This is a genomic window from Marinobacter sp. (genome assembly GCF_041686475.1).
Taxonomy (GTDB): domain Bacteria; phylum Pseudomonadota; class Gammaproteobacteria; order Pseudomonadales; family Oleiphilaceae; genus Marinobacter.
Genome location: NZ_JAWLDU010000027.1, coordinates 1 through 40,941, shown reverse-complemented (window position 1 = coordinate 40,941; position 40,941 = coordinate 1). Strand labels below are relative to the sequence as shown.

Genomic DNA, 40,941 nt, shown 5'->3' with positions numbered 1-40,941 from the left:
ACACTGGAAGCCAGCTTGTCTGCGCCCTGTGAGTCGGTACCCAGCTTGATCATCAGGCGCAGGTCGTTGGCCGAGTCCGCGTGGGCCAGTGCGTCTTCGTAGGTAATGGAGCCTTCCGCATAGAGCGTGTAGAGCGCCTGATCAAAGGTTCGCATGCCGCTTTCGTTGGACTTGGACATCAACTCCTTGAGCCGGTGCACCTCGCCCTTGCGAATCAGGTCGGCAACCAGGGGCGTGTTGATCAGAACTTCGATAACCGCTTTACGGCCCTGCCCATCCGGTGTCGGAATCAACTGCTGGGCCACGATGGCCTTGAGGTTCAGCGACAGGTCCATCCAGATCTGGTTGTGCTGTTCGGGCGGGAAGAACTGGATAATCCGGTCCAGCGCCTGGTTGGCGTTGTTGGCGTGCAGTGTGGCCAGACACAGGTGGCCGGTTTCGGCAAACTGTACCGAATATTCCATGGTCTGGCGGGTACGCACCTCCCCGATCAGTATCACGTCCGGCGCCTGGCGCAGGGTGTTCTTCAGCGCCACTTCAAAGCTTTCCGTATCGATGCCCACTTCCCGCTGGGTAACAATGCAACCCTGGTGCTGGTGAACAAATTCGATGGGGTCTTCGATGGAGATGATATGGCCCCGGCTGTTACGGTTTCGGTGCCCCAGCATGGCCGCCAGCGAGGTGGACTTACCGGTGCCGGTGGCGCCCACAAACATGATCAGGCCGCGCTTGGTCATGGCCAAGTCCTTGATGATTTCCGGCAAAGCCAGGTCATCTATCTGAGGAATCTTCACCTCGATCCGCCGCAGCACCATGCCGCAGAGGTTGCGCTGGAAGAAGGCACTGACACGGAAACGACCAATGCCCCTGGCGCTGATGGCAAAGTTGCACTCGTGGCTTTCCTCGAACTCGGCTCGCTGCTTGTCGTTCATGGCGCCGTAGACGAACTCGCGGGTCTGCTCCGGTGTCAGCGCGTTCTTGGTAACGGGTAATACCTTGCCGTTCACCTTCATGGAAGGTGGCACACCGGCTGTTATAAAAAGGTCAGAGCCACCCTTGTCCACCATCAAACGGAGCAGTTTTTCGAATTCCATGATTTTTTTACCTATTTTCTGACTTTCGGTGTCCGGGTGTCGGGCAGGCACTGTTCCAGGGCACGCTGTAAATACGTCCATGTACGCTCGACAAAAACATCCCTGTTTTTGACGTCCCTGGAACAGTGCCTGCCCGACACCCACCGAACAGTGTGCCCAGCCTTCCATTAAACCTAAAAGTTATCCGGCATTTTCGCCTTCATTCGTGCCGCTTCGCGGGAAATGAGACCTTTCTTCAACAGTTTCTCCAGACACTGGTCCAGGGTCGTCATGCCCAGGGAACCACCGGTCTGGATCGCGGAGTACATCTGCGCAATCTTGTCCTCGCGGATCAGGTTACGTATTGCCGAGGTACCAATCATGATTTCGTGGGCTGCAATCCGGCCACCGCCCATTTTCTTCATCAGGGTCTGGGAGATAACCGCCTGCAGGGACTCCGACAACATGGACCGGACCATGGATTTTTCTTCCGCCGGGAATACGTCCACCACGCGGTCGATGGTCTTGGCTGCCGAGGTGGTGTGCAAAGTGCCGAATACCAGGTGACCGGTTTCGGCGGCCGTCAGTGCCAGGCGGATGGTTTCCAGGTCCCGCAGCTCGCCCACCAGGATGATGTCCGGGTCTTCCCGCAGGGCCGAGCGCAGCGCTTCGTTAAAGCCCAGGGTGTCGCGGTGCACTTCGCGCTGGTTGAGCAGGCATTTCTTGGATTCGTGCACGAATTCGATGGGGTCCTCAATGGTGAGGATGTGCTCGTAGCGGCTGTCGTTGATGTAATCGATCATCGCCGCCAGCGTGGTGGACTTACCGGAGCCCGTCGGGCCGGTGACCAGCACCAGACCACGAGGCACGGAGGCGATATCCTTGAAGACCTGCCCCATGCCCAGGTCTTCCATGGTCAGCACTTTGGAGGGGATGGTCCGGAAAACAGCGCCGGCGCCCCGGTTCTGGTTGAACGCGTTGACACGGAAGCGGGCAACCCCCGGGACCTCGAAGGAAAAGTCGGTTTCCAGGAACTCTTCGTAGTCCTTACGCTGCTTGTCGTTCATGATGTCGTAGATCAACCCGTGGACTTCTTTGTGTTCCATGGGCGGAAGGTTGATACGGCGCACATCGCCATCAACACGGATCATCGGAGGGAGGCCGGCCGAAAGGTGCAAGTCTGACGCACCCTGTTTGGCCGAAAAGGCAAGCAGTTCAGTAATATCCATAGGGGTCCTCGGAAGGCATTTTTCTTTTATCCCGGTATGCGCCGGCTTCCGGCAGCAGGCCCCGAACAGCTTCACTTGGCATTTCAGTGACCTGCGGGTAACGTGTCACCGTATCAGTGACAGACCAGAGTCGGCGGATTCGCACTATGAGCAGCATAGCAGACAACATCGGGACCGTAACCCGACGCATACAAAAAGCAACATTGAAGGCTGGCCGCAAGGCGGGGGCAGTGCATCTGCTGGCTGTCAGCAAGAAGCAGCCTTCGGCCAGGCTTCGCACTGCCTATGACGCCGGGCAGCGCGCGTTTGGTGAAAGCTACGTGCAGGAAGCGCTGGACAAGATGGAGGCCCTGGCCGACCTGGAGGCGGTCGAATGGCACTTCATAGGCCCCATACAGTCCAACAAGACCCGCCAGATCGCAGATGCTTTTGACTGGGTTCACAGTGTCGACCGGGTCAAGATTGCCCACCGGCTGGATGAACAGCGCGACAGCAGCCTGCCACCGCTGAACGTGTGTCTTCAGGTGAATATCAACAACGAAGACTCCAAGTCCGGCTGCTCGCTGGACGAACTGACCGAGTTGGCTGATGCCATCGAAGAGATGCCGAACCTCCGTCTCCGGGGGCTGATGGCCATTCCGGACCCGGACCAGCCAGAAGCGGAACTGCGTTCCAGCTTTCGCAAACTGGCCAATGCCCTGAAAAAACTCCGCCAGGAAGCTCCGGCTTCCGGCCCCCTGGACACGCTTTCCATGGGCATGTCCGGGGACCTGGAAATGGCCATCGAAGAGGGCTCCACCTGGGTCAGGGTAGGAACCGCCCTGTTCGGGCCAAGGTAAGCGGAGGCTGATAGCCGCAGATCCTGTTATCATCACCAGCAGATCGACAACTGACCACTAATGATCCAACCGTGGAGTGAACCTTGAGCACATCACCAACGATTTCATTTATCGGTGCCGGCAATATGGCCAGTGCCATTATCGGTGGCATGCTGGACAGCGGCTTCAAGGCCGCCAACATCTGGGTCAGCGCCCCCGACGACAATCACCTGCAATCCGTTCGCAAGCAGTTTGGGGTCAGCGTGACCACGGACAACCGCTATTGCGCCCAGCAGGCGGACATGGTGGTTCTGGCGGTCAAGCCCCAGGTGATGGCTGATGTCTGTTATGACATCGCGCCTGTGGTGCAGAATACCCGCCCGCTGATGGTGTCCATCGCCGCAGGACTGGAAGCATCCACCCTCGACGAATGGCTGGGCGGCGGCCTGCCCCTGGTGCGGGTGATGCCGAATACCCCCTCACTGGTGGGCAAGGGCGCAGCAGGCCTCTACGCCAATGACCAGGTCAAGGACAAGCAGAAGGTCATGGTGGAGTCGGTCTTCAACAGTATCGGTTCGGCCCTTTGGGTAGAAGAGGAATCTTTGCTGCATGCGGTCACCGCACTCTCGGGCAGTGGCCCGGCCTATTTCTTTCTCATGCTGGAAGCTCTTGAGGAAGCCGCGACCGAGGCAGGAATCGCGAGCGATACCGCGCGAACCCTGGCGGTCCAGACCATGGCTGGCGCTGCCGAAATGGCCGGGCGCAGCGAACATGACCCGGGGCAGCTCAAACGCAACGTCATGTCCCCCGGTGGCACCACTGAGCAGGCGATCCATACCTTTGAGGATGGCGGCCTGCGGGACCTGGTGAAGAAAGCGTATTCCGCAGCCTATAAGCGCTCCGGGGAAATGGCCAAAGAACTGGCCAAGAAACAGTAACCGATAACAGGAGACACAGCTTCATGCTGGCTGACATTCTGATCACCATACTGCTCATTGCCTCGACGTTTTACCTGACGATCGTGTTGCTGCGTTTCCTGCTGCAACTGGCAAGGGCCGACTTTTACAATCCGATCTCACAGTTTGCGGTCAAGGCCACCAACCCGCTGCTGCGCCCCCTGCGCCGTTTCATTCCCGGGTGGGGCGGTATTGACGGTGCCGCCCTGGTGCTGGCCGTTATTATCCAGGCCATTACGTTTTTCCTGATCCTGTTCGCCCTGAATAGCGGCGTGCCGAGTATCAACCCGCTGACGCTGCTGAGCTGGTCGATACTCAATGTGCTGGACCTGATCGTCAAGATCTACTTCTGGTCCGTGATTGCCGTAGTCGTGGTCAGCTGGATCGCCCCCCAGAGCAATCATCCGGCCATTCAGCTGGTCGCCCAGATCACCGAGCCGGTGATGCGCCCGGTTCGCAGCGTGATGCCATCACTCGGTGGGCTGGATCTGTCGCCGATTATCGTGTTCCTGATCCTCAACGTGATTTCGGTGGTGATCGATCATATGAAGATCGCCGCAGGCATGGGATCCATTGTGGGAATGTAGATCTCGTCTCAAAAACACATTCCGTTACACATCCGGACAATAAAACAACTTTCCCCTTCAGCTGGTTCATCTCATTGAATCAGCTGCATTTTTCTCTCCGAACCCGTCGCCCTGCTGTACAGACCCGTGACCCGCCTCGCAGTTTTCGCCTGCAGGTGCGGTAACATTAACTATATTTTATCGCAGCTTTGCCGAATCAATAACAGCCAACGCAGTCGCCCGGAAGTCGAGCAGAAGGATGGTCCGATGAACAAGCAAGGTACCCTGTCGCAGCAGGTAGAGGCCTACCATGGCTGGAAGAAGGAGCTGATCAGACAGATCGGCCGATATCGGCTTTGGCTTCAGGACAACAACCTGTTCTCCGACGACGTAAGCAACCGCATCCGCCACGGCCTGGAACTGCTGGTAGAAGACGAGCTCACCATTGCCTTTGTCGGCGAGTATTCCCGCGGCAAGACCGAACTGATCAACGCCCTCTTCTTCTCGGAATATGGTCAGCGCATGCTGCCCTCCCAGGCGGGACGCACGACCATGTGCCCGACCGAGCTGTTTTTCGATCGCACATCCAACAGTAACTACCTGCTTCTGCTCCCCATCGAAACCCGTACCGGCGAACTTTCCCTGCAGCAACTCCGCAAACAGCCCGAGCGCTGGGTCAAACACGACCTTGATGATCGCGACCCGGAAATCATGCGGGAAGTACTGGCGGAAGTAGCACGCGTCAAAAGCGTCACGCCCCAGGAAGCCCGGGGCCTCGGATTCGATGAAGACATGCTGGAGCATGACCGCAACCGTCCCGGAAATGTACTGGTTCCGGCCTGGCGCAACGCCCAGATCAGCATCCGCCACCCGCTGTTTGAGCGCGGGCTGAGAATTCTCGATACTCCCGGCCTCAACGCCCTCGGCTCTGAGCCGGAACTGACCATCAGCATGCTGCCCAGGGCCCATGCCATTATCTTCCTGCTCAGTGCCGACACCGGCGTTACCGCCAGTGACATGACCATCTGGAAGGAGCACATCGACACCGAGCACGCGGACCACCGCGCCGGGCGCTTTGCGGTACTGAACAAGATTGACGTGCTCTGGGACGACCTCCAGGGAGAGAAGCACACCCAGGAAGCCATTGACCGGGTGCGTGGCTACACCGCAGATCACCTCGGCATACGCCAGCAGGATGTGATTCCGCTGTCCGCCAAGCAGGGACTGCTGGCCCGGGTGAAGGGCGATGAAGATCTGCTCGGGCGCTCGAACCTGGCTCTGCTGGAGCAACTGATTATCCAGCGCATCCTGATGCACAAGGAGCAGTTGATCACCCAGAGCCTGATCAACGACATGCTGGGCATGCTGCAGAACAGCCAGGCTGCCATGCAGACCCGGCTCGATGCCCTGGAAGAAGAACTGCAAGCCTGCTCCGGCGTCACCATGGACAAGGATGCGCTGCGACGTCTGGCTGACCGGGCCCAGAAGGATTACGATTTCTATTACAAGAAGCTGATCACCCTGCGCTCCAGCAGACGGTTAATGGATTCCCAGGGCGATATGCTCAAGGGACTGGTCAGCGAAGACCGTTTCGAGGCCCACGCCGGAAAAATCCGCCAGAAAATGTCGAAGAGCTGGACCACCGCCGGCATGAATCACAGCATGGATTATTTTTTCGAATTGCTGGAAAGTGACCTCACCAACCTGCTCAGTGAAGGACACCTTGCTGAAAAGATGGTGGGCGCCATTTATCGCCGTTATAACGAAGACACCCGCGCCCGCCATCTGGAGCCCATCCCGCTGCGTGCGGGACGTCACGTAATCGCAGTACGGGAATTGCGCAAGAAAGCCAGGCGATTCCGTATCAGCCCGAAAAACCTGCTGACGGAACAGTCACTGCTGGTGCGTCGCTTTTTCAACGTCATCGTGGGCGAAGCGCGCACACTGCACCAGCGGGTGAGAGCGGATGTCGAACGCTGGCCCTCGGAAGCGCTGCTGCCCATCATGCAATACTCCATGGAGCAGAAACAGCTGCTGGAACATCAGATCCGCCGGTTGCGGGACATGGTGCGAAGTGATCACGACAGCCGCGCCGAACGGGAACGGCTGCAGAACACCATCACCGACCTTAAACGACAACTGGAACTCGCTGACGCCGTGCAGCGGCAGATCCGCAAGCCTGCTCCAACCCTGATCCAGCAGAAAGTGGTCAACATCTCCGGCGCCTTCTGAGCAGCGCCAGAAACGGCGGTTGCAGCCGCGAAGGCCGGCCTTTAAACTGCTTGGCTGGCAATCAGCCGGCCCTTTCACCGAGCCCACCTTTTCCCGGGTTCACCAGCGCGGCCATTGCCTCGATTTTCTTGCAGCTAATATGGACCGAATCAGGAACCTGTCGCGCCAATGCCCGATCCCTTGCCAACGGATTCTGTAGGGATAGTCACCCCTCAGACACTGCATTTCGACACGCCGATTACGCTGGCGTGCAGCCGGACACTGGAAAGTTATGATCTGGTGATAGAGACCTATGGCGAACTCAACGCCGATGCCAGCAACGCAGTTCTGATCTGTCATGCTCTCAGTGGCCACCATCATGCTGCCGGTTATCATAGCAGTGAAGACCGCAAACCCGGCTGGTGGGACAGCTGTATCGGCCCCGGCAAGCCCATCGATACCAACCGTTTTTTCGTCGTCAGCCTGAACAACCTCGGCGGCTGCCATGGCAGCACAGGGCCGGGCAGCACCAACCCGCAGACCGGCCAGCCCTATGGCCCGGACTTTCCCGTTATCACCGTTCGCGACTGGGTGCACAGCCAGGCCCTGCTGGCTGACCGGCTGGGTATTGAGTGCTGGGCGGCTGTTGTCGGCGGCTCCCTTGGAGGCATGCAGGCGCTCCAGTGGAGCCTGGATTATCCGGATCGACTCCGGCACGCCGTGGTCATTGCCTCAACCCCACGCCTCAGCGCCCAGAACATTGCCTTTAACGAAGTGGCAAGACAGGCCATCACCTCGGACCGGGAATTCCACGCGGGCCGCTACTACCAATACAACACCCTGCCCCGGCGTGGCCTGATGCTGGCAAGGATGGTGGGCCACATTACCTATCTCTCCGATGCCTCCATGGGTGAAAAATTTGGCCGGGAGTTACGGGACCAGGCTTACAAGTTCGGCTACGACGCCGAGTTCCAGGTGGAGAGTTACCTGCGTTACCAGGGCGAGCGCTTTTCGGAGTCATTCGACGCCAACACCTATCTGTTGATGACCAAGGCGCTGGACTATTTCGACCCCGCCTACGAACACGACAACGACCTGGCAAAAGCCCTGCGTGGTGCGTGCTGTGAATTTCTGGTGCTCTCGTTCAGCACCGACTGGCGCTTTACCCCTGCCCGCTCGGAAGAACTGGTGAACGCCATGATCTCGGCACGCTGCAAAGTCAGTTATGCGGAAATTGACGCACCCTGGGGCCACGATGCCTTCCTGATACCCACCCCCAGATACACCGCCATCTTCCAGGCGTATATGGACCGGATAGCGCGGGAGGCCGGGGTATGAGAACCGATCTTAAAATCATCGAACAATGGATCAAACCCGGAAGCCATGTGCTCGACCTGGGCTGCGGCGACGGTACGCTGCTGGACTACCTGCAACGGGAAAAACAGGCCACCGGCTTTGGCCTGGAAATCAACCAGGACCACATCACCACCTGCATGGGCCGCGGCGTATCGGTGATTGAACAGAATCTCGATACCCAGGGGCTGGGCAATTTCGAGGATCACACCTTCGACACGGTCCTGATGACCCAGGCCCTGCAGGCCGTACGCCGGCCGGACATGGTGCTGGACGAAATGCTGCGGGTTGGCCGCGAGGGTGTCGTCACTTTCCCGAATTTCGCCTACTGGAGGCTGCGTTGGTACCTGATGCGCCGCGGTCGTATGCCCGAATCCGAAACTCTGCCGTATAAATGGTACAACACCCCCAACATTCACCTGTGCACCTTCAAGGATTTCGAGGCCTTGTGTTACCGCAAAGGCTTCCGCATCCTTACCCGTACGGTGGTGGATGGTGAGCATCAGGATCGCTGGCTTAGCCGCCTGTGGCCTAATATGTTGGGACAGATCGCCATTTACCGCATAACCCGGGAGGATTCATGAACAAGCGTATTCGCACACAATGCTTTGCCTTTCTGTCACTGATCTGCATGGCTGCGTTTTCCGGCCAGAGCCACGCCGGTTCGAAAGATTTTGGTGAATACCAGGTACACTGGAGTGTACTTCCCAGCACCTTCCTGGCACCAGAAGTCGCCCGGGAGAACAACCTCAACCGCAGCAAAAGTATCGGTATTGTCAACATTTCCATCATGAAGGAAACCGAGGACGGCAGGCTGGAGCCGGTATCAGGGCAGGTGGAAGGCAAGGCACTGAACGATGTGCAGCAGGCGAAGTTTCTGGGCTTTCGCCGCATACAGGAAGGCGATGCCGTCTACTTCATTGCGGAATACCAGTACAGCGATGCCGAGATGATGACCTTCCAGATCACCGCAAGGCCGACAGGCGGCAAGCAGGATCTGCCCATTCGTTTCACCCACACGCTGTTTAATGACTGATGACCAAAACCGATGACCGACTGGTTATTGCCAGTAACAACAAGGGCAAGATCGCCGAGCTGGCCGAGCTTCTCAAGCCCCTGGGATTGAGTCCGATAGCGCAGGGCGATCTAGGGGTTGGAGAAGCCGAAGAACCGGCCGTCACCTTTGTGGAAAACGCCATTCTCAAGGCCCGACATGCCGCCCGCATTACCGGCCTGCCGGCGCTGGCGGATGATTCCGGGCTTGCGGTTGACGCACTCGGCGGTGAACCGGGCGTACGCTCGGCGCGCTATGCCGGCGAACCCGCCAGTGATGAAGCCAACGTGCGGGCACTGCTGTCGGCTCTGGAAGGGATACCGGAGAACCAACGCACGGCCCAGTTTCACTGCGTTCTGGTTTACCTGCGTCATGCCGATGATCCGACCCCGGTAATCTGCCACGGCCGCTGGCCCGGTCATATTCTGGAACACCCCAGGGGGGATGGCGGGTTCGGCTATGACCCGGTATTTCTGGTGCCGGAAACCGGAACCAGCGCCGCTGAAATGTCCCGTGAAGACAAAGGCAGAATCAGCCACCGTGGCAGAGCGCTGGCCCAGTTACTCGAACAGCTGGGTGCCGGAGCGGAGTGACCATGGCCCTGCCTGATATCTGGCGGAACAGCCCGTTACCCCCGTTAAGCCTGTACATTCATGTTCCCTGGTGCGTGAAGAAGTGCCCTTATTGCGACTTCAATTCCCACGCCCTGACCGGCGAGATTCCCGAAGACCGTTACCTTGAGGCCATCATGGAGGACCTTGGCGGTGACCTGTTGCTGGTTCAGGGCCGGAGTATTCAGACCGTTTTCATCGGTGGTGGCACACCGTCACTGATGTCCCCGGGCTTCTATGAAAGACTGTTCCAGCGCCTGAGTGAACATCTGTGTTTTGTCGATGATGCCGAAATCACCCTGGAGGCCAATCCCGGAACGGTTGAGCAAGACCGGTTTCAGGGTTTCCGGGCGGCAGGCATAAACCGCCTGTCCATCGGCATCCAGAGTTTCAACCCACAGCGTTTGAAAGCGCTCGGGCGCATCCACGATGACAAGTCGGCACACAGAGCCGTCGAAGCAGCCCGAAATGCCGGCTTCGGCAATTTCAATCTCGACCTGATGCATGGACTGCCCGGGCAGACACCAGAGCAGGCCATTGCCGACCTGGAAGCTGCCCTGGCGTGGGAGCCCCCTCACCTGTCCTGGTACCAGCTGACCCTGGAGCCCAATACCGAGTTCTTCAGTCGCCCACCAGCTCTGCCGGACGAAGATCACCTGTGGGAGATCTATCGCCGAGGCTCTGAGTATCTGCATCAACAGGGTTTTACGGATTACGAAGTGTCGGCCTGGAACCGCCCGGGCATGGCGTCCCGCCATAACCTGAATTACTGGATGTTTGGCGACTATCTGGCGCTTGGCGCCGGAGCCCACGGAAAAATCACGCTGCGTAACGGGGAAATGCGGCGTTTCTGGAAAACCCGGCAACCCGACGCCTACCTGAACCGGATCGGTAGCCGCACGGCTGGCAGCCAGGACATCGAAACTGACGAGCGCGCCCTGGAATTCCTGATGAATGCCCTGCGCCTGACGTCGGGGGTGCCGGAAAACCTGTTCAGAGAACGTACAGGTTTACCCCTGAGCACAGTTGCGGTAAAACTTGAGCAGCTAAGAACAGAAAACCTGCTGGAACCGGGACGAATACAGACCACGGAACTCGGTCAGCGATACCTGAACAGCTTGCTGGAGCGCTTCCTCTGATGCCATTGCCGCGCCTTCTGACCCTGCTTCCCAAAAGGCTCAACCTGAGCCTTTTGGCAACAGTGGCACTTTTGCTTATTCTGGCTCTGGTCAATCAGCCACTGCAGACCGGCTCGGCGCCCCAGGGCATTGTCAGCTTCCAGATGGCGACCACGGCGGAGCAGTCCATGGCCATTATCCGCAGCTGGCGACAGGATGGCCTGCTATGGGCCCATATTTCGCTTTGGCTGGATTTTCTCTTCGTTCCTGCTTACCTGTTCACGCTGATTTTCCTGACCAACCACCTGACCCGCGACCGTCCCGGCGTGCGGGAGCGCAACGTTGCACGCTGGGTCAAGGCCCTGTTTGTGGCTGCCGGCGCCGCCGACATGGGAGAAAACATCCTGTTACTGAACAACATGGATCCACCCACGGATGTGATCAGTCTTTCCGCGACCATCTGCGCGCTTATCAAGTTTACCGGCCTGATGCTGGGCGCCGCCGGCTTGGTGATTATCCGCGCCGCCAGGCGCCGTCCGATGGCCCACGGATAAGGCCCGTAGCAGCGGTTTCTAGTTGGTGCGATAGAACACCAGGTCACGGACCCCGTGCCCCAGATTCTCTCCACGTTTCTCGAACTTGGTAATCGGGCGATCCTCAGGGCGAGGGGAATACTGGCCCGGCTCCCGGGTGTTGGCGAAACCCTCTGACTCACTCATGATTTCCATCATGTATTCCGCATAATTCTCCCAGTCTGTCGCCAGGTGCAGAATGCCGCCCACCCGGAGCTTGTGGCGCAGGCGCTGGACAAAATCATGCTGTATCAGCCGGCGCTTGTGATGACGTTTCTTGTGCCAGGGGTCGGGGAAAAACACCATAACCCGGTCCAGTGCGGCATCCGGCAGGCACAGGTCGATCACGTCGTTGGCATCGATGGCGTAAATCCGGATGTTCTCCAGCCCCCTGTCTTCAATTTCCTTCAACAGGGCGCCAACACCCGGAAGATGCACCTCGACACCGATAAAGTCCTGCTCTGGCGCTGCCTCTGCCATGTCTGCCAGGGACTTGCCCATGCCAAATCCGATTTCCAGGTTCAACATGTTGTCACGCCCGAATACCTGGCGCGGGTCGATCATACCCTGCTCACGGGTCAGGCCGTATTTGGGCCAGCTGCGGTCGTAAGCCTTCTTCTGGCCTTCCGTCATTCGCCCCTGGCGCAGCACAAAACTGCGTACGCCCCGGCGTGTGGTAACAGGTGAATCGCCGGAAACATCATTGTGATCGGTCATCTGACGTCCTCAACCGCTTTTTCGCGGCTCATTTTCAATGGGTTATATCGACAGTTTACCAGAGTGACTTGCTTCAGACGCCACTATACAGCCAGCTTCCTGCGGTCGTCAGCCCCTTGCGGCGTCCCACCCGCTCATACGGAAACCTGCGCGTTACGCGTCTGTTGCCGGTCCAGCTTGCGATAGCCCAGGGCTTCCACCAGATGGCCGTTACCAATACTTTCCCGACCTTCCAGGTCAGCGAGGGTTCGCGCCACGCGCAGAATCCGGTGTAAGGCCCGGGCCGAGAGGCCCAGCCGCTCCATGGCCGAAGACAACATGGATTCGCCGGCTGCGTCCACACGGCAGTAGTCATGGAGCTCGCTACCACCGAGGGCAGAGTTCACTGCACCTCGTTGAAGCTGCCGTTGCCGGGCCCGGTTGACCCGCGCTCGAACAACCTCGCTGGACTCGCCACCCCCTTCCCGCTGCATCAGTACTTCGCCACTCTGTGCCGGCACCTCCACATGAAGGTCAAAGCGGTCCAGCAGGGGCCCGGAAATTTTTGCCCGATAACGGAGCACCTGTTGTGGCGTACACTGGCACTCAATCGACGGATGCCCGAGGTAACCACAGGGGCAGGGATTCATCGCCGCTACTACCTGAAACCGGGCAGGAAATGTCACCTGCCTCGCGGCGCGGCTGATGGCAATTTCACCGGACTCCATGGGCTCTCTCAGAACTTCCAGCACCCGCCTTCCAAACTCCGGAAGTTCGTCGAGAAACAGTACGCCGCGATGGGCCAGTGAGATTTCGCCAGGCCGCGGGCTACTGCCACCGCCAACCATGGCCACGGATGAGGCAGTATGATGGGGCGAGCGATAGGGTGGAAGGCACCAGTCGCCATCCTGAACCGGCAGGCCGGCCACAGAGTGAATGCTGGCCACCTCAAGGGCAGATTCCGTGGTCAATGGTGGCAGAATTCCGGGCAGGCGGCTGGCAAGCATGCTTTTACCCGTGCCTGGCGGCCCGAACATCAGCAGGTTGTGCCCGCCGGCGGCGGCAATCTCCAATGCTCTGCGCGGTACGTTCTGGCCACGCACATCCGCCAGATCCGGGCCAGGCCGGACGTTTTCATCCGGTATCCCCGCCGGCACCGGCGAGATACGGGCACGCTCACACAGATGTTCGCACACCGTCAGCAGGTGGCCTGCCGGTAATACGTCGTCCTGACTGGCTAGTGCCGCTTCGGCGGCGTTTTCCTGGGGGATAAGCAGCTGTCGCCCTTCCTTGCGTGCAGCCAATACAGCTGGGAGCACACCTTTAAGTGGGCGCAACGCACCGTCAAGAGACAACTCTCCCACACACTCGTATTGCCGGAGACTCTCTGCCGGGATCTGTCCGGATGCAGCCAGGATGCCCAGTGCTATGGGCAGATCGAAGCGGCCACCTTCCTTGGGCAGATCAGCGGGCGCGAGATTGATGGTGATCCTACGTGCGGGAAAGTCGAACCCGGCATTGAGCAGGGCGCTGCGGACGCGCTCCCGGCTTTCACGAACACCGGTTTCCGGCAACCCGACGATGGAAAGTGCCGGCAGCCCCCCGGACAAATGGACTTCAACGGTAACGGACGGAGCGGATACGCCAATGCTGGCGCGGGTGTGCACTATGGCAAACATGACGACCTTCCATGGTTATGGACTTTAGCGGCTCAGCCGCCAGACGGGCTTCCTGCCCGTCAGTGATTGCTGGATTGCTGTTCCAGTTCGGCCACGCGCTTTTCCAGCGCTTCAACCTTTTCGCGGGTTTTCATCAGCACCGCCTGCTGGGCATCAAACTCTTCGCGAGTTACCAGCTCCAGCCGCGACAACACTGTCATGACCGTTGCCCGTGCCTGTGCTTCGAAATCTTCACGGGCCGCCCGGGCCATATCGGGTACAAACTGGCCAAACTGTCCCTGAAGCTGGGAAAAGAAATCCTGAGGACCTTTCACATATCACCTCGCTGGTTTGAACTCTCTTGGGCTGTCTGGAATTCGGCCCGGAAACGGACCCGGTACCAGGGTCGGAAGTGTAACACATTGCCTACCCTGCCATACTGTACCCTATCAGCGGTATAATGCTGCTGTAGCTGACTTTAATGATCGCACCCGACTTGTGCACCATTATGGTTCGCCGCAGGCACAGTTGCTCAAAAATGGGGCGCAACAACGGTCCATTTTGGACCAGCACATACTCAGACTGTTGATATTATTACTATTTTTTGCGTTGGCACACCCGATGCTAAAAGCCTTGTACGCAATCCGCACAATTGGTGTGCGAGGTGGCAGCATCCCGACCTCAACAACGGGCCAGAGAGCTCCAGATGTTGAGACGGCTTTACCAAGGAGAAAGCAATGAAACTTGTGACAGCGATCATCAAGCCTTTCAAGTTGGATGATGTCCGTGAGGCACTATCCGAGATTGGCGTACAAGGCGTTACGGTCACTGAAGTCAAAGGCTTCGGTCGCCAGAAAGGCCACACCGAACTCTACCGCGGTGCAGAATACGTGGTGGATTTTCTGCCCAAGGTCAAGGTTGAAGTTGCTATTGGCGACAACCTGCTGGACCAGGTTATCGAATCCATCACCAAGGCGGCCAACACCGGCAAAATTGGCGACGGAAAAATTTTCGTGACCGAACTGGCACAGGCTATCCGGATTCGAACCGGGGAAACCGGCGAAGAAGCGGTCTGATCACAGACTGATCAACCAGACAGCCAACGCAAAAAACTTATAACCTGAAAAGCCTCGTGCGGAGGGCTTCACATGGAAAGCAATCTTAATTATATTTTTGAACTCCAGTATGCGCTGGATACCTTCTACTTCCTGATTTGCGGTGCCCTGGTCATGTGGATGGCCGCGGGTTTCTCGATGCTCGAAGCAGGCCTGGTGCGTGCCAAGAACACCACCGAAATCCTGACCAAAAACGTCTCCCTGTTTGCTATTGCCTGCACCATGTACCTGGTTGTCGGTTACGACATCATGTACGACGGCGGCCTGTTCCTCAGCGGTGTTACCACCGTTGCACAAATGGATGATGCAGCCGTTGCCAGCATCATTGCTGCTTCTACCGATTCCGGTTTTGGCGACATGGGTGAGTACAGCGGTGCTTCCGACTTCTTCTTCCAGGTGGTATTCGTTGCAACCGCCATGTCCATCGTCTCCGGTGCCGTGGCTGAGCGCATGAAGCTCTGGGCCTTCCTGGCCTTTGCCGTTGTCATGTGTGGCTTCATCTACCCGATGCAGGGTTCATGGACCTGGAACGGTGATGCTGTCTTCGGCATGTACGAGCTCAGCTACAGCGACTATGCCGGTTCCGGTATCGTGCACATGGCTGGTGCTGCTGCGGCCCTGGCCGGTGTAATCCTGCTGGGTGCCCGTAAAGGCAAGTACGGCGCAGACGGCCAGATCAAGGCTTTCCCGGGTGCAAACCTGCCGCTGGCAACCCTCGGCATGTTCATACTGTGGATGGGCTGGTTCGGCTTTAACGGTGGCTCCACCCTGAAGCTGGGCGGCATCGGTGTTGCCAACGAAGTTGCCAACGTTTTCCTGAACACCAACGCAGCCGCTTCCGGTGGCCTGATCGCAGCACTGATTGTCGCTCGCATCATGTTCGGCAAGGCGGACCTGACCATGGCCCTGAACGGCGCTCTGGCCGGCCTGGTAGCCATTACTGCCGAGCCTGCGGATCCTTCGCCTCTGCTGGCCACCATCATCGGCGCTATCGGCGGCATCATCGTGGTGTTCTCGATCGTCACCCTCGACAAGATGCGTATCGATGATCCTGTCGGTGCCATCTCGGTGCACGGTGTGGTTGGTATCTGGGGTATCTTCGCGGTACTTCTGTCCGACGCGGATGCGACCTTCATGGGTCAGCTGGTCGGCATGCTTACCATCTTCATCTGGGTCTTCGTAGCCAGCCTGATTGTCTGGGGCATCCTCAAGGCAGTCATGGGTATCCGGGTTACCGAAGAGGAAGAGTACGAAGGTGTGGATCTGTCCGAGTGTGGTATGGAAGCCTATCCGGAGTTTGTCAGCAGCAAATAACAGCCACTGACACTGGATCGAAAGAGGGGCGCCCGCGGGCGCCCCTCTTTTTTGTCAGCTATCTCTCACTCGACATTACCTCATCCTCCAACGCATCCACCATAAACTGCGGCATCGCCAACGCCCCGCGGTGAATATCAGCGTTGTAGTACCGGGTCACAAATGGTCGTTGATCGGCATCTTCCTCTCGAAAATACACCACCGGCTTTTCCTTCCCTGCTATGGTGCAACTCCACCACCCGGTGGGATAGACCGGCTGCGGGAACGGCAGGGTGCGCACATGATCAAACCCGGCCTTTTTCATGTCGTCGTGGATGGTCTTGATGATGGTGTTGGTATGCAGCAGCGGTGATTCGCTCTGCTGCACGATGATGCCGCCATTACGAAGGGCAATCATGCAGTCGCGGTAGAAATCCAGCGCGAACAGGCCTTCAGCGGGGCCGACCGGGTCGGTGCTGTCGATGATGATGACGTCGAGGCTTTCCGGCACCGCGTCCCGGATCCACTGGATGCCGTCACCGAAGAAAAAGTTGGCGCGTGGGTCGGTGTTGGATTCGCACAGTTCCGGGAAATATTGTTCCGAGTTGCGGGTGACGCGCTCGTCGATTTCCACCTGCCAGGCTTCTTCCACACCCGGGTGTTTTAGGACTTCTTTCAGCGTACCGCAATCGCCGCCGCCCACGATGACAATTTTCTTCGGATCCTTGTGGGTGAACAGCGCCGGGTGAGTCATCATTTCGTGGTAAAGGAAGTTGTCACGGCTGGTGAGCATCACGCAGCCGTCCAGCACCATCAGGTTGCCGAAGGTTTCGGTTTCCCAGATTTCCAGCTTCTGGAACTGGGTCTGTTCTTCATGCAGCTTCTTTTTCACCTGCAGGGAAAATGCGGTTCCCTGATCCTGGAATACCTCGGTAAACCAGCCGTCGTTCAGTTCAGTCATTTCGTGTCTCCGGAGTTACTTGTCGAGCCTGTTCGTATTGATCGTATTGTAAGTGGCCAGTCCGTTCACCTAAAGGACTATCACCCGCTACGGCCATGGTTTTTCCGGCAGGGTTCTTTCAGCAGGCCGGTGGAATCCATACAATGGCGACCATAAGCTGGCACGTTGCCGGCTCCGGATTCAGCACAGGAAAGCCCGATGAATGAACCGACCGGCAGTACCGCCCACAAGGTGTACAACATTGCCCATTGGAGCGATGGTTATATCGACGTGAATGCCCGCGGCGAGGTACTGATCCGACCGGACCGGGGACACAGCGGCGAGGATATCAACCTGCCCGACCTCACCCGGTCGCTGGTGAGCAACGGGGTGCAGTTGCCGGTGCTGATCCGCTTCACGGACATTCTCCACGACCGGGTCAACAAACTGTGCAGTGCCTTTAACAGGGTAGCCCGGGAGCAGGGTTATCAGGGCGCCTACACAGCGGTCTATCCCATCAAGGTCAACCAGCAGCGGCGTGTGGTTGAGGAACTGCTGCGCGCAGAGCCGGCTGCCAGTGACAACCAGATCGGCCTGGAGGCGGGCAGCAAACCTGAGCTGATGGCGGTTCTGGCGCTTTCGCAACAGCCGGGGTCGGTGATTATCTGTAACGGCTATAAAGACCGGGAGTACATCCGCCTGGCGCTGATCGGCCAGAAACTGGGACACCGGGTGTTCATCGTGGTGGAGAAGCAGTCCGAGCTGCCTCTGATCCTGGAGCAGGCCCGTCGCCTCGGAGTAACGCCGTTGATTGGCGTGCGCGCGAGGCTGGCCACCATCGGCAAGGGAAACTGGCAGAATACCGGGGGCGAAAAATCGAAATTCGGCCTGTCCGCCAGCCAGGTGCTGGATGTGGTCGAAACCCTGCGTCACGCCGGCGCCCTGGAATCCCTGCAATTGCTGCACTTCCACCTGGGCTCGCAGATTGCCAATATCCGCGACATCCAGACCGGGCTGCGGGAGTGCGCACGTTTCTACAGCGAATTGCGCCAGATGGGTGCGCCGGTAGGCACGGTGGATATCGGCGGTGGCCTCGGAGTCGACTACGAAGGCACCCGTTCCCGCAGCAGCTGCTCCATGAACTACAGCGTGCATGAGTACGCCTACAACGTAGTTCATATACTGCAGGCCGAATGCGACCGTGCAGACATTCCCCATCCCAACCTGATCAGCGAATCCGGCCGTGCGCTGACGGCGCATCATTCGGTGCTGGTCACCAACGTGATCGACCGGGAGGTGCCCGACAAGCGTCAGCCGGAGCAACCCGTCAGCGATGCACCCGCGCCGCTGCTGGATCTTTGGCGGGACCTGGAAAGCCTCAGAGACGAGAAGTCGCCCCGCTCGCTAGCAGAAATCTACCATGATGTGCTCCACGCCATGGCGGACGTACACACCCAGTTTGCCCATGGCCTGCTGTCACTGGCTGACCGCGCACGGGCTGAAACCCTCTATACCATCTGCTGCCGTGCACTGCGTGACCAGTTGAACTCGGCCAACCGCGCCCACCGGGAAATTATCGACGAGCTCAATGAAAAGCTGGCTGAGAAGCTGTTTGTGAATTTTTCCCTGTTCCAGTCGCTGCCGGATGTGTGGGGTATCGACCAGATATTCCCTATCATGCCCATTAATGGCCTGAACCGACCCCTGAACCGTCGCGCGGTTATCCAGGACATTACCTGCGATTCGGATGGCCGGATCGACCGATATGTGGACGGCCAGGGTATCGAGACCACCTTTCCCCTGCCGGAAGAAAGCCCGGAGGAACCCATGCTGATGGGCTTTTTCATGACCGGCGCCTACCAGGAAATTCTCGGCGACATGCACAATCTTTTCGGCGATACCCACTCGGTGGATGTCCGCCGTAACAGCGGCGGGGGCCATACCGTAAGCGAGCCGATCCACGGCGATACCGTGGCCAGGGTACTGCAGTACGTAAACTTCGAACCTGCCGCCCTGCTGCGAGCCTACCAGCAGAAGTTTGCGCACAGCGGCTTGCCGGACGAGGAACAGGCCAGCCTGCTGGCAGAGCTCGGCAGCGGACTGAACGGCTATACCTACCTGGAGGAATAGAAACAGCGCTGCACTCAAACAAAAATCACAAAAAAGCTACTCAGGTTGATCCGGCCGCCTGGTCGTTCCGTACAAGATATGACTGACAAACCCGGGGCGAGTGCATACAATGATGAACGGAACAATTGCAAGTCATGCGACAGTCAAGGAGCGTCCGGTGACCACACTGGATCAGAAACCGGCACGGGCCGAGGGCCGCAAGGACCCCTGGAGCCAGATGCTCGAGAAGGTGGGAAAGAGCCAGGATCGACAGGCTTACCATGCCCTGTTCGAGCATTTCGGCCCACAGATCAAGTACTACGCCATGGCGAACGGCCTGGCGAGTCATGCCGAAGAGCTCGTCCAGGAAGTATTCGTTTCCATCTGGCGCCGCTCCTGTCTTTATGACTGGCGCAAGGCGGCCGCGTCTACCTGGATTTTCACCATCGCTCGTAACCAGCGCATCGACATGCTTCGGAAGATGAAGCGCACCAGTGCGGAAATGCCGGTCGAGACAGAAGACCTGTGGCAGATCCCCGGCGAGAACGACGATGAGCCGGTAACTTCGCTGCACCGCCTGATGTCAGAGCGCAGGGTCAGAGAGTCTCTGAGCCATCTGCCAGAAGAACAGATCACCGTTATTGCCAAGGTTTACATGGAAAGCAAGTCACACCAGATGGTGGCCGACGAGCTTAATATCCCGTTGGGTACCGTAAAAAGCCGGGTTCGTCTGGCGTTGAACAAACTGAAAGTGATTTTGCAGGACCAGAACGTATGACACGGCATCATCCAGACACACTTACCCTGATGGAATACAGCGCTGGCAATCTCAGCGAGCCCCACGCGCTGTGTATTCGCCTTCACCTGGACCAGTGCCCTCACTGCCGCAGCCGTGTTGACACGCTCGACAGCCTGGGCGCGGTGATGATGGAAAGCCAGCCCCAGGTGGGCGTTTCATCGGACATGTTCGACTCCATACTGTCGCGCATTGACAGTGAGCCGGACATGACCGAAAAGTACATCGATACACGGGCCAAACGCGTGAGCCCGCTGCAGAAGCTGTTGGGTGAAAGCCTCGACGATCTGCCGTGGAAGCGTCAGCTTGGTGACGTCAGCGTACTGGATATCAGCGAAAGGTTTCCCGGCCAGAGCGAGCAGGTTGTCTTGCAGAAACTGGCTGCCGGCGGCAAAGCACCAGCCCATACTCACCGTGGTGACGAGACTACCATTGTGCTCCAGGGTGCATTTGCTGACCAGAAAGGCGTTTTCAACCAGTGGGACTTCGTCGTGCTGAACCAGGAAGACGAACACAAGCCTGTCGCCGTCGGCTGCGAAGACTGCATTACGCTGTCGGTATTGAGCGCGCCGCTCAAGCTCACGGGCACCTTCACCCGGTTACTGAATCCCTTCATTCGCTGAGACGGCTTGCCGTCTCAGCACCTTTCCCATCACCATGGAATGGCGGAACCATCCCAGCTCAGGAAGGTTCCGTTATCGTTTTCCGTCAGGGCCTCTGCCACATCCAGTATATTTTCTGCAGTTTCTCCGGGCTCGTGAACCTTGAGTTGCGCCAACGAACGTGCAAAAGGTTTGCTCAGAGGCGACATTGTAGTGCCTGGATGCACAGCCACACACGCCAGAGGGCGATATTTCCGGGGCAATTCAATGGAAAGATTGCGCACCAGCATGTTCAGCGCTGCCTTCGAGCTTCGGTAGGCGTACCAGCCGCCGAATCCATTATCGCTGATAGAGCCGACCTTGGCAGAAACCGCGAGTATACGTTTGAAACGCCGATGACGAAGCCAGGGAGAGATGGCCTGCACCAGCATTGCGAAACCGGTGGCGTTCACGGCAAACGAGTGAGCAAATGCCTGTGCATCCAAGTCCTCCAGCCGCTTTTCCGGGGTCATCCCGGGTCCGTGCAGGATCCCGGCCGCATAAATCACCATGTCCAGTCCCGTCGTTTCCGGCAACAGCTCCCTGAGCTGTCCGGCCACCCCAACCGCGCTTTCTGTCGCGGCGGCGTCCCAGGGGATCAGCATGACCCGGCCAGCATACTCCTGGCGGAAATCAGCCGACGATGGATCGCGACACAGCCCCACGATCGTCAGCTCCGGATCCTGTTCTAACAGCTGCTCGGCGAGGGCGTGGCCAATGGCGCCTGTGATACCGGCAATCAGCACCTGCTTCATAATTTCTCCCGTACTGCGGGGCATGCCCGTTGATTGAATGAACCCATCGAAGTAATACGAAAATATTCACCATCAGACCCACGTTTCAGGTGAACCACAGATTAAAACGGGCGTATGAATAGGAGCGTTGACACCACTTGCTGCATTTAGGAGAGACTTCCATGCAATACCAGGCTCCGGCGAATGACCTTCGCTTCCTACTGTTTGATGTCCTTGGCGTGGACAAGCTCCATGAACTGGAAAAGTACGCAGACGCCACACCGGATCTTATTTCGGCGGTGATCGATGAGGCCGGCAAGCTGGCGGCAGAAGTCATCCAGCCCACCAACCAGGTCGGAGACCGACAGGGTTGCCAGTACAACCCGGAAACCCACGACGTCACTACACCCGACGGTTTTCGTGAGGCCTACACCCGGTTCGTCGAGGGCGGCTGGACCGCACTGGATGCACCGCTGCAATACGGCGGTCAGGGCCTGCCCCATACCCTGAAGTTTGTAGTGGATGAGATGGTATGCTCCACCAACCTGTCCCTGGGTATGTATCCGGGTCTCACCCATGGTGCCATCAGTGCACTCTATGCCCACGGCTCCGAGGAACTGAAGGACACCTACCTGGAAAAGCTCATTTCCGGCGAGTGGACCGGCACCATGTGCCTGACCGAACCCCAGTGCGGCACCGACCTGGGCCTGATCCGAACCCGCGCCACCCCTAACGACGACGGTTCCTATGCTATCGAAGGCACCAAGATCTGGATTACCGGTGGTGAGCACGATCTGGTGGACAATATCGTTCATCTGGTATTGGCCAAGCTCCCCGGCGCGCCAGACACCACCAAGGGTATATCCCTGTTCGCGGTACCCAAGGTGCTGCCGGATTCCGGCGAGCGCAACCCGGCCTTCTGCGGTGGCCTGGAACACAAGATGGGCATCAAGGGTTCTGCCACCTGCGTGATGAACTTCGAGGGTGCCAAAGGCTGGCTGGTAGGCGAACCCAACGACGGCATGCGTGCCATGTTTACCATGATGAACGAGGCCCGTCTGATGGTGGGTATGCAGGGCCTGGGCCTGGCCGAGATGGCTTACCAGGAAAGCCTGGGATTCGCCCGCGAGCGCCTGCAGAGCCGATCACTGAGCGGCCCCAAGAACCCTGACGGCCCGGCAGACCCGATCATCGTGCACCCGGACGTTCGCCGCATGCTGATGCGCCAGAAGGTGCTGAACGAAGGTATGCGCGCCCTGGCACTGTTTACCGGCCACAAGCTGGACCTGTCCGTGGCTCACGGTGACGAGTCCGTTCGGGAATCCGCAGACGATCTGGTCCAGTTGCTGACCCCGGTGGTGAAATCCTTCCTCACCGACGAAGGCTTCAACAACGCCAACACCGGCCTGCAGGTGCTGGGCGGTTCCGGCTTCACCACCGACTGGCCACTGGAGCAGCTGGTGCGGGATGGCCGAATCGCCCGCATTTATGAGGGCACCAATGGCATCCAGGCAATGGACCTTGTGGGTCGCAAGCTCAGCCTCAAGGGCGGGCGGCTTGTGCGCACCCTGTTTGCAGAACTGACCACTTACCTGAAGGAAAACCCGGAAGCGCCACACCAGGAAGCGCTGAAGGGTGCAGTCAAGTCACTGGAATCTGCCACGATGTGGATCGCCAGCAATGCTCCCAAGGATCCGGAGCAGGCAGGTGCAGCGGCTACACCCTATCTGCGCCTGATGGCCCTGACTGTAATTGCCTATCTCTGGTCCCGTATGGCCGGAACGGCACAGGCACAACTGGATGCAGGCGAAGGCAACAAGCCGCTGCTGGAAGGAAAACTGGTCTCCGCCCAATTCTACTTCGAGAAGCTGTTGCCGGAGATCCAGTGGCTGCAACAGGACATCGAGAGTGGCAAAGACTCGCTCATGGCCTTCGGGGACGACCACTGGTCTGCCTGAACCGACTCTCAAGGTGATCGCTTACAGGCCACGCTCTCGCGTGGCCTTTTTGCATCCGGCGATTAGAGACAGCCGGCAGGGCTAGGTTACAATCGTGACTTTTGTGCGGAGATGCAGCATGACGGATGACGATTTCCACTTCCGCTTCGGAGGTATCGAGCGGCTTTATGGTCGCAGGGCCCTGGAGCGCTTCCGTTACGCCCACATCGCCATCGTCGGCCTGGGTGGTGTCGGCTCATGGGCCGCCGAGGCCCTAGCCCGTTCCGGCATCGGCACGCTGACACTGATTGATCTGGACGACATCTGCGTTTCCAACACCAATCGCCAGCTCCACGCTCTAACCGGCCAGTATGGCCGCACCAAGACGGACGCCATGGCCGAACGCCTGCGGGATATCAATCCGTCGGCCGATATCCGTGTGCACTTCGGGTTTCTGAACACCAGAAATGTCGGTGAACTCATCACCCCGGAGATGTCAGGAGTGGTTGACGCGATTGACAGTGTCAAGGCAAAGGCATCGCTGATTGCCCACTGCCAGCGACGGAAGATTCCCCTGGTGTGTGCCGGCGGCGCCGGCGGCCAGATGGACCCGACCCAGATCCGCGTCAGCGATCTCAGCAAAACCACCCAGGATCCGCTGCTCGCCAAGGTTCGCAACCTGTTGAGGCGTGAGCATGGTTTTTCACGCAACCCGAAGCGGCGCTTCGGAATTGAAGCCGTGTACTCCCTTGAGCAGCTCACGTATCCTGCAGGGGACGGCGAGGTTTGCCTGCAGAAGCCGGCCACAGAGGGCCCTGTGAGGCTGGATTGCGCGTCAGGATTCGGCGCCGCCAGCCCGGTTACCGCCAGTTTCGGTTTTTTTGCAGCGGCCAGGCTACTGGCAAAGCTGGCGCGCAAGGCGGAACCGGAGAACGCAGCAACCCCCTCGGCCGGACAACAGAACTAGCCCCTTGACTCAACGGAACTGACTCCACTATGACCGTCAGCACTGTCTTTCTACTTGCATGTATCGGTGTGCTTTCCCTGTTCTGCCAATGGCTTGCCTGGCGCGTTCGCATGCCGGCGATCCTGTTTCTGCTGGCCGGTGGTATCGCGGCAGGCCCTTTACTCGGCTTCCTCAACCCGGAAGAAGTTTTTGGCGATCTGTTGTTCCCGGTCATCTCCCTGGCGGTGGCTATTATCCTGTTCGAGGGCAGCCTGACCCTGCGCTACGAGGAGATTCGTGGCCACGGCAAGATGGTTCGCAACCTGATACCCGTCGGCTCCATCGTCACCTGTTTTATCGGCACTCTGGCGGCACGCTGGATTCTGGATGTGTCCTGGGAGGTAGCGCTGCTGTTCGGCGCCATTTCGATCGTTACCGGCCCGACGGTTATCGCCCCTCTGCTGAGGTCGGTGCGGCCAGACGCCAAACTCGCCAACATCCTGCGCTGGGAAGGCATCATCATTGACCCGGTAGGTGCCCTGCTGGCGGTTCTGGTGTTTGAAGGCATCGTATCCTGGGGCCAGGGTAATGTGTTCGGTCATTCCCTGTATATCTTCGGGAAAACCCTGGCCGTGGGTTTAATGCTTGGCGCAGTAGCGGGCTGGCTTAACGGCATAGCCCTGCGCAAGCATCTGCTACCCCAGTACCTGCACAATGCGGGCACCCTGACGTTCATGCTCGGAGTCTACGCGCTGTCCAACGAACTGGCCCATGAGTCCGGCCTGCTGACGGTGACCGTAATGGGCATCTGGATGGCCAACATGAAACAGGTGCCCATCGACGCCATTCTGGAATTCAAGGAATCCCTGAGTGTGCTGCTGATATCCGCCCTCTTCATTATCCTGGCCGCACGGGTCGAGTTTGCAGCCATTGCCGAACTTGGCTGGGGCCTGGTCGCCGTGCTGGCACTGCTGATGCTGGTGGCTCGCCCCTTAAGCATATTCCTGTCTGCCATCGGCACCAGCCTCAACTGGCGGGACAAGCTGTTCCTGAGCTGGATCGCCCCCAGGGGCATCGTGGCTGCCGCTGTTTCAGCGCTGTTTGCCTTCCAGTTGCAGAACCTGGGCTACGAGAGTGCCGGCGCGCTGGTGCCCTTGGTGTTCATGTTAATCATTGCCACCGTCACCCTGCAGAGCCTCACCGCACGACCGCTGGCCAAGCTGCTCAAAGTGGCAGAACCGGCGGAGTATGGTTTCCTGATTCTGGGCGCCAATCCGGTGGCTCGGAAAATCGGCGTGGCGCTGAAAAAACTGGGGGTGCCGGTCACCCTGGCAGATACCAACTGGGAAAACGTCAAGCAGGCGCGGATGGAGGAACTGCAGGTGTATTTTGGCAACCCGGTGTCCGAGCACGCCTCCACCCATCTTGACCTGACGGGCATTGGCAATCTGCTGGTGATATCCCCCTACAAACACATGAACTCGCTGGCGACTTATCACTTCCTGGACTGGTTCGGCAAGGATTCGGTGCTGACACTGGCGGAAGGGGACCAGGATCAGAAGGCGAGGCATCAGACGGCCGAGAAAATCCAGATGACCCGGGGCCTGTTTGGCGGCGTGAGCTATGCCAAGCTCGCCAGCCTGGCCAGCCAGGGGTATTCGGTGAAAACCACCCAGCTCAGTGAAGAATTCACGTTTAACGACTTCCTGGAAAAGTACGATCGCCAGGCCCTGGTGCTGTTTGTTCTGGACCATCGCGAACACATCACGCCAGTGAAACGCATGGATAACATCAAGCCTGAAAAAGACTGGACCCTGGTCAGCCTGGTACCGCCCCAGGCCAGAAAGGAACGCAAGGAGCGGGATACCGGTGAAGCCCCCCAGCCCGCTCCTGCCTGAGCCGGGAGATTAGCGGGTACGGCAGTCAAGCGCCAGCTTGCCTCTGACGTGCCCGCCCTCGAGCAATCGGTGAGCCTCTGCCACCTGATCCAGCGTAAAGGTCTCGTCGATATGGACCCGCACATCGCCGTCCTCAATCAGTTCGGCAATCTCTTCAAGATGGAAGACGTCGGGGCGGACAGTCATACCATGGGCCCTTAGCCCCAGGGCTTCCGCTGCGGTGATGATTTCGTCCGCCGTGACCGTGGGAATGGTCACCAGTACTCCATGCTCACTGAGGGTGTGCAGGGAGCGCTTGCCAGCCTCGCCACCTACCAGGTCCAGAACCACATCCAGGCCGTAGCATTCGTCCACCACGTCGGTGGTGTGGTAATCAATCACTTCATGGACACCGAAGGCGGCGAGAAAATCACGATTGCCGGCAGAGGCCGTGGCGATCACATGGGCGCCCCGCTCCAGCGCAAACTGAACGGCAAAATGGCCTACGCCACCGGCGCCGGCATGAATCAGTACTTTCTGGCCCGCCTCCAGTTCCGCCACTTCAAACAGCGCCTGCCAGGCAGTCAGAGCGGCCAGCGGCAAGGCGCCGGCGGTGACCAGGTCCAGCTCTTCCGGGACAATTGCCAGTTCATCGGCACGGGCAACAACGTACTCCGAATAGCCACCACCACTGGCGGGAAAGCCCACCATTCCCATGACTCGGTCACCCGGCACCAGTGTGGTTACGTCGCTACCAACGGCAATTACTTCACCGGCGGCGTCGAAACCCGGGGTCCATGGCAGCTGATCCCCGATCTGCTTCGCGACGAAACCCAGGCCCTTGCGGGTTTTCCAGTCAATGGGATTCAGCCCGGCGCCGGACACCCTGAATAGCACTTCATCCGCACCCGGCTCCGGGATTGTCGCGGATTCGACCCGGAGTACGTCGGCATCGCCAAAGCGGTCATAGACTACGTGGCGCATGGCATTGCCTGCTTTGGACTCGGCGGTATTTTCCATGATGTTCTCCAGACAGCTTCAGGGACAGGACAGAATCATTTGTTCAGACTAGCAGAAACTTCAGCCCGTGGTATCAAAGCCACGGCCACCCGGCACCATCGCATTGCCGAGGATTTCAGCAAATTCAGGCGGCATGCGCGAAGGCCGCTGGCTCTTCATGCTGACACAGGCATGGGTGGATAACGCCCGCACCAGCGTTTTACCGTCGGATTTGCGCACCAGCTGGAACTGGCGTGCTGAGCGGAGGCGGCCGTCAAACCCGGTCAGCCAGGTGGCCAGCACCAGCCGGTCGCCGGCGTTGGCGGCAGCCAGATAATCAATTTCGGTACGGGTAATCGCCATGGCCTTGCCGGTTTTTTCATGCAGCGCCCAGGTCATCCCCAGGCTGTCGATATGCTCCCAGCTGATTTCCTCCAGCCAGCGCACATACACCACATTGTTGGCGTGGCCCAGCCTGTCGGTATCCTCATCGCGCACGTCAATCGACATGGTGAACGGCTCGGGGAGGTCCCAGCTCATCGCATTTCCGTCAGTCATCGCTATTGTCTCCCAGGCCAGGAATGGCCGATAACGCTAACCGGCCGATACGGTCGTTGTGAAGTGAACCAAAGTAGAGGTAACCATCGTGGGGGTTGACCGAGGTAATTTCCTGCAAATGGGTACCGCGGGTGTCATGAAGGCTGGTAAGCACCCTTGCCTGCTCGTCCAGCGCTACCACCAGCCCGTACTCCTGGGGTGCCGGCAGAAAATAGTCCGGCAACTTTGCCAGCAGGTCCTTGAGCCAGGGCTGACGATGCATGGCATCAACCTGGGGATTCCTCAGGGTCGGAAAGGCTACCCAGTAACGCCCCTCATCGTCCACTGCCAGGTTGTCGGGAAACCCGGGCAGATTGTCGGCAAACACCTCTGCCTGGCCGGGATTGCGGCCGCCTATCCAGTACTTGAGGATGCGATACTTCCAGGTTTCGTTGACCAGCACGTACTCGCCACCGGGAGACACTGCCACACCATTGGCAAAGTGCAGGTTGCCCAGCAGTACCTCGGTTTTGCGGGTCTCTGGATCGTAACGCAGCAGGCGCGCGTGAGGTCGCATTTCCAGGAGGTCCAGCAGGTAATCGGGCTGACGAAAGCGGGAGCTGGCGTCGGTAAAATAGATCCGTCCGTCCGGGGCAATATCAACGTCATCGGTAAAGCGGAAGGGCAGGCCCTCTGCCTCCCGGGTCAGCAGGGTGACAGACTTGTCAGGGGCAATGGACAACAGGCCTTTCCAGGAATCGGCAACAATAAGATTACCATGACGGTCAAAGACCATGCCCAGAGGGCGCCCGCCGGTCTCCAGCCACTTCTCGACACGGCCATCCGGCCAGACCCGGACAATCCATCCGTCCTGGGTACCGGTGTAGAGCACGCCTTCATCATCCACGGTGATATCTTCCGGCCCGTACACCTCCCCCCTGGCCAGCAGGTCTGCCAGGCGCAGGCGCTCATTCGGGGCCAGCTTGCCTGTCAGGGGCTGGGGCGAAGGAGCTTTCCAGGACTGGCTGTTTATTGGCGACGGCGACAACAGAAAACTGCCCAACATCAGAAAACCGATCAGCAAAGCTCCCAGAAGCCACTTCATAGATGATGCCTGTTCCTGTCAGATACAATTTCGTCACCTTATCAGACACCCGCCCCGGGCTGAACTGGGAGTGCTATCAGCTGTGCCCGCTGGCTCCCGTGGATTAATCCGTCAGGAAGCGGCGACAAAGCGCAGCGAAGCTGTCGGGCTTTTCGGCATGCAGCCAGTGCCCCGTACCATTGATGATCCGCAAGTCGGCATCAGGAAACAGCCGACGGATGTCGTCGCGATGTTTCTCCTGGATATAGGCGGAGTCCGCGCCCTTGATGAATAACACCGGGCCTTCGAAGGGGCCGTCACCTTCCGGCGCTTCAGCAAGCTTCGGATAACACTGTTCGATCACCGGCAGATTCAGCCGCCAGCGATAAAGCCCGGGATGATCGCTCCGGTCATCATCATCGGCTACCCGCACCAGGTTTTTCAGCAGGAATTGCCTGACACCGGGCTCTTCAACATACTCTGCCAGCGCTCTGTCTGCATCCTGGCGCGAACGGATCAAGCCCAGGTCCATGGCTTTAAGTCCTTCCAGTACAACATCATGACGCGGGTGATAGGTCACCGGTGCGATGTCGGCAACAATGATCCGCTCAACACGTTGCGGTGCCCGGAGTGCCACCTGCATTGCGGTCTTGCCACCCATGGAGTGGCCCAGGATGCTTGCCTTTTCCAGGCCACGAGCATCCATGTACGCCAGCACATCGTCTGCCATGGCGGGGTAGTCCATGGTATCGGTATGGGGCGAGCTGCCATGGTTTCGCTGGTCCAGCGCATGGACCTGCCACTGGTCCTGCAACCGGCGACTGATACCACCCAGGTTTTCCAGCGAGCCGAACAGACCATGCAGCAAAATCAGCGGCGAGCCTTCGCCGGTAACGCGGTAATTGAGTTCAACACTCATTGACAAGGACTCCTGTTACACCGGTAAACCGACTACATTACCATCGGTGGAAACAGGCACAAGGGGAAAGGGGTCCTGGAGTGGGGAGGACAGAACCCGGAAACAAAAAAGCCGGGGTTTCCCCCGGCATCAGGTCATTCACTTGATAATCTTTCGATCAGCAGTAATACATGCTGTTCAGGTATTCAGCCAGAGCGGCAATGTTCGAACGCTCAAGCTCGTTATGGGGCACAAAAATTTCCAGTTCCATGAAAACACCTCCTGATTCAATCTGTCCGGGTGATAATCCTCAGTAACTTAATGCTATCGTTGTTACCGTGATAACCCATTGACAGGGTGTCCCACAGGCTTGACATTTTGTATCAGCTTCAATGAATTCCTGTTAATCATCAGACAAAGGTTACCGTGAACGCTCCCCAGGCAGAAGCCACCACATCGCCACTGGTTGCAGCCTCAAGCACTCTCGCACTGGTCCACTATCTGGACCTGCAGGGGGTGCTGGATCTGCCTTCAGTAGAGAAGATAACCGGGTTCCGCCGCGATGAACTGACTGATCCGGATCTACGCATCCCCGCTGAAAATCACTACCGTCTCTGGGAACACGCCGAGCAGATCACCGGCGACCCCGCTATCGGACTCCACGCCGGACAGGTGATCGACCCTGACCGAATGGGGCTGGTTGGCCATGTTTTCTTCAACTGCGACACCCTGGGCGAGGCAGTCACGCAGTATGTCCGCCTGCACAGGCTGATCAACGAATCAGTCGCTCTGAGTTTCGAACAGTCCGCCTGCCAGGCCATCCTTACCTGGCAGGCGGATTCGCCCGGACATTATTGTCGCCAGGATATGGACCGCACACTGGCCGCTGCCCTGTGCCGAACCCGGCACTTCATTCATTCTTCCATCGTTGCCGAGTGGGCCGAGATTGCCCATCCCGAACCCTCCTATGCAGGGGAATACCAGCGCCTGCTGGGCGGGCGTGTCTACTTCGGTTCTGGCACCACCCGCCTTGCCTTCAACAGCCGGCACCTGGGACACCCGATCCTCCATCGCAATCCCTATGTGTATTCAGCCGTACTCAAACAGGTCAATTCGCTGCTGGCCCGTCTTCAGGGCCGGCGTACTTTCGGCCGCAAGATCCGGCGACTGATTTCCCGCCAGATGGCCACCGAACGCATCGATGCCGACACCCTGGCAAAACAGTGTCATATGAGTCGCCAGACCCTGTATCGACGCCTGAAGAAAGAAGGCCTGGGCTTCCACGAACTGGTAGAAGAGGTTCGCAAGGACAAGGCCCTGCGCTACGTTGCAGCCGATCATTATGCCCTGGGCGAAATCGCTTTCCTGCTGGGCTTCTCGGAACTCAGCGCTTTCAGCCGGGCCTTTAAACGCTGGACCGGGATGGCACCGGCCCAGTACCGGGCACGCCACCAGCCCAATGAGTCCGGGGCATCGACAGGATGAGTGTGGCGGACATTTCCTGGCTGGCTGTCAGCATCGGGCTGCTGTACCTGACCGCAGCCATCTGTATTTACCGGATACTGATGACCTATCGAACAGCCCAGGGTGCACTTGCCTGGGTACTGGCGCTGATCGGCCTGCCCTACATTGCCGTTCCCATGTTTCTGCTGTTCGGGCGTAACCGCTTCGGAGGCTATATCAGGGCGCGGCGAACCGGAGATGCGGCACTGACCGATCTGGTGACCCGCTTCGAACAGCAGACCACCGCTATCACCCCGCGTGACCATGACCACTTCCATGATGAACTCCAGGTGCTCTGCAAACTGGGCCGACAGCCCTTCACCAAAGGCAACCAGTGTGATTTGCTCAAGGACGGAGAGGCCACATTCGAAGCCCTGTTTGATGCCATGGAAAACGCCCGGCGCTATATACTGCTGGAGTTCTATATTGTCCGTTCCGACAAGATCGGCCAGCGCATAAAGTCGATTCTGAAGCGCAAACTCGCCCAGGGCGTGGAAGTCTGGTTTCTCTATGACGATATCGGCAGCGTCTGGTTACCCCGCAAATACCTCAGGGAACTGGCCGCGGCCGGCGCCAACGTGGCTTCCTTCGGGGATGGCAATCTGCGCCGCATGCGGCTGCAGGTTAATTTCCGCAACCACCGCAAACTGCTGGTCTGCGATGGCGAAGTCGGATTTGTCGGGGGCATTAACCTTGGCGATGAGTACCTGGGTACCGCCATGGACGAAGAGCCCTGGCGCGACAGCCACTGCCGCATTACCGGGCCGGCAGTAACCGGCCTGCAACTGGCCTGGCTGGAAGACTGGAACTGGGCCAGCGAGGAATTTCCCACGCTCAACTGGACGCCCACCCTGCCTGCACGCGGTGATCAGGAGGTGCTGATTCTGCCAACCGGGCCGGCAGACACCTACGAAACCTGCACACTGTTTTTCCTCAACTGCATCAACAATGCCCGTAAACGGATCTGGATTGCCTCGCCCTATTTCGTGCCCGACTTCCAGATCATGAATGCCCTGCAACTGGCGGCACTCCGGGGTGTGGACGTGCGCATCATCATTCCGGAGAAGTCCGACAGCCGGCTGATCGGGCTTGCTGCCTATTCCTACCTGGTTCAGGCCTGCCGGGCAGACATCGGTATCTATCGGTACCAGCCCGGCTTCATGCACCAGAAAATGGTGCTGGTGGATCACCGCTATGCAGCCGTGGGCACGGCCAATCTGGACAATCGATCCATGCGTCTGAACTTCGAGATCACTGCCATCAGCACCGCCGGTGATTTTGTTGACGGCGTCGGGGCAATGCTGGAGCGGGATCTGGCCAGTTGCCGCCTGATGACGGAGCGGGATTACCGGGACCGCTCAATTCCGTTCCGCCTGGCCTGCCGAACCACCCGATTGATGGCACCGCTACTCTGACAAAGGCCACAGCAGCGCCGCCGCTTTCAGGGTGAGCATTTTCCGGACAGTCAGCATGTGAGAGTATTTACTGGTCAGTCAAACAGGCGGGTAAACGAGAACCCCAGGCTCAGGTAGGCGCTCCAGTCGTCCTCGTTGTTGTAGGCGGTGGCAATCTGAAGCGGCCCCAGAAACGACTCCACCCCGGCAAACACGCTGGCAGAATGCAGCAGATTGTTCCAGCGCGCATCCCCCAGCGACGACCAGGCGTTACCGGATTCGAATCCCACCCCGGCAAACCAGGGGACAAAGGGTCCACCAAACTCCTGTCTGGCGAAGACACTGGCAAGGGCCGCGTCCTCACCGGCCACCTCACCCTGACTGTAGGCCGACAAGCGACGAAAACCACCCAGCAATACCGAATTCTCGATACCCGCAACACCGCGGGTCACGGTATTTGCGAACAGAAGACCAGTGATGCTCGTCTTGTTCCAGCTTGCCGTGCCCAGGGCCATGACCCGTATCGAATCAAAGTTGCGGTCAGACCCGAGGCCCGGGCGCTCAATGCGGCCCCGGATACCCGCATAGCTGCCGGATTCGGGAAGAAAGGTGTCATCCAGGGAATCATGGACCAGCCGCAGGCTGAGGCTGCCACTCTGGTTGGAGCCGGAGGGTGCCACCGGTTGTCCCACCTGCTCGTCAACAGTGGCATACCCGCGCTCATATTCAAGACGGATTTCACCATTGACCCCCAGCTCGGTTCCTATGGCCAGATCCACCTGACGACTGGTAATATCCACCTCGGTAATGCGCTCACCTTCGCCGTCAAACGCACTCAGGCTCTGCCGGGAATATTCTCCGCCCACCGTCAGGAAGCGCTTGAACCCGTAATCCAGGGGTTGGAACCACTCGGTCCTGCCCCACGGCTCGGTGCCCAGCTGGAGCCCGGTGATCCACTCGCCGCCGAGAGCGTTAAGGCCCGTCATGCGCAAAGATGTCGCCAGGTTAAAGCGGGTTTCGTTCTCGAAGTTGTCTTCGTAGTTCAGACCGAACGAGAGGTAGTTTGGCCCCCAGCTCTTTTCACGTGCCCGGATAACAAGCTCGGTGCCACCAGATTCCGATGGCGCCAGGGAGTATGAAACGGTTTCGTAATAGCCCAGGCCGTAGATGCGCTTGAGGTCCTCCTCAAGCGCATCGACATCCAGCGGTTCGCCGCTTTTCTGGCGTATCCGCTCGCGCAGGAAATCGCCCGACAGGCGGGACTTATCGTCAACACGGATGCGGGTGATCATGCCGGGACTGGATGACTGTCCCTGCACACGGCTCCGGAAAAGGTTCCACTGGTCGCCGCTCACGCTCAGGTGACGCAGCTCGCCGGCATGCTTGCGGGCACCGCTGGCTCCGAGTTCGAACAGTGCGGGCGCCTTATAGAAATCTGCCGAGGAAAGGCCTTCCAGATCCGGCCGTATCAGTATGTCCTGTTCAGTCAGAAGCTCCAGCTGCAGTTCGGTATTCTGTCGTGTCATCATGGTTGTGAGCTGACCGACCACGGAAAACGCCTCGCGAATTTCTTCCCGCTCCAGCAGCGGGTCGGTAATGTCTACCGCGATAATGATCTCGGCGCCCAGATCCCTGGCAACACTGACCGGAAGGTTGTTGGCCACGCCGCCGTCCACCAGCAACCTTCCATCCAGCGTGACCGGGGCGTAGACACCGGGAATGCTCATGCTGGCACGGATTGCCTCGGACAGATTGCCTTTGCCGATCACCACCTGCTCCCCGGTTTCCAGGTCCGTGGCAACCGCACGGAAAGGAATCGCCAGCTTGTCAAAGTCTTCAACCAGTGAGGCGCTGCGGGTAAGTTCATTGAGAATGAATCCAAGGTTCTGGCCGGCGATAATACCTCCGCCCAGATGAAGCCCATCGGCACGGACGCCAAGCCCCGGTGCCACCGGAAAGCGCCAGTCCTGACGTTTTCGCCTGACGGGCTTGTAGGTACGGCCGGGGTCATCGCGGAAACTCGACACCCAGTCCATAGCGATGAAACGATCTTCGATTTCGTGAACGGTCATACCCAATGCATAGAGCGCACCGACGGCAGAGCCGGCGCTGGTACCCACGACGATGTCCACCGGAATGTTCATTTCTTCCAGCACGCGCAGCACGCCGACATGGGCCATACCCTTGGCACCACCGCCACTGAGCACCAGTCCCACCTTCGGCCTCCCTGCATCTGCCACCACTGGCATGCCCGCCAGCACAGCAATCATCAGAACCAGTACTCTCAATGCCGACATGGTCCAGCCTGTGTTTTATCGGTCGTCCGAGCGGTCTTCATCGGCCAGCGACAGGTGGGATACATCCGGCACGACCGTTGGCGGGAGGTCCCGCTTGACGCCCAGTTCGGTGCCTGGAGGCGCCAACGTCCAGTCTTCCAGATGCTGGAACATGGGAGCCGGGGCCTCCCTGTGTTGTTCAAGGGTTACACCGACCGGGTCCAGAGTCAGTGCCGATCCGGACAGGATGGTGTCAACTTTTTCTCCCGCCACCGGCAAGCGATCGCCCGGTTCAACGGCAACGGACGACGACGGTTTGCCGGAAGCAGACTCCTGCCCGGGCGCAGGCTGCTCTGGTTCAGTTTGCTTAGCGGCCTGCGCAGGTTGCGCCTGTGCCCGGGATTCTGCGTCGGGCATCGGGCGCGGGGGCTGAGGCGTCGCAGCGCCTTCCATTGGCTGCACGTACGACACCATACCGTGTTTTTTCAAAACCGCCCGGTATTTCTCAGCCTGTACTTCTTCCAGCTTGTTGCGGATGACCACTGGCTGACCACTGAACATACGGTCAACCTGTTCCACGGTAGCCTTGAACAGATTTTTTGCATTGCTGCGGGCTGTTGCCGGGTCTGTACCCGGCGTGCACTCCCCTTTGAAAACGAGCTGGAACATGATCCTGCCTCTACCTGCATCTGTTTATAGTCATATTAGTTGATCCCGGCCGACTCCGGAAACTTGCCGACCACCCGCCTGGTTGTTACCGAAACTGCAAACAATTGAAAAATGTGTGCATAAATCACGCAAAAAAGAAAATACTCTGCGATAATGATCAGTAACCAAACGTTACATATGTTTACGAACCTTTGCGGACTCGCATCACAGGAGTGGCTCCATGACCATAAGAAGCATCACCGGCGCACTCACCCTTGTGCTGGCATTGGCTTCCCAGCCCGTGGCAGCCGGTAATCTGGATGTTCTGCTGAGCGGTATATTCCCGGACCAGCAGGCCACCTACATTGGTTACGAGAGTGTCGAGCGGGAGGACATACCCGCATCATCCCATATCGAGCGCAAATACCTGGTTGTGGATTTCCGCTTCCAGTCTGACCCGGCCACAGAGCAGCTGCAGGCCAGCGTCCATAAAGTCTGCATGGCACTGCTGAAGGACCGGGAGCTGATTCAGTCCCTGTCAGATTCCGGATACGACATGGTGGCCGTCGCGTTTGATCGCAAATCCCAGTACGACTGCCTCTGACCTACTGGTCCCGGCCCAGTAGCCGCGGGAACGCTTCCAGGGCACTGTTCACCGAATCCAGGTTGAAGGCCTCGACATCCGCCAGCAGCTTCTCGCCATAGCGGGTGACGGACGAAGACCGGAATCGTTTGCCCCAGTCCAGCAGCCGCATCGCAAAATCCTTCATATGTTCCGGGTCGCCGCTTTCCCGCACGGTTTCCCATTCGTTGCCGAAGTCCCTGGCTAACTGCTCCCGCAGCCAGCCACGCTCGTGCATGCTGAGGGTCTGGGCCAGCAGCCGTTCTGATTCTTCCGGCGCACCCTCTTCCTCGGCCTGCTCCTCTGTCACTTCAACGCGAGGCAGGCTGACGGTAAAGGTCGAACCGGCCCCGGGCTCACTTTCAACCTTGAGTTCTCCGCCCATCATTCGCACCAGTTTGCGGCTGATGGCAAGGCCCAGTCCCGTGCCCCCGTATCGCCGGCTGTTCTGACCTTCCTGTTGCTCAAAGGCCTCGAAAATCTGTTCCTGTTGATCCGGGGGAATACCGATGCCAGTGTCCACGACCGTCACTACCAGCCGATACCATCTGCGTTTCTCGGCAGCCTCTTCCCCTTCAGGCTCCTCGTTTGCAGGTTTGCGGGGTGTGGCCGTAGCCCGCACCGTCACCCCGCCTTCGTGGGTAAACTTGATGGCATTACCCACAAGATTGAACAGCACCTGGCGCAGGCGGGTTTCATCCAGCATCATGGCCGCGGGCATCCTGGAATCAACACTGACCTCCAGTGATATGCCCTGCTCGGTGGCCCGCAAATCAAATATGTGCCGCACATCACTGAGCAGGCGTCGCACCGAAACCGCGGAATACTCGAGCCTCATCTTGCCGGCCTCGAGGCGGGAAAGATCGAGAATATCATTGATCAGCATCAGCAGGCTGCGGCTTCCCGCACGGATTGCGTCCAGGTAATTGCGTTGTTGCGGGTCGGTCACGGTGTTGCTGAGCAGATCACTGTAGCCAATCACCGCGTTCATCGGGGTGCGGATTTCGTGGGACATATTGGCCAGGAATTCGCTTTTGGTCAGGCTGGCTGCCTCGGCTTCACGGGCGAGTCGTTCCGCTTCCAGTTTTGCCGCCCGCAACTCATCTTCACTTCGGCGCAGGGCATTTTCCGAGCGGATTCTCTCATCCACCTCTCGCGACAGCTTTCGGTTCCAGTACAGGAAGATCAGCACCACCACAACGGCGATGAGTACGATCCGACGCACCACGGTGTAGTCTGTCTCCTGCTCGATATCCAGGTGAATCCAGCGGTTGTAGATAGATTCCGTTTCCGTAGCATCCAGGCTGCTCAGGGCCTTGTTCAGGATGCGCTGCAGCTCTGGCCGCGCCTTGCTGACGGCGAATCGCAATTCATACTGGTAAGGCGTAATACTGGTAATCCTGAGATTTGACAGGCCCAGCCGCGCCACCGTGTAGCTCACCGCCGGAATATGGGTCACCATCACATCAAGATCACCGTTGGAGAGCGCCAGCAACCCCTCTTCAATGGACGACACCGGGTAGAGATCAAGATCGGGATGATTGATCAGCAGGTAATCGTGACCGGCCTGTCGGTTCACCACCCCCACACGTTCATTCCTCAATTCCCGCAGCTCACCGATAAAGCGGCCATCATCGCGAATAGCCAGTGCGATAGGAACCGTCAGGTAGGCCCGGCTGAACAGGAACTCATCCTCGACCCTGGGGGTACGGGACAGTGCCGGCAGGATATCGATATCCCCGGAGCGCAGTGCGCCTTCGGCACCGGCACCATCAGACATGACTTCACGGCTGAAGCGAATGTTGAGCTGTTCTTCCAGCCTGCTGACCAGGTCAGGCACAAGGCCCGTGGGCTGCCCGTCCTGGGTGAACTCGAACGGCGGCCAGTCTGGCCGGAATGCCATTTCAAGATCGGAGTTGCGCTTGAGAAATTCGCTTTCACTGGCGGACAGGGAAATGGCGGACGCGTCCTGTTCCGGCAACTCGGTTTGCAGCCAGGACTGGCGTATGGTCCGGTGTTCGTTATGGTCAATCGCCAGCACAGCCTGATTGAGAACCCGGTACGTCTGATCCTGCCCCGCGCTCACTTCAAGCACCACATCCACCGACTGCCGGTTCAGCAGCGTGGCCATGCCAACACCGTTAACCATGGCCGACTGCAGGTAATCAGAAACCACCGGCACCGGCCCCAGGAAAGCATCAGCCTGGCCGGAAAGCAGTATACTGACCGCTTCACTGATACTGGCGACAGGCACCGGATCGAAGCTGTCGACCGGATCCAGCAGGGCAAACTGATTGGGATCGTTGGTGACCAGGGCGATACGCCCGCCTTCCAGATCCGATAACTTGCGGATGCCGGCATCACCGGAATTGACAAAAATGCCGTAGGTCAGACTCATCAGTGGCGACGATACGGCAACGTCCGAAGGCGCCGGCTGACGGGCCAGGCGGGTAGTCAGCCGGGCATCCAGCGTGCCATCACCGAGCCATTCGTCCAGCTGCTCCTCGCTGGCCGCCACCGCTTCAACCGGTACGTCCAGCTTGTCTGATATCCGGTTGAGGTAATCGACAAAGATCCCTGCCAGTTCGCCGTCGCCGGTGTCGAAGGCCAGCGGCACCTGGGCGCCACGAATACCGATACGAAAGCTTTCCCGGTCCTGTAGCCATTGCAGGTCATCGCTACCCAGCACGGGGGCTGGCGAGGGCTGGGGAGGCTCTGCAGCAGACATGCCGGATACCACCAGGCAACTGGCTAACAACAGAAAATAAAAAGCGGCCCTCACTGGACACCCTCGCCGGTTTGGCTACAGTTCAGGGAACCATACCCGCAAATTCTTTTAATTACATTCAGCGGGTTACCCGATTTACCGTGAACAGACAAGCGATTTTCGACAAACGGGAGAAACAGTACGATGGACACCAGCAAGCACACTTTCAGCGCCCTGTTCGAACAGCTGGGCATGCCCTCTGACAAGCAGAGCATTGAAGATTTCATTGCCAAGCACTCACCTCTTTCATCAGATATTGCCCTGCAGGATGCGCCCTTCTGGTCCGAAAGCCAGTCCCACTTCCTGGAAGAGGGCCTGGAAGAAGACTCCGACTGGGCGGAAATCATTGACGAGCTGGACGCCCTGATGCGGCACTGAATCAGCCTTCAGCGGGGCCGGACCCGCTGATGATCACCTGGTCTCGCCCCGAATCCTTGGCCAGATACAAGGCCTTGTCCGCGCGATCGAAAACCTCGTCTTCATCGTCACCCTCAGTAAGCTCGGCAAGCCCGGCTGAGAATGTCACGGAGACAGGCTCGCCCCGGAAATGGAAAGGCAGCGCCGCGATGTGTTTGCGCATGTCATCAAGAACAGAACGGGCAGCACCCGATGGGGTTTCCGGCATCAGCACAACAAATTCCTCGCCACCAAAACGGGCTATGAAATCTGTTGTTCTCAGTCGGTCACTCAGGGCCTTGGCCACCAGCTGAAGTACCCGGTCACCGGCCTTATGGCCGTAGGAATCGTTCACCCGCTTGAAATAATCTATGTCCAGCACACCAACAGTCAGCGGTTGGCGATAGCGCTGCCAGCGCTGATACTCGAACGCCATGCGCTCCTGCCAGGCTTCCCGGTTGGGTAGCTGGGTCAGCACATCCCTCAGGGCTTTCTGGCGTTCTTCTGCAAGCTCCTCCTGCACCTGTTCCGAGTGAGCTTCCACCGCTGCCAGTTTCTCGTGCATCAGCTCAAGCTGTTGTGACAGGTTCTTCTCACGTTCCGATTCCTGGGTACGAAAGCGCTCCACGGCACCACTGATGGATTCAAGGTGATGCCCCACCGACGCCTTCAGCTGGCAAAAATCCGCACTGGATTCCACCCGCTCACCGAAATTCTGCAGCTCATCACGAATTTCACGGTCCAGTGCCTCGGATGCGTTCAGGCGACCGGCCTGTGCGGCGCTCTGGTCGGAGAAACACTGTCGCAGCGTTTCCAGCCGTTCATCCAGGCGCCGGAGAAAGGCTTCAAACTCTCGCTGGCTGCGTGTAACGGCGGCGATCACCAGCTCCGCGACGCCGCTGAGCCCCTCGCGCAATTCGTCCCAGTCATCGCTGTTCAGAAGCGACTCCTGGAGCCGCCTCGCCCTGGCCTCGAAGGCCGGCTCCAGGGAGACCTGGCCCAGCATGTGCCCGAGCAGCTCGCCGACGCGCCGGGCAATTTTCAGGCTTTGGGCGGACTCTTCTGCGTCCCCCTGGTCCAGCTCCGATGCCTCAGGAGCGGCGTGGACGGGCCCATCGCCGGCCTCCGGGATCGGGGCCATGGTTTCCCGGTGGCCAAACAGCTTGCCAAACACACCGGGGCTGCCCGTCTGCTCTGATGTTCCGGCAAGACCGCTTTCCAGCACACCTGCAAGATCCGTCAGCCAGTCGGTAAAGTACAGCTGCAGTGTTTCCGGTTTGCGAAGGCGTTTTTCGAGGCTCCGGAGACGATCCTTGCTGCCGGCAAACAAGGCGTGGGAGCGAAGCCCGGACAACAGTTTTTCAAAGGTCGCCCGGTTCCGGCGGGCGGATTCCGCTTTCTGATCATCAAGCGCGGACACCTGGCGATCAATTCTGTCCTGCAGTTTGTGCCAGCTCTCGGAATCGGGGGATTCCTTGCGCAATTCACTGCGCAGGCGGGCCAACAAACGGTCC

At 58.7% G+C, this 40,941-nt stretch carries 37 protein-coding genes; 22 read left to right on the top strand and 15 right to left on the bottom strand.

The annotated features are described in order from the left end of the window. Positions 1-1,094, bottom strand: a 1,094-nt coding sequence (locus tag ACESMB_RS08390; protein WP_372971310.1) for a PilT/PilU family type 4a pilus ATPase, incomplete at its 3' end; no start/stop codon positions are given. 173 nt (positions 1,095-1,267) lie between these two features. Then, on the bottom strand, positions 1,268-2,302 hold the full coding sequence (locus ACESMB_RS08385; protein WP_007154266.1) for a type IV pilus twitching motility protein PilT: 1,035 nt from the start codon (positions 2,300-2,302) through the stop codon (positions 1,268-1,270). Between the two features lie 146 nt (positions 2,303-2,448). Between ACESMB_RS08385 and ACESMB_RS08380 the strand changes: the two genes are divergently transcribed. The 10 genes from ACESMB_RS08380 to ACESMB_RS08335 all read left to right on the top strand — a co-directional run bounded on the left by ACESMB_RS08380 (position 2,449) and on the right by ACESMB_RS08335 (position 11,543). After that, positions 2,449-3,141, top strand: coding sequence for a YggS family pyridoxal phosphate-dependent enzyme (locus ACESMB_RS08380; RefSeq protein ID WP_372925879.1), 693 nt, complete (start codon positions 2,449-2,451; stop codon positions 3,139-3,141). Positions 3,142-3,224: 83 nt separating this feature from the next. Beyond that, positions 3,225-4,058, top strand: coding sequence for a pyrroline-5-carboxylate reductase (gene proC / locus ACESMB_RS08375; RefSeq protein WP_372925880.1), 834 nt, complete (start codon positions 3,225-3,227; stop codon positions 4,056-4,058). 23 nt (positions 4,059-4,081) lie between these two features. Next, entirely contained in the window at positions 4,082-4,663 is a 582-nt protein-coding gene (locus ACESMB_RS08370; RefSeq protein WP_372925881.1) for a YggT family protein, read from the top strand. Between the two features lie 246 nt (positions 4,664-4,909). Then, complete coding sequence (locus tag ACESMB_RS08365; RefSeq protein WP_372971309.1) at positions 4,910-6,874, top strand: dynamin family protein; 1,965 nt, start codon at positions 4,910-4,912, stop codon at positions 6,872-6,874. 168 nt (positions 6,875-7,042) lie between these two features. Beyond that, positions 7,043-8,191: a homoserine O-succinyltransferase MetX gene (locus tag ACESMB_RS08360; protein WP_372925883.1), complete on the top strand. Its 1,149-nt coding sequence runs from the start codon at positions 7,043-7,045 to the stop codon at positions 8,189-8,191. Continuing rightward, entirely contained in the window at positions 8,188-8,790 is a 603-nt protein-coding gene (gene metW, locus ACESMB_RS08355; protein WP_372925884.1) for a methionine biosynthesis protein MetW, read from the top strand. The genes ACESMB_RS08360 and metW overlap by 4 nt, the downstream gene beginning before the upstream one ends. Next, positions 8,787-9,242 carry a DUF4426 domain-containing protein gene (locus ACESMB_RS08350; RefSeq protein WP_372925885.1) on the top strand — a complete coding sequence of 152 codons (456 nt, stop codon included), beginning with the start codon at positions 8,787-8,789 and terminating at the stop codon, positions 9,240-9,242. Before metW ends, ACESMB_RS08350 begins: the two co-directional genes overlap by 4 nt. Beyond that, a complete protein-coding gene (rdgB, locus tag ACESMB_RS08345) occupies positions 9,242-9,853 on the top strand; it encodes an RdgB/HAM1 family non-canonical purine NTP pyrophosphatase (RefSeq protein WP_372925886.1) in 612 nt (203 codons plus the stop codon). The genes ACESMB_RS08350 and rdgB overlap by 1 nt, the downstream gene beginning before the upstream one ends. Positions 9,854-9,855: 2 nt before the next feature. Next, positions 9,856-11,010, top strand: coding sequence for a radical SAM family heme chaperone HemW (gene hemW, locus ACESMB_RS08340; protein ID WP_372925887.1), 1,155 nt, complete (start codon positions 9,856-9,858; stop codon positions 11,008-11,010). Continuing rightward, positions 11,010-11,543 carry a hypothetical protein gene (locus tag ACESMB_RS08335; RefSeq protein WP_372971308.1) on the top strand — a complete coding sequence of 178 codons (534 nt, stop codon included), beginning with the start codon at positions 11,010-11,012 and terminating at the stop codon, positions 11,541-11,543. The genes hemW and ACESMB_RS08335 overlap by 1 nt, the downstream gene beginning before the upstream one ends. Positions 11,544-11,561: 18 nt before the next feature. Here ACESMB_RS08335 and trmB read toward each other — a convergent pair whose 3' ends face one another. The 3 genes from trmB to ACESMB_RS08320 form a co-directional block, all read right to left on the bottom strand. Then, positions 11,562-12,278, bottom strand: a complete 717-nt coding sequence (trmB, locus tag ACESMB_RS08330; protein ID WP_372925889.1) for a tRNA (guanosine(46)-N7)-methyltransferase TrmB — start codon at positions 12,276-12,278, stop codon at positions 11,562-11,564. A gap of 134 nt (positions 12,279-12,412) precedes the next feature. After that, complete coding sequence (locus tag ACESMB_RS08325) at positions 12,413-13,936, bottom strand: YifB family Mg chelatase-like AAA ATPase (protein ID WP_372925890.1); 1,524 nt, start codon at positions 13,934-13,936, stop codon at positions 12,413-12,415. A 59-nt stretch (positions 13,937-13,995) separates the two neighbouring features. Continuing rightward, complete coding sequence (locus ACESMB_RS08320; protein WP_372925891.1) at positions 13,996-14,250, bottom strand: accessory factor UbiK family protein; 255 nt, start codon at positions 14,248-14,250, stop codon at positions 13,996-13,998. A 402-nt stretch (positions 14,251-14,652) separates the two neighbouring features. On the opposite strand from ACESMB_RS08320, the gene glnK reads away from it, so the two are divergent. Then, positions 14,653-14,991 carry a P-II family nitrogen regulator gene (gene glnK, locus ACESMB_RS08315; protein WP_008173268.1) on the top strand — a complete coding sequence of 113 codons (339 nt, stop codon included), beginning with the start codon at positions 14,653-14,655 and terminating at the stop codon, positions 14,989-14,991. Positions 14,992-15,063: 72 nt separating this feature from the next. Continuing rightward, positions 15,064-16,344, top strand: coding sequence for an ammonium transporter (locus ACESMB_RS08310; RefSeq protein WP_372925892.1), 1,281 nt, complete (start codon positions 15,064-15,066; stop codon positions 16,342-16,344). Between the two features lie 58 nt (positions 16,345-16,402). On the opposite strand, the gene speE is transcribed toward ACESMB_RS08310, so the two are convergent. Then, positions 16,403-17,284, bottom strand: coding sequence for a polyamine aminopropyltransferase (gene speE / locus ACESMB_RS08305; RefSeq protein ID WP_372971307.1), 882 nt, complete (start codon positions 17,282-17,284; stop codon positions 16,403-16,405). A gap of 198 nt (positions 17,285-17,482) precedes the next feature. Between speE and speA the strand changes: the two genes are divergently transcribed. From speA to ACESMB_RS08290, 3 genes are all read left to right on the top strand, one after another. Next, positions 17,483-19,393 carry a biosynthetic arginine decarboxylase gene (gene speA, locus ACESMB_RS08300; protein WP_372925894.1) on the top strand — a complete coding sequence of 637 codons (1,911 nt, stop codon included), beginning with the start codon at positions 17,483-17,485 and terminating at the stop codon, positions 19,391-19,393. A 157-nt stretch (positions 19,394-19,550) separates the two neighbouring features. Continuing rightward, the gene (locus ACESMB_RS08295) at positions 19,551-20,150 is read left to right on the top strand and encodes a sigma-70 family RNA polymerase sigma factor (protein WP_372925895.1); all 600 of its coding nucleotides are present in this window, start codon (positions 19,551-19,553) and stop codon (positions 20,148-20,150) included. Beyond that, complete coding sequence (locus ACESMB_RS08290; RefSeq protein ID WP_372925896.1) at positions 20,147-20,791, top strand: ChrR family anti-sigma-E factor; 645 nt, start codon at positions 20,147-20,149, stop codon at positions 20,789-20,791. Before ACESMB_RS08295 ends, ACESMB_RS08290 begins: the two co-directional genes overlap by 4 nt. 29 nt (positions 20,792-20,820) lie before the next feature. Here the strand turns inward: ACESMB_RS08290 and ACESMB_RS08285 are convergent, their stop codons facing one another. Continuing rightward, positions 20,821-21,564, bottom strand: a complete 744-nt coding sequence (locus ACESMB_RS08285; RefSeq protein WP_372925897.1) for an SDR family NAD(P)-dependent oxidoreductase — start codon at positions 21,562-21,564, stop codon at positions 20,821-20,823. A 161-nt stretch (positions 21,565-21,725) separates the two neighbouring features. Here ACESMB_RS08285 and ACESMB_RS08280 point away from each other — a divergent pair, with 161 nt between their 5' ends. From ACESMB_RS08280 to ACESMB_RS08270, 3 genes are all read left to right on the top strand, one after another. After that, entirely contained in the window at positions 21,726-23,501 is a 1,776-nt protein-coding gene (locus ACESMB_RS08280; RefSeq protein ID WP_372925898.1) for an acyl-CoA dehydrogenase C-terminal domain-containing protein, read from the top strand. Positions 23,502-23,619: 118 nt separating this feature from the next. After that, a complete protein-coding gene (gene tcdA / locus ACESMB_RS08275; protein WP_372971306.1) occupies positions 23,620-24,447 on the top strand; it encodes a tRNA cyclic N6-threonylcarbamoyladenosine(37) synthase TcdA in 828 nt (275 codons plus the stop codon). A gap of 29 nt (positions 24,448-24,476) precedes the next feature. Then, a complete protein-coding gene (locus ACESMB_RS08270; RefSeq protein ID WP_372971305.1) occupies positions 24,477-26,324 on the top strand; it encodes a cation:proton antiporter in 1,848 nt (615 codons plus the stop codon). A 9-nt stretch (positions 26,325-26,333) separates the two neighbouring features. Here ACESMB_RS08270 and ACESMB_RS08265 read toward each other — a convergent pair whose 3' ends face one another. From ACESMB_RS08265 to ACESMB_RS08250, 4 genes are all read right to left on the bottom strand, one after another. After that, positions 26,334-27,323: an NADP-dependent oxidoreductase gene (locus ACESMB_RS08265; RefSeq protein ID WP_372971304.1), complete on the bottom strand. Its 990-nt coding sequence runs from the start codon at positions 27,321-27,323 to the stop codon at positions 26,334-26,336. Positions 27,324-27,383: 60 nt separating this feature from the next. After that, a complete protein-coding gene (locus tag ACESMB_RS08260) occupies positions 27,384-27,860 on the bottom strand; it encodes an acyl-CoA thioesterase (RefSeq protein WP_372925902.1) in 477 nt (158 codons plus the stop codon). Then, complete coding sequence (locus ACESMB_RS08255) at positions 27,853-28,944, bottom strand: SMP-30/gluconolactonase/LRE family protein (RefSeq protein ID WP_372971303.1); 1,092 nt, start codon at positions 28,942-28,944, stop codon at positions 27,853-27,855. Before ACESMB_RS08255 ends, ACESMB_RS08260 begins: the two co-directional genes overlap by 8 nt. Before the next feature lie 103 nt (positions 28,945-29,047). After that, on the bottom strand, positions 29,048-29,842 hold the full coding sequence (locus ACESMB_RS08250; protein WP_372925904.1) for an alpha/beta fold hydrolase: 795 nt from the start codon (positions 29,840-29,842) through the stop codon (positions 29,048-29,050). 405 nt (positions 29,843-30,247) lie between these two features. On the opposite strand from ACESMB_RS08250, the gene ACESMB_RS08245 reads away from it, so the two are divergent. Both ACESMB_RS08245 and cls read left to right on the top strand, forming a co-directional pair. Then, entirely contained in the window at positions 30,248-31,306 is a 1,059-nt protein-coding gene (locus ACESMB_RS08245) for an AraC family transcriptional regulator (protein ID WP_372971302.1), read from the top strand. Further along, complete coding sequence (gene cls, locus ACESMB_RS08240; protein WP_372971301.1) at positions 31,303-32,739, top strand: cardiolipin synthase; 1,437 nt, start codon at positions 31,303-31,305, stop codon at positions 32,737-32,739. Before ACESMB_RS08245 ends, cls begins: the two co-directional genes overlap by 4 nt. Before the next feature lie 74 nt (positions 32,740-32,813). Here the strand turns inward: cls and ACESMB_RS08235 are convergent, their stop codons facing one another. Next, the gene (locus tag ACESMB_RS08235; RefSeq protein WP_372971300.1) at positions 32,814-35,015 is read right to left on the bottom strand and encodes a patatin-like phospholipase family protein; all 2,202 of its coding nucleotides are present in this window, start codon (positions 35,013-35,015) and stop codon (positions 32,814-32,816) included. Positions 35,016-35,030: 15 nt separating this feature from the next. Further along, complete coding sequence (locus ACESMB_RS08230) at positions 35,031-35,663, bottom strand: hypothetical protein (RefSeq protein ID WP_372971299.1); 633 nt, start codon at positions 35,661-35,663, stop codon at positions 35,031-35,033. Between the two features lie 220 nt (positions 35,664-35,883). On the opposite strand from ACESMB_RS08230, the gene ACESMB_RS08225 reads away from it, so the two are divergent. Further along, positions 35,884-36,246: a hypothetical protein gene (locus tag ACESMB_RS08225; RefSeq protein WP_372925909.1), complete on the top strand. Its 363-nt coding sequence runs from the start codon at positions 35,884-35,886 to the stop codon at positions 36,244-36,246. A 1-nt stretch (position 36,247) separates the two neighbouring features. On the opposite strand, the gene ACESMB_RS08220 is transcribed toward ACESMB_RS08225, so the two are convergent. Continuing rightward, the gene (locus tag ACESMB_RS08220; RefSeq protein ID WP_372971298.1) at positions 36,248-38,992 is read right to left on the bottom strand and encodes an ATP-binding protein; all 2,745 of its coding nucleotides are present in this window, start codon (positions 38,990-38,992) and stop codon (positions 36,248-36,250) included. A 183-nt stretch (positions 38,993-39,175) separates the two neighbouring features. Here ACESMB_RS08220 and ACESMB_RS08215 point away from each other — a divergent pair, with 183 nt between their 5' ends. Continuing rightward, positions 39,176-39,409, top strand: coding sequence for a DUF2789 domain-containing protein (locus ACESMB_RS08215; RefSeq protein ID WP_372925910.1), 234 nt, complete (start codon positions 39,176-39,178; stop codon positions 39,407-39,409). A 1-nt stretch (position 39,410) separates the two neighbouring features. Here ACESMB_RS08215 and ACESMB_RS08210 read toward each other — a convergent pair. Then, a partial coding sequence (locus ACESMB_RS08210; protein WP_372971297.1) for a GGDEF domain-containing protein occupies positions 39,411-40,941 on the bottom strand: 1,531 nt, incomplete at its 5' end.

Coding starts and splice junctions, on each gene's coding strand:
- tcdA (WP_372971306.1), top strand. CDS start 23,620: ATGACGGATGACGATTTCCACTTCCGCTTCGGAGGTATCGAGCGGCTT.
- ACESMB_RS08370 (WP_372925881.1), top strand. CDS start 4,082: ATGCTGGCTGACATTCTGATCACCATACTGCTCATTGCCTCGACGTTT.
- speE (WP_372971307.1), bottom strand. CDS start 17,284: ATGACTGAACTGAACGACGGCTGGTTTACCGAGGTATTCCAGGATCAG.
- ACESMB_RS08385 (WP_007154266.1), bottom strand. CDS start 2,302: ATGGATATTACTGAACTGCTTGCCTTTTCGGCCAAACAGGGTGCGTCA.
- ACESMB_RS08225 (WP_372925909.1), top strand. CDS start 35,884: ATGACCATAAGAAGCATCACCGGCGCACTCACCCTTGTGCTGGCATTG.
- ACESMB_RS08255 (WP_372971303.1), bottom strand. CDS start 28,944: ATGAAGTGGCTTCTGGGAGCTTTGCTGATCGGTTTTCTGATGTTGGGC.
- cls (WP_372971301.1), top strand. CDS start 31,303: ATGAGTGTGGCGGACATTTCCTGGCTGGCTGTCAGCATCGGGCTGCTG.
- ACESMB_RS08285 (WP_372925897.1), bottom strand. CDS start 21,564: ATGAAGCAGGTGCTGATTGCCGGTATCACAGGCGCCATTGGCCACGCC.
- ACESMB_RS08350 (WP_372925885.1), top strand. CDS start 8,787: ATGAACAAGCGTATTCGCACACAATGCTTTGCCTTTCTGTCACTGATC.
- trmB (WP_372925889.1), bottom strand. CDS start 12,278: ATGACCGATCACAATGATGTTTCCGGCGATTCACCTGTTACCACACGC.
- ACESMB_RS08325 (WP_372925890.1), bottom strand. CDS start 13,936: ATGTTTGCCATAGTGCACACCCGCGCCAGCATTGGCGTATCCGCTCCG.
- ACESMB_RS08335 (WP_372971308.1), top strand. CDS start 11,010: ATGCCATTGCCGCGCCTTCTGACCCTGCTTCCCAAAAGGCTCAACCTG.
- ACESMB_RS08215 (WP_372925910.1), top strand. CDS start 39,176: ATGGACACCAGCAAGCACACTTTCAGCGCCCTGTTCGAACAGCTGGGC.
- ACESMB_RS08380 (WP_372925879.1), top strand. CDS start 2,449: ATGAGCAGCATAGCAGACAACATCGGGACCGTAACCCGACGCATACAA.
- ACESMB_RS08235 (WP_372971300.1), bottom strand. CDS start 35,015: ATGTCGGCATTGAGAGTACTGGTTCTGATGATTGCTGTGCTGGCGGGC.
- ACESMB_RS08365 (WP_372971309.1), top strand. CDS start 4,910: ATGAACAAGCAAGGTACCCTGTCGCAGCAGGTAGAGGCCTACCATGGC.
- ACESMB_RS08360 (WP_372925883.1), top strand. CDS start 7,043: ATGCCCGATCCCTTGCCAACGGATTCTGTAGGGATAGTCACCCCTCAG.
- ACESMB_RS08270 (WP_372971305.1), top strand. CDS start 24,477: ATGACCGTCAGCACTGTCTTTCTACTTGCATGTATCGGTGTGCTTTCC.
- speA (WP_372925894.1), top strand. CDS start 17,483: ATGAATGAACCGACCGGCAGTACCGCCCACAAGGTGTACAACATTGCC.
- rdgB (WP_372925886.1), top strand. CDS start 9,242: ATGACCAAAACCGATGACCGACTGGTTATTGCCAGTAACAACAAGGGC.
- ACESMB_RS08265 (WP_372971304.1), bottom strand. CDS start 27,323: ATGGAAAATACCGCCGAGTCCAAAGCAGGCAATGCCATGCGCCACGTA.
- ACESMB_RS08310 (WP_372925892.1), top strand. CDS start 15,064: ATGGAAAGCAATCTTAATTATATTTTTGAACTCCAGTATGCGCTGGAT.
- metW (WP_372925884.1), top strand. CDS start 8,188: ATGAGAACCGATCTTAAAATCATCGAACAATGGATCAAACCCGGAAGC.
- ACESMB_RS08290 (WP_372925896.1), top strand. CDS start 20,147: ATGACACGGCATCATCCAGACACACTTACCCTGATGGAATACAGCGCT.
- ACESMB_RS08230 (WP_372971299.1), bottom strand. CDS start 35,663: ATGTTCCAGCTCGTTTTCAAAGGGGAGTGCACGCCGGGTACAGACCCG.
- glnK (WP_008173268.1), top strand. CDS start 14,653: ATGAAACTTGTGACAGCGATCATCAAGCCTTTCAAGTTGGATGATGTC.
- ACESMB_RS08260 (WP_372925902.1), bottom strand. CDS start 27,860: ATGACTGACGGAAATGCGATGAGCTGGGACCTCCCCGAGCCGTTCACC.
- hemW (WP_372925887.1), top strand. CDS start 9,856: ATGGCCCTGCCTGATATCTGGCGGAACAGCCCGTTACCCCCGTTAAGC.
- ACESMB_RS08250 (WP_372925904.1), bottom strand. CDS start 29,842: ATGAGTGTTGAACTCAATTACCGCGTTACCGGCGAAGGCTCGCCGCTG.
- ACESMB_RS08220 (WP_372971298.1), bottom strand. CDS start 38,992: ATGTCTGCTGCAGAGCCTCCCCAGCCCTCGCCAGCCCCCGTGCTGGGT.
- ACESMB_RS08280 (WP_372925898.1), top strand. CDS start 21,726: ATGCAATACCAGGCTCCGGCGAATGACCTTCGCTTCCTACTGTTTGAT.